This window comes from Pseudomonas guariconensis, from assembly GCF_024127895.1.
GTDB lineage: Bacteria > Pseudomonadota > Gammaproteobacteria > Pseudomonadales > Pseudomonadaceae > Aquipseudomonas > Aquipseudomonas guariconensis_B.
Window position 1 is genome coordinate 1 of sequence record NZ_JAMYBK010000028.1, and the last position, 54,187, is coordinate 54,187.

Genomic DNA, 54,187 nt, shown 5'->3' on the forward strand with positions numbered 1-54,187 from the left:
GAAATCGGAAAAGCTCATCTGACTCATGGGCAAGACTTGCTGGGGGGCTGAACGGAGGGCTATTTCAGCACAGGTCGGGCGGCTTGTGCTGACTTGATCGGAGAATCCCTAAAACTCCCGAGTGCTACCCATGAATACATATTCTACTTTTGATTGGGGTTCAACTTACATCTCGCAGGCTTTTACGTTACTGGCATTTTTGCGAAGTTGGTCCAGAAAGTTTGCCCATTGTTGCGCTGCCTCTCGACGCTGTGGCAGTAGTTGAGCCCTCGCATACACGGCGCCCAGTGCGCCTGGCATGCGGTGGGATAACGACAACTCCAATACAATCGGATCGATGCCTAAATGCTCGTGGGCGATAGTGCGGTAGGTGGCGCGAAAGCCGTGGGCAGTAATGGCGTATTCCGGCCAGATCCGCTGGTAGGACTTGGCCAAAGAGGTAGCGTCGATGGGGCGGCCAGGATAGATCGGCGAGACGAACACCCAACCGTTGCCGGTCTCATCCACCACCCGGCGCTTGTACAGTTCACGTAGCAGCACGAGTGCCTGCTCTGGCAGTGGTACGATGTGTTTGCTCTTGTCCAGATGCCGCGTTTTACTGACCACGTAACGCCAGTCGGCGCTGATCAGATCAACATCCTCCCAGCGCATTTTCACCAGTTCGCCCGGGCGCACCGGCAGCATCACCAGCAGGCGCATTGCGGTGGTCACGCTGCTCGCGTCGAGTTCATCCAGGCGCAACAGGAACTGACCCAAGTCGGCCGGTCGTTCGATCGCAGGATTGCTGGTGACCACGTGGCGGATTTTGAGCTCCTCGGTGTTGCTCAGCGCCACGTTACGTTCGACCCAACCACGGCCTTCGGCGAAGCCGAGCACGGCGCGAATGATGGTGCGCACGCGCTTGGCCATGGCCATCGTGCGGGCACGGCGCAGCGTACTGATGATCGAGGTGATGTGTTCGAGTCTGATTTCGGTGACAGGTTTTTCGCCGATGGCCGGCAGGATGTGATTGCGCAGCGCACCGCGAAACCCTGAAATGGACTTGTGGACCAAGTCCGGAGATTTGAAATTCATCCACTCTTCAGCCACGTAAGCGAATGTACGTTCCTCGTTGAGCCATTGTGCTTCGATCTTGGCCTTTTTGGCTTTGAGTGGATCGATGTGATTGGCCACGCTATTGCGCGCTGCACGGGCGAGCTCACGGGCTTCCTTCAAGCCCACATCAGGATACCTGCCGATCACGAACACGTTTTCTTTGCCGCGAAGACGGTATTTCAGTCGCCAATGCCGTGAGGCTGACTTGCCAGGTTTGAGTGAGGCACGCACCTGTAGATACAGACCCGGTACGTCGCCATCGGCGTACTTGCCCGAAGTGGTCAGCGAACGTATGAAGGCATCACTGAGCTTTTGGCGGAAAGCTGGCGGTTTTTCGGCGGACATGGTGTGGGGGTATCTTTTTTAATCTGAGCTTCGTGTTCCCCAAAGATACCCCCAGTCAAGCCGGAATTGAGTGGATTCGGACGGACGGCAATGGATGTAAAACTTTGCTAACTACATGTATTTAAAGGTTTTATGGTTCTCAGTGGAACTCAGTCACAGACTATCGGGATCCCCGAAGAACATCTGTATCCTCGACCTCAACCAACGCTCCGCCGGGTCGTTGTCCTGTGCACCGCGCCAGGCCATGTGCAGCTCGAAGCTACGCACATCCAGGGGCAGGTCCTCGGCACGCAGGCCGCCGGCGGCGGTCAGGGCGTCGGCGGTGTAGTCGGGCACCGTGGCGACGATGTCGGTCCCCGCCAGCAGGCTGCCCAGGCCGTTGAACTGGGGTACGGCCAGGACCACATGGCGCTTGCGACCGACCTCGTCGAGGGCTTCGTCGATAAAGCCCGAGAGGTCGCCGGCAAAGGACACCAGGGCATGCGGGCGGGCGCAGAAATCATCCAGGCTCAGGCTGCCGGGCATGCTGTCGGCACGCAGCAGCTTGGGCATGCTGCGGCGCAGCACCTTGCGCTTGGCGTTGGCCGGCAGCTCGCTGGTGTAGCTCACGCCCACCGAGATTTCTCCCGAGGCCAGCAGCGTGGGCATCAGCAGGTAGTTGACCCGGCGCACCACCAGCACGATACCCGGCGCCTCGGCCCGGATGCGCTTGAGCAACTGCGGCAGCAGGGCGAACTCGGCGTCGTCCGACAGGCCGATGCGGAACACCGAGGTGCTGGTGGCCGGGTCGAACTCGGCGGCGCGGCTGACCGCGGTAGAGATCGAGTCCAGCGCCGGCGAGAGCAGGGCGAAGATCTCGTGGGCCCGCGCCGAGGGCTCCATGCTGCGCCCGGTGCGCACGAACAGGGGGTCGTCGAACAGGTTGCGCAGGCGCGACAGCGCGGCACTGATGGCCGGCTGGCCGAGGAACAGCTTCTCGGCGGCACGGGTCACGCTGCGCTCGTGCATGAGCGTCTCGAACACGATCAGCAGGTTCAGGTCTACGCGACGCAGGTCGTTACGGTTCATCGATGCGTTTCGCCTATTCGCCTAAAGTGGGGCAGGGGTGAATCTTAAGGCCAAAGGCTGTTACCCTGCACCGGTTTCCGGGTGCCAATGCACAGATACGCCGGGAGCCCAATCAATGACAGGCATGTCGACTATTAATGGCCACTGATGGTCTAACCGTGAAAGCCCGGATAAAGTCCGTGGTAATACGAGGTTCACACAGGCGAGGTATGCGATGTCCCGCATGATCCGATTCCACAAGTTCGGTGCGGCCGATGTGCTCCGCTGCGAAGAGCAGCCCGAGCCATCCCCCGCGGCGGGCGAAGTGCAGATCCGCGTCGAGGCGATCGGCGTCAGCTGGTACGACGTGCTCTGGCGGCAGAACTTGGCGCCGTCCCAGGCGCGCCTGCCGGCGGGGATCGGTCATGAGATGGCCGGCGTGGTCACTGCGGTGGGCGAGGGGGTCGAAGACATCGCGGTGGGCGACCGAGTCGCCAGTTTCCCGGCCACCAGTGCCAACGACCACCCGGTCTATGGCGACGTCATCGTCCTGCCGCGCACGGCCATCATCCGCTACCCCGACAACCTGACGCCGATCGAAGCCAGCGTTCACTACACACCGATGCTGATCGCCTATTTCGCCTACGTCGACCTGGCCCGGGCCAAGGCTGGCCAGACTGCCCTGGTCACCGATGCCAGCCACTGCGCGGGGCCGGCGTTCGTGCAACTGGGCAAGGCCCTGGGGCTGAAGGTGTTCGCCGCCACCAAGGCGCCGGAGCAGCGCGAGTACCTGCTGGCCCTGGGAGCCGACAAGGTGATCGTCACCGAGGAGCAGGACCTGCTGCTGCAGATCAACAAGTACACCGATGGTCGGGGCGTGGACATGGTCCTCGATGGCATGGGCGGGCCGCAGATGTCGCTGCTCGGCGATGTCCTGGCGCCGCGCGGCAGCCTGGTGCTGTACGGCCTGCAGGGCGGCAACCAGACACCCTTCCCGGCGTGCGCGGCGTTCCAGAAGAACATCCAGTTCTACGTGCACTGCATCGGCAACTTCACCGGCAAGCCGGAGCTGGGCATCAGCCAGGACCAAGTGGCCCTGCAGCGGGCCCTGCGCGATATCAACCAGTTCACCGCCGACCAACTGTTGACGCCGCAGATCGTCAAGGTCTACCCCTTCGACCAGGTGGTGGAGGCCCATCGCTACATGGACGAGTGCCCTTGTGGCGGCCGTGTCGTGCTGGACATGGGGTGAGGGTGCGTTGACGTGTTAGTCGTCTGTGGGGGCACGAAGTTGCCCCCTTTGCATGTTGGCTTTCAGATATCTCCTACAGCCTTTAAATAAACTGCTGACAGATTTAAAGGCTGCTCTTTCTTTTTTGTCCTCAATCTTTCCGCGTTCCCAAGAAATTTAAAGCAGGTTCGACCGAGCATTGTCGAAGTCGGACAGGGCTGAATGGTTTTTTTCCCTTGATCTGTATCTTTTATTCGTGCTGCAACGCTTGATAATGGCGGAGTGATAGTCATTGCAAGGAGCACCGGATGAGCTGTGGAAGGCCTTGGGGTATGGGCGAGGCGGCGGTAAACAGGGGGGAGGGGACGTCGTTTTTCTCAATGGCTTGGCGACAGCATATTGTCACTTCGAACTTTCCCAAAGCTTTGTGGGAAAAGTCCTGATAGTTGATTTTTATGTGTTTCACGCTCGACAATTTTCGCCAAGACGGCATGTCGAGAAACATGGAGTGTTCCCATGAGCAATATTCACGATCAAGCCATGCACTATATCTACCAGCAAGTTCTGGAACGTTTGCTCGCGCATATGTCCCAGGCGCAACGTGCCTCGTTGCAGTTGCTGATCCAGCGCCTGCTGGTAGCCGCCGGGGGGCCGGAACACATCGGCAGGTTCCAGTTGCTGGTGGTACACGGCGGCGACCGGCGCAGTGCCCATTTGCTGGCCAGCCTGCGGGCCGCTCAACTGAGCATCGCCGTGCGCACCCCCGATACCTTTCGCCTGCGGGTGCTGGTCGCCTGCCTGCCCTACACGGGCCAGGAGGCCCTCGGTCACCATGAGCGCTGTTTCAGCGCGCTGTTCCTGCAGGACGACCCTCGGGTGGAACTGCTCATGATGGCGGACGACAGCCTGCAGCCCTTCGACAGCCGCAGCCCAGTGGCGATGCGGCCCTGGGCAAGCGCGCGCGAAACGCTGCTGTTGTTCGGGCACCTGGCCGAGAGAAGTCCAGAGGCCTTGCTGGGCAGCCGCCTGCACCTGCAACTGGCCAACGCCGTGCGCCTGGCGCTTGGCTGGAACGGCGGGGCGAGCGCGTTGGTCACGGCGCTGCCCGAACGCCAGCGACGCCGATACCTGGCTTGGGGCCGGCGGGTCCTGCGCCTGGCCGGGGAGCCGGCCCCGCAAGCCCTGGCGCAGTGCGCGGCGGCCCTGGCCGAAGGGCTGGGGCGATTGCAGGCGTTGGCCGACGCGCCCCTGGCGCCGCCCGCTAACCCGGCGCAGCAGGCGGACACCGAGGCGCCGCTGCGGGTGATCGCGGTCGATGACCTGTTGCGCCACATGCTGGCGCAGGATGGGCTCGACCGTATGCTGGGATGCCAGGCGGTTGGCCAGGCCGCGCTGGCGGGCTGCTTCGAGCCGCACCTGGTGGCCAGCCTGCGGCACCTGCAGGCGCGGTTGACCGAGCGTTATGCCCAGCGGCAACCGGCACGGTTGTCCCTCAGGGAGGCCCAGCGGGGCTGGGCGCAAAGGGCCCATGAGCCGGAGCGGGCGCGCTTTCTGCAAGCCCAGGGTCTCGACGAGGCGCAATTGGGCTGCCTGCTGTTCGCACCGTTCGCCGAGCGTGGGCGCGGCCTTGCGTTCTTCGTGCAGTGCTGCCATCCGCGCATGCGTGTGGCCCTGCCTTACCTGCACAGGGCATTGCAGGGCAAGCCGTGCCCCGAGGCGGTGAAGCGCTGGCTGGTGGATATCAGTGGCCTGTCCCTGGCGCAACTGCAGGCGATCTACCTGGGGCGGCTCGAGCCATCGGCCAGTCGATTGCTGGCTGGCCTGGCACGGCGCAGCGCCGACCTGCGGTGGCTGGCGTGCCCGTCATCGGCCTGGGAAACGGTTCGTCAGGCGGCGCCTTGATGGGCCGGTCAGTACGGGGTGAGTTCGCTTACCAGGCGGTGTACCGCTACCTCGAGGCCCTGATCGCCCAGGTCGACCCCGATGGAGACGGGCGCTTGCCCTCGCTGCGTGACCTGGCGCAACGGCTGCGTGTCTCCCTGGCCACGGTGCAGAGTGCCTACGGCCTGCTGGAGCACGAGGGACGGGTGCGCTCGGTACCCAAGTCTGGCTATTTCGTACGATTCGGCTCCAGGGACACCGGTGTGACCTTGCCCAGGCCACAGGCCCGGCCGCTCTTCGCCTTGCCGATGCCGTCCCCGCCACCGCTCGAGCGCGCGCTGCTCGCCCAGGAACGGCGCCTGTCGCGTCAGGCAGCCCGGCGCGGGGCAGGGGACGCGCTGCTACGCAATGCCCTGGCTGCGCGCTACACCCGGTCGTCCGGGCACTACTGGAGTGCGGAGCATGTCCACCTGGGTAGCGACGTACAGGCGCTGCTGGAGACCGTGCTGCTCGCCTTGCGCTTGCGTGGGGCGACAGCACTGGTGGCTGCGCCTTGCTGCTGGCGTCTGCTGCAGGCGCTACAACGGGCCGGGATGCGTGTGATCGAGGTGCCGCTGGAGGCCGGCGGCGGTCTGGATCTGGACAGCCTGGCGCGCCTGCTGGACCGCGAACCCGTGCGTCTGGTGGTCATGCCATCGTGCCTGGGCATGCCCCTCGGGCATCTCATGCCCGTGGGCGATCAGCAGGCGATCGCGGCCTTGCTGGCGCAACATCCGGCCTGGCTGTTGGAAAACGACCTGGACAGCGAGCACTGCTACGACGGGCCGCCGGCCTCACGCCTGCGTGACTTGGCCGCCCCGCGCAGGTTGCTGGTGCTGGGGACGCTGGAGGCCACGGTCGGTGCCGAGGCGCCTTACGCCTATGTGCTGTGCCGCCACGCCGGGGTGGGCGAGGCCTGCGCCAGGCGTGGCTTCCTGCTGCCGCCCCTGCGTCAGCAGGCTCTCGCGCACCTCTATGCAAGAGGGGACATCGATGCCTGCCTGCCGGCACTGCGTGCGGCGTTGCGAGCCGGGATGGAGCGGTTGTGCCAACGGGTCGAGGCGTACCTGGGCGACCAACTGACCTTTGCCATGCCCCAGGGCGGCTGGGCGCTCTGGGTGTGCCTGCGCTACCCGGCGGACCTGCAGCATGTCCAGGAGGCGGTGGCCGGCACGGCCTTGTTGGTTGTGCCGGGCAGGTCGTTCAGCCTCCAGGGGCGCTATCGGCAGCATTTGCTGCTGATCTGGCAGGGAGAGTGTCGCGATGCGTTGGACAGGGCGTTGCGCGCGCTGGGTGGAGCCTTGGCCCAGGCACCAAGGCCGGCCAGTTGAATGTGCGGCTGCAAGGCAGCCCCAAAAATGACAACGCGCCACCTGAGTGACCGGCATCAGGGCGTCGAGGCGCATGACCGCTGATCCACGGGGCTTGCCAGTGCGCTTGGTCTGTATGTATAACCAGTGCATTTCCAGTGCCCGATCCAACACCGTGATTGCCCATTCCGTCGACGATCCCCTCTACTACCTGCACAACTTCAGGCAGGTGCTGGCCTGGGTCGAACAACGCTACGCCGACCTGCTCGATGCCCCTGAGCAGGCCTTCCTGGACGCCTTCGCCCGCCTGCCCGAGCCGGCCCAGGCGCTGCTGGTGCGCATGGTCATGCGCAAGGGCGAGCTGTTTCGCAGCGACAGGCTCGTGTATGCCGAGATCGGCGACTGTGACGTGGCGTTGCAGCCACTGATCGCGCTGGGCTGGGTCAGCGAGCACACGCCGCTTGCCCTGGAGCAGGTGTTCGCCCTGCTGCGCAAGGACGAACTGGCACAGTGCTTCGCCGCGCAACTGGAGCGACCGCGGGCGGCCAAGGCCGACCTGCTGGCGCAACTGCTGCCGCTGGAGCTGGCGGCCAGGCCCCTGGGCGAATGGTTCCCGGGGTTTGCCCCACGCATCCTGCACTGGCGCCTGCAGCCGCTGTGCGACCGTCTGCGCCTGCTGTTCTTCGGCAACCTGTACCAGGACTGGTCGGAGTTCGTCCTTGCCGACCTGGGCCTGCTGCGCTACGAGCAGGTGCCGTTCGCTGCCGATGCCCGGGCCTGGCACCAGCGCGCCGAAGTCGACCTGGCGATGGCCCTGCATGCCTGCGCCGAAGGCCTGGAGCAGGGTGAGGCCCCGGCCACGGTGCTGGCGGCGCTGGATGGCCTGCACAGCGACACGCCGTGGCTGGCCCGGCGGCGTGCGCGCCTGCTGTTCGGCCTGGGCCAGCACTGCGAGCGGATGGGTGACTGGGAGCTGGCCCTGACGGTATATGCCCGCAGCCAGCACCCTGAAGCACGGATCCGCCAGGTGCGGGTCTTGGAGCGTAGCGCTCGTTGGGCGCAGGCCCAGGCGTTGGCGCTGGAAATGGCCGAGGCGCCCGGCAACCCTCTTGAAACCCAGGCCCTGGAGCGCATGCTGCCGCGCCTGGCGCGCAAGCTCGGCGGGCCGGCGCAACCCCGCCGTCGCCCTGCGGCTTTGGAACTGATCGAACTGGAGCTGCCCGCCGAGCAGGCCGGGCTGGGTGTCGAGGAGGCCGTGCGCCTGCACCTGGAGCAGGAGGGGGGAGAGGCCCATTACGTGGAGAACACCCTGTTCAACGGCCTGTTTGGCCTGCTGTGCTGGGACGCGATCTTCGCGCCGGTGCCCGGTGCTTTCTTCCACCCATTCCAGGCGGCACCGCAGGACCTGCTCGACGCCGATTTCCAGCAACGCCGTGGCGCACTGTTCGACGCCTGCCTGGGCCGGCTCGACGATGGCAGCCATCGCCAGGCCATCCGTGAGTGCTTCACGGCCAAGCAGGGCGTGCAGTCACCCTTCGTGGCCTGGTCGATGCTGACCGACCCATTGCTCGAGCAGGCCCTGGCCTGCGTGCCGGCGCAGCACCTGAAGCAGTGCTTCCTGCGCCTGTTGCAGGACATCCGCAACAACCGTGCCGGCATGCCCGACCTCATCCAGTTCTGGCCGCAGCAGGGGCGCTATCGCATGGTCGAAGTCAAGGGCCCCGGCGATCGCTTGCAGGACAGCCAGTTGCGCTGGCTGGATTTCTGCCGTGAGCACGGCCTGCCGGTAGCGGTATGCCATGTGCGCTGGCGCGAGGCGGCGGCATGACCTATACCGTGGCCGTCCGTGCCCTGTGCGAGTTCAGCGCCAAGGTCGGCGACCTTGACTTGCGCTTCACGCCATCGCCCACGGCCCAGGAGGGGATTGCCGGTCATCGTCGGGTGGCGGCCCGGCGGGGGGAGGGCTACGAGGCGGAAATAGCCCTCGAAGGGCACTACTCGGGCCTGCGGGTACGTGGTCGGGCCGACGGCTACGACCCGGAGCTCAACCGCCTGGAGGAGATCAAGACCCACCGGGGCGACCTGGGCCGCCAGCCGGCCAACCATCGCCAATTGCACTGGGCCCAGGCCAAGGTCTATGCCTGGCTGCTGTGCCAGGCCCGGCAACTGGAGGCGATCGAGGTGGCGCTGGTGTACCTGGACGTGGACAGCGACCGCCAGACTCTGATCAGCGAGCAACACCGTGCAGCAGAGCTACAGCGCTTTTTCGAGGCCCAGTGCCAGGCGTTTCTCGCCTGGGCCCAGGCGCAGTCGCGACGCATCGCCGAGCGCGACCAGGGCCTGCAGGCCCTGGGCTTTCCTTACCCGCAATTCCGCCAGGGCCAGCGTCAATTGGCCGAGACCCTGTACAAGGCCGTGAGCACCGGCCGCTGCCTGATGGCCCAGGCCAGCACCGGCATCGGCAAGACCCTCGGCACCCTGTTTCCGCTGCTCAAGGCCATGGTGCCGCAACAACTGGACAAGCTGTATTTCCTCACCGCCAAGACCCCAGGTCGGGCGCTGGCCCTCGATGCCTTGAAGCAGATCACCCGAGCCACGCCGCAACCGGCCTTGCGCACTCTCGAGCTGATCGCCCGCGACAAGGCCTGCGAGCACCCGGGCAGCGCCTGCCATGGCGAGTCGTGCCCGTTGGCCAGGGGCTTCTACGACCGCCTGCCGGCTGCCCGCGAGGCCGCCTCGCAGCAGCCATTGCTGGATCGCGCAGGCTTGCGCGAGGTGGCCCTGGCGCACCAGGTCTGCCCTTACTACCTGGGGCAGGAGATGGCCCGCTGGGTCGATGTGCTGGTGGCCGACTACAACTACTACTTCGATGCCCACGCCTTGCTGCACGCGTTGGCCCAGGCCAACCAGTGGCGGGTCGCGGTGCTGGTGGACGAGGCGCACAACCTGGTCGAGCGGGGCCGTGGCATGTACAGCGCGAGCCTCGACCAGGGCCAGTTGCAGGCCTTGCGCCAGGGCAAGCCGGCTGGGCTGGGCAGTGCCCTGGACCGGCTGAACCGGCAGTGGAACGCCCTGTACAAAGCGCAACGGGCGCCGTACCAGGCCGTCGAGCAGTTGCCGGAGGCCTTCGTACGTAGCCTGCAGCACTGCATCGGGCTGATCCAGGAGCGCCTCGAGCAGGCACCCACCGAGGTGGATCCCGCGCTGTTGCAGTTCTTTTTCCAGGTCTTGCAGTTCACCCGGGTCGCCGAGCTGTTCGACGAGCACTTCATCTTCGATATCAGCCTGCGCAACGGGCCACGCAAGCGCCGCCTGGCTACCCTGTGCCTGCGCAATGTGGTCCCGGCCCGGTTGCTGGGCCCGCGCATGCGTGCGGCGCGTAGCGTGGCGCTGTTTTCCGCGACCCTTGGCCCCCGGCATTTCTATGCCGACCTGCTGGGCATGCCGCCCGACACCGCCTGGCTGGAGGTTGCCGCGCCGTTTCGTGCCGAACAGCTCGAGGTGCGTATCGTCAGCCAGGTGTCGACCCGTTATCGCGAACGCCAGGCGTCGCTGGCGCCGATCGTCGAGCTGATCGCCGGGCAGTATCGGCGGATGCCCGGCAACTACCTGGCGTTCTTCAGCAGTTTCGAATATTTGGGGCAGGTCGCTGGGCTGCTGGCCGAGCGCTACCCCGACATCCCGCGCTGGGAGCAGGCGCCGGGCATGGACGAGGGCGCGCGCGAGGCCTTTCTCGCGCGCTTCGTGGCCGACGGGCAGGGCATCGGCTTCGCCGTGCTGGGCGGCGCTTTCGGCGAAGGTGTCGACCTGCCGGGCACCCGCTTGGTCGGGGCGTTCGTTGCCACCCTGGGCCTGCCCCAGGTCAATCCGGTCAATGAACAGTTCAAGCTGCGCCTGGGCAGGCAGTTCGGCGCGGGGTTCGACTATGCCTATCTCTACCCTGGCGTGCGCAAGGTGATCCAGGCTGCTGGCCGGGTCATCCGGGGCGACCAGGACCGTGGCGTGCTGCTGCTGATCGATGAGCGCTTCGCCGAGCCACGGGTGCAGCAGATGTTCCCAGGCTGGTGGCAGGCGGTTTGACTCAGCGGCCCTAAGCTTCGCAAGCGTCATCGCACAGGCTTGCAACTCCCAGTACACTGCGCGTTCCAACACCTACATCCCGTTGATCTCGAGGTTCTTGCATGACGCTCAGTCCTTTGGCAGGCAAGCCGGCTCCGGCCAGCGTGCTGGTCGATATCCCCCGCCTGCTCACCGCCTATTACACCGGCCGCCCCGACGCTGCCGTGGCGGCTCAGCGCGTGGCCTTCGGCACCTCCGGGCACCGTGGCACGTCACTGGAATTGAGCTTCAACGAACACCATGTATTGGCCATTACCCAGGCCATCTGCCTGTACCGCCAGGAGAATGGCATCGACGGCCCGCTGTTCGTCGGTGCCGACACCCACGCACTGTCCGCCCCGGCCGCGGCCAGTGCCCTGGAGGTGCTGGCGGCCAACGACGTGCAGGTGATGCTGTCCAAGGACGACGAGTACACGCCGACGCCGGCGGTGTCCCATGCCATCCTCTGCCATAACCGTGGCCGCCAGCGAGGCCTGGCCGACGGCATCGTCATCACTCCGTCGCACAACCCGCCACAGAGCGGTGGCTTCAAGTACAACCCACCCAATGGCGGCCCGGCCGACAGCGACGTGACCAAGTGGATCGAGGCCAAGGCCAACGAGTTGCTGGCCGCCGGGCTCGAGGGCGTCAAGCGCATGGACCATGCCCAGGCATTGCAGGCCAGCACCACCCAGCGCCATGACTATGTGAACAGCTACGTGGCCGACCTGGCCAACGTCATCGACTTCGAGGTGATCCGCAAGGCCGGCCTGCGCCTGGGCGTCGACCCGCTGGGCGGGGCAGGGGTGCGCTACTGGCAGGCGATCGCCGAGCACTATCGCCTGGACCTGGAGGTGGTCAACACCGAGGTCGACCCGACGTTCCGCTTCATGACCGTCGACTGGGACGGGCAGATCCGCATGGACCCGTCCTCGCCCCACGCCATGCAGGGCCTGATCGGCCTGCGCGAGCGCTTCGACGTGGCCTTCGCCTGCGACCCGGACCACGACCGTCATGGCATCGTCACCCCCGACGGCCTCTTGCAGCCGAACAACTACCTGGCGGTGGCCATCGACTACCTGTTCCGCCACCGGCCACAGTGGCGCGCCGATGCCGCAGTGGGCAAGACCGTGGTCAGCAGCGGCCTGATCGACCGTGTCACGGCACGCCTGGGGCGCAAGCTGCATGAGGTGCCGGTGGGCTTCAAGTTCTTCGCCCAGGGGCTGTTCGATGGGACGCTGGGCTTCGGTGGCGAGGAGAGTGCCGGGGCGTCGTTCCTGCGTCGCGATGGCTCGGTGTGGACGACCGACAAGGACGGCCTGATCCCGGCATTGCTGGCGGCGGAGATGACGGCCCGCACCGGGCGCAACCCGAGCCAGGCCTATGCGGACCTCACCGAGGCGCTGGGCCGACCGTTCGCTACCCGTGTCGAAGCCAAGGCCGATGCGCGGCAGAAGGCCCTGCTGGGCAAGTTGGCACCGGAGCAGGTCACCTCCACCGAGCTCGCTGGCGAGGCGATCGAGGGGATTCTCAGCCATGCACCGGGGAATGGGCAGGCCATCGGTGGGCTGAAGGTGATGACCGCCAACGGATGGTTCGCCGCGCGGCCGTCCGGGACCGAGGATATCTACAAGATCTATGCCGAGAGCTTCGTCGACGAGGCGCATCTGCAGCGCTTGGTGCAGGAGGCGCAGGTATTGGTCGATGCTGCCATTGCCTGAGGCTGTGGCGCTTCAATGATTCGGGGGCGCGAAGCGCCCCCGAATGGCAGAGATGAAGTCGATCCAGCATGCCGGGGCGCGCAGGCCCCTGACGGCGCAGCCCAAGCCGCCGCGGTGTCGGTGCTGGCCAAGCCTATCGCCAGCAGCAGGCCGGCCAACAGCGTTGTCGTCTTCTTCATCGAGGCCTCGTCGGTAGCCGTTCCTTGGGTCCGGGCAAGTGTAGACGACGAGGCCCATGGGCCTGGCGGGCCTGCCTCAGACGCGGAACTGGTCCATCAGCCCCTGCTGCTGGTTGGCCAGGCTGTTGAGCGACTGGCTGACCCGCGCCGACTCGTTGGCCTGCCCGGAGAGCGACTCGGTGACGTCGCGGATGGTCGCGACGTTCCTGTTGATCTCCTCGGCCACTGCGCTCTGTTCCTCGGCCGCCGAGGCGATCTGCAGGTTCATGTCGGTGATCACCGTCACCGCCTGGCCAATGCGCTGCAACGCGGTGACCGCCTGGCCGACCTGCTCGACACCGCCCTGGGCCTGGCGGTGGCTGTTGTCCATGGCGCCGACCACCTCGCGGGTGCCGGCCTGCAAGGCCTCGATGACCTGACGGGTTTCCTCCACCGACTCCTGGGTACGCCGCGCCAGGTTGCGTACCTCGTCGGCGACCACGGCGAACCCACGCCCGGCCTCGCCGGCGCGGGCGGCCTCGATGGCGGCGTTGAGCGCCAGCAGGTTGGTCTGCTCGGCGATCGAGCGGATCACCTCCAGCACCGAGCCGATCTTCTCGCTGTTGTGCGCCAGGCCCTCGACCTGGGTCATGGCGCTGCTCATGTCGGCGGCCAGGGTGTCGATGCTGCGGGTGGTGCTGTCGATCACCGCCAGCCCCTCGCGAGTGGCCTGGTCGGCGTCACGGGCCGCCTGCGCGGCCTGGGAGGCGCTGCGGGCGACGTCCTGGGCGGTGGCGCTCATTTCATGGGAGGCGGTGGCCACCTGGTCGACTTGGCGGTACTGCTGCTCCATGCCGGCGCTGGTCTGGGTGGCGATGGCCGAGGACTGGTCGGCAGTGCCACGGGCGGCCTGCACCGAGCGTTTCACTTCGGCGATGGTCGGCTGCAGCTTGTCGAGGAAACGGTTGAACCAGCCGGCCAGCTCGCCTAGCTCGTCGCGCTTGTCGTAGGCCAGGCGGCGGGTCAGGTCGCCTTCGCCGCTGGCGATATCCTTGAGCATGGCGGCAACGTCGAGGATCGGCCGGGTCACCCCGCGGGCCATCAGCCAGATCAGCAGCAGGCCGGCGAGCGCCGCCGCCAGGCCCAGGCCGAGCTCGAGCAGGGTGCCGCTGGTGTTGAGTGCATCGAGCTCCCGCTCCAGCGCCTCGGCCGGCCCGGCCAGGGCGCTTTGCGGTACGTCGAGCAGCACGCCCCATGGCCGGGCACCGGGAATCGGCGCGAAGGCGGCCAGCACTTTCAGGCGCTGCTGGTCGGCCAGGACCTGCAGCTTGCCGTCGGCGAGCCTGCGCACCAGCTCGGCGCCCTGGGCCGGGTCGGCTTGCTCGAGGCGCTGGGCCAGCTTGCTGGCATCGGCGCTGTAGCCGGCCAGCAGGCCTGCGGGGCTGAGGATGCCGACCGTGGTGCGGCCTTCGTAGAGGCTGCGGCTGGCGGCCTGGCTCAAGGCCTGCAGGCTGTTGAGGTTGATGTCGACGGAGAGGGTGGCGATCACCTTGTCGGCCACCATCAGCGGGAACACGATGCTGGTCATCAGCACCTGCTGGCCATCGATCTGGTAGAAGTACGGCTCGATCACGCAGACCTTGCGGGTACTGCGCGGGCAGGCCCACCAGTTGTTGAGCGGCTCGCCGCTGGGGCCGACCTCGGTGTTGGCCAAGTCTTGCTCGGGCAGGGCCATGGCGGTCAGTTGGCCGGCGCGCGGCTGCGACCAGTAGAGGGAGAAGCGCCCGGTCTCGTTGCTGCCCAGTTCGCTCTGGCCGGTGAACAGCTCGTCCTTGCCGTCCAGGGCGCCTTGCTCGAACACCAGGGACAGGCCGAGCAGATCCGGGTTGGCCTGCAGGGCGGTGCGCACCTGGCGGGTGAGGTCTTCGCGCAGGTCGTAGGCGTCGAGGAAACGCTTTTCGGCCTGTTCGCGCAGGAACAGCACCTGGCGGGCGAAGCCAGCCCCGTACTGGTAGGCATCCATGAACTGGCGGCTGATGTTCAGGGCCTGGACCTCGCCTTGCGACGCGATGCGCGCCTGGGCCGCCTCGCCGAGCATCTGCATGCTGCTTGCCTTGACCAGGTCGGAGCTGTGCGCCATGCGGTACAGCGAAAGGCCGACCAGCAAGGTGACGATGCCCGCCAGGCACAGGCCGGCGAGCAGGGTGATCTTCCACTGGATGGACAGTTGTCGCAAAGGCATTGGGCGAATCCCTTGTAAGAGGTCTTGGGGTGAACAGTGTTTCGGCAGGATGGGCGTTTTCTTTATTCAAACGTTCAATTGAATCACCCCGGCTTGCTGCCCTGTCGCGGCGCAGAGGGCTTTGACATCCGCCGGCCGCTGCTTCAGAGTGTGCGCCCTTCATAACAACATCCCCACGCCCGGCCGCTGCCTGCCCGTAGCCTGTCGCCGGTGCGCCCGCTTTTTGTCTGTCGCAACGAGGTAATCCACACCATGAATGCAGTCATTGCCGCGGTCGGCATCATGCTGATATTGAGCCTGTCCCGCGTGCATGTGGTCATCGCCCTGATCGTCGGCGCACTGGTCGGTGGCTTGGTCGGCGGCCTGGGCACCGAGGGCACGCTCAAGGCCTTCAACAGTGGTTTGGGCGGTGGCGCCACGGTGGCGCTGTCGTATGCGTTGCTGGGTGCGTTCGCCGTGGCCATCGCCAAGTCGGGCCTGGCCCATGCCCTGGCGGATCGTGCCCTGGCGGTGATCGACCGCCAGGGGCATGCCAATGGCAGCTCGCTCAAGTGGCTGCTGATCGGCCTGATGCTGGTGGTAGCGGTCTCGTCGCAGAACATCCTGCCGATCCACATCGCCTTCATCCCGCTGCTGGTGCCGCCACTGCTGTACGTGCTGACCCGCCTGCGCATCGACCGCCGGCTGATCGCCTGTGTGATCACCTTCGGCCTGATCACCCCGTACATGTTCCTGCCGGTGGGCTTCGGCAACATCTTCCTCAACGAGATCCTGCTGGCCAACGTCAGCCGCGCGGGCGTGGATGTCAGCGGGGTCAACGTCACCCAGGCCATGGCCATCCCCGCCGCGGGCATGCTCGCGGGCCTGCTGCTGGCGGTGTTCTTCAGCTACCGTCGCAAGCGCGACTACGACCTGGCGCGCATCGAGCAGGTCGAGCAGGTCAGCGTGCGCTACAACCCCTTGACCTTGCTGGTGGCGGGCGCGGCCATCGCCGCGGCGTTCATCATCCAGCTGTGGCTGGACTCGATGATCATTGGCGCCATGGTGGGCTTCCTGATCTTCTCGCTGTCGGGCATCGTGCGCTGGAAGGACACCGACGACCTGTTCACCGAAGGCATGAAGATGATGGCCATGATCGGCTTCATCATGATCGCGGCCTCGGGTTTCGCCGAGGTGATGAAGGCCACCGGCGAGGTGAAGAGCCTGGTGGAGGCGTCGGCGCGGTGGATCGACCACAGCAAGGGCATCGGCGCCTTGCTGATGTTGTTGGTGGGGCTGCTGGTGACCATGGGGATCGGCTCGTCGTTCTCCACGGTGCCGATCCTGGCGGCGATCTTCGTGCCGCTGTGCGTGCAACTGGGCTTCGATCCGCTGGCCACCGTGTGCATCGTCGGCACCGCCGGGGCGCTGGGCGATGCCGGTTCGCCCGCTTCGGACTCGACCTTGGGGCCGACCTCGGGGCTCAATGTGGATGGGCAGCATCACCACATCTGGGACACCGTGGTGCCGACCTTCATCCACTACAACCTGCCGTTGCTGGCCTTCGGGTGGTTGGCGGCGATGGTGCTCTGAGGTATCGAGCCCATTGGGGGCGCGAAGCGGCCCCAGTATCGAAAAGGCTCAGCCCTTGTCCGGGAGCGGCGAGATACGGTTGAGGACGGTGCCGCCGTCCTTGCTGCGGGTCAGGTAGACGGGCAGTACCTGGGGCAGGTTGTCCACCAGCCGGTGCACTTCGCGGGTGTTGTACACGCCACTGACGCGCAGCTTGCCGGTGTTGTCGTCGGCCAGTTGCAGCGGCTTGTCCAGGTAGCGGTTGATCACCGGCAGGGCCTGGCTCAGGCTGAGGTTGTCGAGGATGAGCTTGCCGTTGCGCCAGGCCAGGTCGTTGCCGTAGTCGCCGCTCTGCGCAAGGGTCGGCTCGAAGTCGCCGGCATGGTAGCTGGCCTGCATGCCGGGGCCGAGGCGGTAGCCGCCGTCGCTGCCATTGCTGCTGACCAGCACCGAGCCTTCCACCAGGGTCACCTCGACCTGGTCCTGATACTTCCAGACGTTGAACTGGGTACCGGTGACCCGCGTCTGGCCATGCCCGGCGCGGACGATGAACGGGTGCGCGCTGTCATGTTCGACCTTGAAGAACGCCTCGCCCTTGATCAGGGTGACCTGGCGCTGGTCCTTGTAGTTCAGGTAGCGCAGCTCGGTATTGAGGTTGAGCTCGACCACGCTGCCATCGCCCAGCGTTACCTGGCGCACCTGGTCGGTGCTTTCGAAATGCTGGTAGCGATTGGGCACCCAGCCTTGTTCCCAGCCCACCCAGCCGGCCAGGGGCAAGGCGAGCAGGGCGATCGCCGCGGCGCAGGCGAACGGGCGCCAGTTGCGCTGCCGGGCGCGGGGCTTGAGCTTGGTCACGGTCGCGCTGCGTGGCAGCAGGTCGGCGGTCTGCCAGATGTCCAGCATCGCCTGGTATTCCTCGAGGTGCCGCGGGTCGGCCGCCAGCCACTGGGCGAATGCCGCCTGCTCGGCGTTCGTGCAGTCATCGGCATGCAGGCGCATGCACCAATGGGCGGCGGCGTCGGTGATGGCATCGTCTGGAGTGGGGGTGAAGCGGTCGTGGTTCATTGCGGCTCCCGGTTTTGCGCATTCTACCCCTGCGAAGGGGCTGCGAGAACCGAGATAATGGCGAATGACTATCAAATGTGCGTTTTTTCGTCTGAATAAAGGGCCGGTTCTGACACTCAACCGGCCCAATCCCGCACAGCCCGAGTTCAGAACTGCCCTGGCGCCATGCCATAGAGGCTGGCGCTACCGGCCTGGATGCTGGCTTCCAGCGCCAGGCTGCGCGGCAGCAGGCGCTGGAAGAAGAACTCGGCACAGGCCAGCTTGGCACCAAGGAACGCCGGATCCTCGTCGAGCTTGCGCTGGGCTATGGCCGCCATACGTGCCCACAGGTAGGCGTAGGCGGTCAGGCCGAACAGGTGCAGGTATTCCACTGCCGTGGCGCTGACCAGGTTGACGTCCCGAGGCGCCTGCTCCAGCAGCCATTGGCTGGTGCGCTCCAGACGCACCAGGGCCTCCAGCAGGGCATCGCGGTGCAGTGGGGCGTCGACACAGAAGGCCCGGACCTCGCTGGTGAAGGCGAACAGGGCCTGGCCGCCGTCGGCAAGGACCTTGCGCCCCAGCAGGTCGAGGGCCTGGATGCCGTTGGTGCCTTCGTAGATCTGCGCGATACGCACGTCGCGCACCCGCTGCTCCTGCCCCCATTCACGGATATAGCCGTGGCCGCCGAATACCTGCTGGCCGAGCACGCAGCTTTCCAGGCCGTTGTCGGTGAAGAACGCCTTGGCCACCGGAGTCAGCAGGGCCACCTGGCGTTGGGCGCGCTCACGCTCGCCGACGTCCTCGGCGTAGCGAGACAAGTCCAGTTGCTGGCCGACATAGGCGGCGAAGGCACGGCCGCCTTCGGTGAGCGCGCGCATGGTCAGCAGCATGCGCCGTACATCGCCGTGGTGGATGATCGGGTCGGCGATCCCGTCGCGTACCTGCGGTCCTGCGGCGGCCCGGCTTTGCAGGCGTTCGCAGGCGTAGCGCGCGGAGCTCTGGTACGAGGCCTCGGCGCAGCCGAGGCCCTGGATGCCGATGGACAGGCGCTCGTAGTTCATCATGGTGAACATCGCCGCCAGGCCGCGGTTCGCTTCGCCGACCAGGTAGCCGGTGGCCGCGTCGAAGTTCATCACGCAGGTGGCCGAGGCCTTGATACCCATCTTGTGTTCGATCGAGCCGCAGTGCGCCCCATTGCGCGCGCCCAGGCTACCGTCCGCCTCGACCAGGTACTTGGGCACCAGGAACAGCGAGATGCCCTTGGGGCCGGCCGGCGCGTCCGGCAGCCTGGCCAGCACCAGGTGGACGATGTTCTCGGTCAGGTCCTGCTCGCCGCCGGTGATGAAGATCTTGCTGCCACTGATGCGGTAACTGCCATCGACCTGGGGTTCGGCACGGGTGCGGATCAGGCCCAGGTCGGTGCCGGCCTGGGGCTCGGTCAGGCACATGGTGCCCGCCCACTGGCCGCTGTACAGCGGCGCCAGGAAGGTGGCCTTCAAGGCCTCGTCGGCATGGGCATCGATGGCCAGGCAAGTGCCGGCGCTCAGCGCCGAATACAGGCTGAAGCTGCAATCGGCGGCGTAGAGCATCTCCTCGAACAGCACGGCGAGCATCTTCGGCATGCCCATGCCGCCGTACTCGGGGTTACCGCCCAGGCCAACCCAGCCGCCTTCGCGGTAGGTCCGCCAGGCCTCGCGGAAACCGTCGGGGGTGGTCACCTGGCCGGCCTCGAAGTGCACGCCCTGTTCGTCGCCGTTGCGGCTGAGCGGGGCGATCAACTGGCCGGTGATCTTCGCTGCCTCTTCGAGGATGGCGTCGGCGGTGTCGGCATCGACCCGCTCGGCCAGCGCCGGCAGGCGGGCCCACAGGGCTTGGGCATCGAACAGGTCATGGAGAACGAAGCGCATGTCGCGCAAGGGGGCCGTGTACTGGGTCATCTGGGAGCTCTCGAATGCAAGGGAGGAATCCGCGGCGCAGGGTCGCCCACCCTGGTAGGGGGGCGACATGGCCGGTGAGGCAGGCGTTGGGGTCAGAGGGCCCTGGCCTGGTCGCGCAGGAGGTACTTCTGGATCTTGCCGGTGGAGGTCTTGGGCAGCTCACCGAAGACCACCGTCTTCGGCACCTTGAAACCGGCCAGGTGCTCGCGGCACCAGGCGATGATGTCCGCCTCGCGGGTGGCGCCGTGGCCGGGCTTGAGGGCGACGAAGGCGCAGGGCGTCTCGCCCCATTTCTCGTCCGGGCGGGCCACCACAGCTGCCTCGAGGACAGCCGGATGCCGGTAGAGGGTATCTTCGACCTCGAGGGTGGAGATGTTCTCGCCCCCGGAGATGATGATGTCCTTGAGCCGGTCCTTGATCTCGACATAGCCGTCGGCATGCCACACGGCCAGGTCGCCGGTGTGGAACCAGCCGCCGCGGAAGGCCTCGGCGGTGGCCTCGGGGTTCTTCAGGTAGCCCTTCATCACCGTGTTGCCACGCATGAAGATCTCGCCCAGGGTGTTGCCATCGCGGGGCACCGGCTGAAGGGTCTGCGGATCGGCGACCATCAGGCCATCGAGGGTCGGGTAGCGCACACCCTGGCGCGACTTGATCCGTGCTCGCTGCTCCAGGGGCTGGTCGTCCCATTCGGCGTGCCAGGCGCACACGGTCACCGGGCCGTAGACCTCGGTCAGGCCGTAGGTATGGGTGAGCTGGATGCCCATTTCCTCCACCGCGCCGATCACCTTGGCCGGTGGTGCGGCGCCGGCGACCATGGCCTGCACTGGATGGTCGATGGCCGCCTTGTCGGTCTCGGGCATGTTCACCAGGGCATTGAGCACGATGGGCGCGCCGCACAGGTGAGTGACCCGGTGCTCGCGGATGAGGGTGAGGATCTTCTGCGGGTCGACCCGGCGCAGGAACACATGGGTGCCAGCCAGGGCGGTGATGGTCCAGGGGTAGCACCAGCCGTTGCAATGAAACATCGGCAGGGTCCACAGGTACACCGGGTGATGGCCCATGGCCCAGGTGATCTGGTTGCCCAGGGCATTGAGGTAGGCGCCGCGATGGTGGTAGACCACGCCCTTGGGGTTACCGGTGGTGCCGGAGGTGTAGTTCAGCGAAATGGCCTGCCATTCGTCCTCCGGCCATTCCCAGGCGAACGCCGGGTCGCCCTCGGCGAGCAGGGCCTCGTAGTCCAGCTCGCTGACCGCGCGGCCTTCGCCGTACTCCGGGTCGTCCACGTCGACCACCAGGGGCGGGTGTTCGAGTAGGGCCAGGGCGGCTTCGATCACGGCGTGGAACTCGCGGTCGGTGATCAGCACCTTGGCCTCACCGTGCTGCAGCATGAAGGCGATGGCTTCGGCATCCAGGCGCACGTTCAGGGTGTTGAGCACCGCGCCGATCATCGGCACGGCGAAGTGCGCCTCGAGCATCGCCGGGATATTCGGCAGCATCACCGCCACCGTGTCGCCACGGCCGATGCCACGTCCGGCCAGGGCGCTGGCCAGGCGGCAGCAGCGCTCGTAGGTCTGGCGCCAGTCGCGGCGCAGGGCACCGTGGATCACGGCCGGGTAATGACCGTACACCGCGGCGGTGCGTTCGATGAAGCTCAGCGGCGTGAGGGCGACATGGTTGACAGGGGCGGGCATCAGGCCCTGGGAGAAGATCGACATGCGGTGGTCCTGTAGGGGAGGCAGGCGCAGCCTGTGCGCATGGCCCCCGGTGGCTGATTGTTAGCTCTGATCAGGGTGGGGAGCGCGCGTGGGCGCCGCTTCCCCTGTCGCATTTTTAAGCGAACCGCTATGGTAGATGGAATATCGACTATAGCAATATAGTAAAACTACTATAATAACGAGCCCGAAACCGTGGACAAGCACCTATCCCCCTTGCTCGCCAAGGATCCCCAACCCAGCTTGCTGCTGGCGCCCGATGCCCGTCCGCTGGCCCTCAACGCGGCCCTGCAGGCGCTGATCGAAGCGGGGCCGCCGCTGGCGCGCTGGTTGCCGGCCAACAGCGCGGCGCTGGTGCGTGCCTGCCTGCGCCAGGGGCGGGCCATCGCTGAGGTGGAGGCCGAGCAGGGCGAGCGCATCCTGCTGTGGACCTTCATCCCCGACGACCGCGGCCAGCAGGTGCTGGCCCGCTGCCGCGACGCCAGCGAGGAGCGCCACGGCGCCCGCGAGGCCAGCCGAGCCCGGCGCCTGTACCGCTTGATCATCGAGAACACCACCGACCTGATCTCCCGGCACAGCCCCGATGGCCGCTTCCTCGATGCCTCGCCCGCGGCATTTCGCCTGCTCGGCCTGTGGCCGGAGCAACTGCGCGGCATGCCGGTCCGTGCCTTGCTCCATCCCCGCGAGCGGCGCCAGGCCCTGCAGCAGGCCGCTGCCGCCCTGGACCAGGATGGCTACCACACCATGACCTGCCGGGTCCGTCATGCCGCTGGCGGCTATCGCTGGTTCGAGATCGCCAGCCGGGCCATCCGCGAGACCTACACCGGCGCGGTGGTGGAGATCGTCAGCGTGTCCCGCGACATCAGCCTGCGCATCGAGGCCCAGGAGAGCCTGGCCCATGGTGCCCGGGTGGCCACCCTTGGCGAACTGGCGTCGGGCATCGCCCATGAGATCAACCAACCGCTGGCGGCGGTGGTCAACTACGCCAACGCCAGCCAGCGCTACCTGCAAGGGCTGGAACGCGACCCGCAGGCCCGCGAGCGGGTCGGCCAGGGGCTGCAGCGCATCATCGAGCAGGCCACCCATGCCGCCGAGGTCATCCGCCGCCTGCGGGCCTTTCTGCGCAAGGGACCGCGACACTTGCAGGCACTCGACATCGTCGAGGTGGCCGGCGAGGCGATGCGCCTGTGCGCCTGGGAGGCGGCGCGTGAGCAGGTCAGCATCGAGCTGCGCATGAGCGGGACCTTGCCGAGCGTGCATGCCGACCGCGTGCTGCTGGAGCAGGTACTGCTCAACCTGCTGCGCAATGCCATCGACGCCAACCGCGAGCGGCACGATGGCAAGCCCTCGCGTATCCTGCTGGGCGCCGTGCGCCAGGGCGACTGGCTGCAGGTGGAGGTCGCCGACCAAGGGCCGGGTGTGGCTGCCGAGCGTCTGGACGAGATCTTCACGCCGTTCACCACCAGCAAGGCGGACGGCCTGGGGCTCGGCCTGAGCATGAGCCGCAGCATCGTCGAGGGTTTCGGTGGCAGCCTGCAGGCGCGGCCGGGCGAGGCGGGCGGCTTGGTGTTGTGCTGCCGCCTGCCGGCGAACAAGGGATGAGGGAGGGTGAAGGTGCAAGCGAAGGTCTATGTGGTCGATGACGACCAAGGCATGCTCGATTCGACGGTCTGGCTGCTGGAGTCGGTGGGGCTGTGTGCGCTGCCGTTCACCAGCGGCCAGGCGTTCCTGGACGCCTGCGACGACCGGGGGCCGGCCTGCGTGCTCCTGGATGTGCGCATGCCTGGCCTGGGCGGGCTGGCGGTACAGGAGGCGTTGCGCGAGCGTGGGCGGCGGATCCCGGTGATCTTCGTCAGCGGGCACGCCGATGTGCCCATCGTGGTCCGTGCCTTCAAGGCCGGGGCCTGCGATTTCATCGAGAAACCCTACAACGACCAGTTGCTGCTCGACAGTGTCCAGGCGGCCTTGGGCCACGCTCGCCGCGAGCACCAGGGCAGCGAGGCGCTGGCCGCCGTGCAGGCGCGCATCGATGGGCTGACGCCGCGCGAGCGGGATGTGTTCATCCCGTTGGCCAAGGGCCTGAGCAACCGCGAGATCGCCGAGCAGCTCGGGGTCAGCGTCAAGACCGTGGACCTGTACCGGGGGCGGGTGATGAAGCGCATGCAGGCGGCAAGCCTGGCGGAGCTGGTGGGGATGGCGATTGCCTGTGGGCAGGTGCAGGCGCTGGGCTTGGCGGCTGCCCGGGTGGTTTGAGTAGCCACCTAATAAAGGTTTTGACATTCACTGCCTAGGCAGTAATATTTTTACACAATTGTTCGAGCCGACCCCGATGTCCCATTTCACCCCGGAAAATTTCCAGAGCTGCACCCTCGGCATGCTGCTGGGCCGTGCCACGTTGTTGAAGGACCGCATCCTCGATTCGCACCTGGAGGCCGACGGCATCACCGCCGCGCAGTTCAAGGTGTTGATCATCGTCGCCCAGTACCAGGTGGACACCCCGGCCGAGCTGTGCCGCTACCTGGGCCTGGACAGCGGCTCGATGACGCGCATGCTCGACCGCCTCGAGCAGAAGGGGCTGGTCCTGCGCAATCGCTGCCCGCAAGACCGTCGCCAGGTGCGCCTGGCCTTGACCCGCGAGGGCCAGCGCCTGGCCGATCGCCTGCCGCAGATCGGCGCGGCATCGATGAACGAGCTGCTCGGCGTGCTGCAACCGGAAGAACTCAAGACCCTCGAAGGCCTGTTGGCCAAGGTGCTGATCAGCGCCGGCGACCCCCTGACGATCCGCCGCTTCGGCGATCGTTGATCCCTGTCACGATTCATCCAAGGTACCGTCATGGCCACTCCCGTCGACACCACCTCCACCAGCGCGACGCCTGAAGCCTCGCGCAAGCGCAAGACCTGGCTGCTGGGCCTGTTGCTCGTGCTGGTTCTTGCCGGCGCCGCCACCTGGGCCTGGTACGCCCTGGTCGGGCGTTGGCACGAGAGCACCGACGACGCCTACGTCAACGGCAACGTGGTGGAAATCACTCCCCTGGTGACCGGCACCGTCACCAGCATCGGTGCCGACGATGGCGACCTGGTCCACGCCGGCCAGGTGCTGTTGCGCTTCGACCCGGCCGACAGCGAGGTCGCCCTGCAATCGGCCGAGGCCAGGCTGGCGCGCACCGTACGCCAGGTGCGTGGCCTGTACAGCAACGTCGATGCCCTCAAGGCCCAGGTACAGACCCGCCAGGCCGAACTGAAGAAGGCCCGGGAAAACTACCAGCGGCGCAAGGTGCTGGCCGACAGCGGGGCGATCGCCGCCGAGGAGCTTTCCCATTCCCGCGACGACCTGAGCGCCGCCCAGAGCGCCCTGGACAATGCCCGTCAGCAGCTCAGCACCAGCACTGCGCTGGTCGACGACACCGTGGTCTCCTCGCATCCCGAGGTCATGGCCGCCGCCGCCGACCTGCGCCAGGCCTACCTCGACCACGCTCGCACCACCCTGGTGGCGCCGGTGACCGGCTACGTGGCCAAGCGCACCGTGCAACTGGGTCAGCGCCTGCAGCCGGGTACCGCGACCATGGCGGTGATCCCCCTGGACCAGGTGTGGATCGACGCCAACTTCAAGGAAACCCAGCTGCGCGACATGCGCATCGGCCAGCCGGTGGAGGTCACCGCCGACCTCTACGGCAGCGCCGTGAAGTACAGCGGCACCATCGACAGCCTCGGCGCCGGTACCGGCAGCGCCTTCGCCCTGTTGCCAGCGCAGAACGCCACCGGCAACTGGATCAAGATCGTCCAGCGGGTGCCGGTACGTATTCACCTCGACCCCCAGCAACTCAAGGCGCACCCGCTGCGCATCGGCCTGTCCACCGTGGTCGAGGTCGACCTGCACGACCAGAGTGGCCCGGCCCTGGCACAGCAACCGCCGCAGCAGGCCAGCTACACCACTCAGGTGTATGACCGCCAACTGGTCGAGGCCGACCACCTGATCGCCCGGCTGATCCACGAGAACAGCGCGTCCGGCAAGACGGCCCAGCGATGAGCGACAACGCACCCGCCCAGTTCACGCCGCCGAGCCTGCTGCTGACCACCATCGGCCTGTCGCTGGCGACTTTCATGCAGGTGCTCGACACCACCATCGCCAACGTGGCCTTGCCGACCATCTCCGGCAACCTGGGGGTGAGCTACGAGCAGGGCACCTGGGTGATCACCTCGTTCGCCGTGAGCAACGCCATCGCCTTGCCGCTGACCGGTTGGCTGAGCCGGCGTTTCGGCGAGGTGAAGCTGTTCATCTGGGCCACGCTGCTGTTCGTGCTCGCCTCGTTCCTGTGCGGCATCGCCCAGTCGATGCCCGAGCTGGTGGCCTTCCGTGTGCTCCAGGGGGTGGTGGCAGGCCCGCTGTATCCGATGACCCAGACCTTGCTGATTGCGGTATACCCGCCGGCCAAGCGGGGGATGGCCCTGGCCCTGCTGGCCATGGTCACGGTGGTGGCGCCGATCGCAGGGCCGATCCTCGGCGGCTGGATCACCGACAGCTACAGCTGGCCATGGATCTTCTTCATCAACGTGCCTATCGGCCTGTTCGCCGCCGCCGTGGTGCGCCAGCAGATGCGCGCGCGGCCGGTGCTCACCAGCCGTCAGCCGATGGACTACATCGGCCTGCTGACCCTGGTCATCGGCGTCGGTGCGTTGCAGGTGGTGCTGGACAAAGGCAATGACCTGGACTGGTTCGAGTCGTCGTTCATCGTCGTTGGCAGCCTGATATCGGTGGTGTTCCTGGCGATCTTCGTGATCTGGGAGCTGACTGACCGCCATCCAGTGGTCAACCTGCGGCTGTTCGTGCACCGTAACTTTCGCATCGGCACGTTGGTGCTGGTAGGTGGCTATGCGGGGTTCTTCGGCATCAACCTGATCCTGCCGCAGTGGCTGCAGACACAGATGGGCTACACCGCCACCTGGGCGGGCCTGGCGGTGGCGCCGATCGGCCTGTTGCCGGTGCTCATGTCGCCCTTCGTCGGCAAGTACGCCCACCGATTCGACCTGCGCCTGCTGGCGGGGCTGGCGTTCCTGGCGATCGGCACCAGTTGCTACATGCGGGCCGGCTTCACCAGCGAGGTGGACTTCCAGCACGTGGCGCTGGTGCAGTTGTTCATGGGGATCGGTGTGGCGCTGTTCTTCATGCCGACCTTGAGCATCCTGTTATCGGACCTGCCGCCCCATCAGATCGCCGATGGCTCGGGCCTGGCCACGTTCCTGCGCACCCTTGGCGGCAGCTTCGCCGCCTCGCTGACCACCTGGATCTGGATTCGCCGGGCCGACCAGCACCATGCCTACCTGAGCGAGAACATCAGCCAGTACGACCCGGCCACCCGTCATGCGCTGGAGCAGTTGGGTGGGGCGAACCCGCAGAGCTACGCGCAGCTGGAGCAGATCCTCAACGGGCAGGCGTACATGATGTCGACGGTGGACTACTTCACCCTGATGACCTGGATATTCGCCGGCCTGATCCTGCTGGTATGGCTGGCGCGTCCGCCGTTCACGGCCAAGGCCGGGCCGGCTTCGGCGGGGCATTGAGCCGGTGAGCGCCCTTTAGGGGCGCTGCCCCGCCGGCATTCACAATCGGGCGCTTTTCCCCTATTGTCGAAGGTTCATTCCCAGGCAATTGGCAGGCTCATGGAGAAAGTCATCGTGATCACCGGTGCCAGCCGTGGCATCGGCGCCGCCACCGCGTTGCTGGCGGCCAGGCAAGGTTACCGTATCTGCATCAACTACCACGCCGACGACCAGGCCGCCGAACAGGTGCTCGGCCAGGTCCGCGCGCTGGGGGCCATGGCCATCGCCGTGCGTGCCGACGCCAGCGTCGAGGATGAGGTGATGCAACTGTTCCACCGTGTCGACCAGGAGCTCGGCCCGGTCACCGCGTTGGTCAACAACGCCGGCACCATCGGCCAGCAGAGCCGGGTCGAGGAAATGTCCGAGTTCCGCCTGCTCAAGGTGATGAAGTCCAACGTGGTCGGCCCGATGCTGTGCGCCAAGCATGCCCTGCTGCGCATGGCCCGGCGCCATGGCGGCCAGGGCGGCGGCATCGTCAACGTGTCGTCGGTGGCCGCGCGTCTCGGGGCGCCCAACGAATATGTCGACTACGCGGCCTCCAAGGGCGCACTGGACACCTTCACCATCGGCCTGGCCAAGGAAGTGGCGGGCGAGGGCGTGCGGGTCAACGGCGTGCGGCCGGGTTACATCCATACCGGTTTCCATGCCCTGAGCGGCGATCCCGAGCGGGTGGCCAAGCTCGAGCCAGGGCTGCCCATGGGGCGTGGCGGGCAACCCGAGGAAGTAGCCGAGGCGATCCTCTGGCTGCTGTCGGACAAGGCGTCCTATTCCACCGGCAGCTTCATCGAGCTGGGGGGCGGGCGCTAGTGTCCTGTCTCGGGAATAAGCTGTTCGCTTTTGGCGGCGTCTTGGGCGCCCGGCCGGCGTTGCCACTGCTCGCCATAGCCCTGCTATGACTCGTCGCGGCGCCTTGGCCGAACACCCAAGCCACTCGCCAAAAGAGAACGTATTTCCGAGACAGGACACTAGGGCGTTTTGGGGGCGCTGTCAGCCGAACGTTCCCTGTGCCCCAGCGCAGCCCGAAGGGTCGTGTAATCCCTGCTGTCAAAACGATCGTGCGATCCGCCCCAGGGTTGCCATCGCCTGCTCCGCGCCATCGCTCCAGGGGCTGCCATAGTTCAGGCGGATGCAGTTGCCAAAGCGCCGGGTGGGCGAGAAGATCGGCCCCGGGGCGATACTGATACCCTGGGCCAGGGCCATGTGGAACAGCTTGAGCGCATCCATCCGTTCGGGCAGCTCCAGCCACAGGAAGTAGCCGCCTGTGGGCTGGCTGACCCGGGTCTGGGCCGGCAGGTGGCGGGCGATGGCGGCGAGCATGCTGGCCTGTTGCCCTTCCAGGGCGTACCGCAACTTGCGCAGGTGACGGTCATAGCCGCCATGCTGCAGGTAGTCGGCAATCGCCGCCTGGGCTGGCATCGATGCACACAGCGAGGTCATCAGCTTGAGCCGCTCGATCTTGCGGGCGAAGCGTCCGGCGGCCACCCAGCCGATGCGGTAGCCCGGTGCGAGGCTCTTGGCGAAGGAGCCGCAGTGCATCACCAGGCCTTCGCTGTCGAAGGCCTTGGCCGGCTTGGGCGCCTGCTGCGAGTAATAGAGTTCGGCGTAGACATCGTCCTCGATCAACGGCACCTGGTGGCGGCGCAGCAGCTCGACCAGTGCCTGTTTCTTCGCCTCCGGCATGCTGGCGCCCACCGGGTTCTGGAAGTTGGTCATGCACCACACGGCCTTGACCGGATGCTGCTCCAGGGCTTGCGCCAGGGCGTCCAGGTCCATGCCTTCGCGTGGTTGCACCGGGATCTCCACGGCCTTGAGCTTGAGCCGCTCCAGCACCTGCAGGCAGGCGTAGAAGGCCGGCGCCTCGATGGCCACCAGATCGCCAGGTTCGGTGCCCGCCTGCAGACACAGGTTCAGGGCCTCCAGGGCGCCGTTGGTGATCAGCAGTTCCTCCATCGGCAACATCAATCCGCCAACCATGTAGCGCAGGGCGATCTGCCGGCGCAGCTGCGGGTTGCCCGGCGACAGGTCGCTGACCACCATGTGCGGGTCCATGGCCCGGCTGGCGCTGGCCAGGGAGCGTGCCAGGCGTTGCAGCGGGAACAGCCCCGGGCTGGGGAAGGCCGAGCCGAACGGCACGGTGTGCGGGTCCTTGATCGAGTCGAGGATGGAGAACACCAGGTCGCTGACGTCCACGTCGGTGGAGCCGCCGGCCGGCGCCAGGGCCTGGGGCTCGCTGAACTGGCGGGGCGCATGGGCATTGACGAAATAGCCCGAGCGCGGCCGGGCGCGGATCAGCCCACGGCGCTCGAGCAGGTAGTAGGCCTGGAACACCGTGGACGGGCTGACCCCGTGGGTTTGGCTGGCATAGCGTACCGATGGCACGCGCTGGCCCGGGCCGAGCACCCCGGAGCGGATCAGTTCGGCAATGTCGTCGGCGAATCGTTCGTAGCGTTTCATTGTGGCTGGGCCAGGCGGGGTGAAGGGCGTAGGAATGCCGCCCGGCCCAGGCAGTATGAGGTGTGCCCTGTTTTCAGTACAGACTCAGTTTGCGCGATGAAAACCGTATCAGATTGTCGCTAGATCACCGAGCCTGGCGTGCTGGCCTTCAGGTGCCGGCGGCTGTCCAGCGCGCCTGCGACGGTGAGGGCATCGGCCTCGGCTTCGGTGATCGGCACGCGCTGGCCGGCGAGCAGCGCCACGGACATGCGCAGTTGCTCGTCGGTGACGATCTCGATATCCGGGCCATCGCCCTCGATGCGCAGGTCTTCGCCGATCAGGGTGCAGCGGCGGGTGCTTTCGTCGATTTCAACGGGCATGGCGGGTTCCTCCTGGTGGCGGTCATTGGTTGTGACCGCGCAGGCATTGGGGTTGCTGCATCGTTCCGCTCGGCGGATCCGGTCGCACTCCCGGGTAGCGGTATGGTCAACGTCTTAAAGCCGTGCGGGCTCTTTCGCGGGCAAGCCCGCTCCCACATGGCCTTTGCAAACCGCATCATGTTGGCCGACTCGGAACCTGTGGGAGCGGGCCTGCCCACGAAGGGGCCCGCAACGGCCCTGGTGCGTTGCCCGATACGAGAGGGTTTCCATGGATATCTGGCCCACGGTATGGCAGGCCATTCAAGCCGAGTTCGCCGACATCGCCGACGAGCGCGAGGTCACGCAGATCCTCGTGCGCCTGCTGATGGCGGCGCTGCTGGGCGCGGTACTGGGCTTCGAGCGCGAGCACAAGGGCAAGTCCGCCGGCGTGCGCACCCATATGCTGGTGTCGCTGGGGGCTGCGTTGTTCGTGCTGGCGCCGAGCATGGCCGGGGCCGACGAACAGGCACTCAGCCGGGTGATCCAGGGGATCGTCGCCGGTATCGGTTTCCTCGGTGCCGGCACCATCCTCAAGGGCAACGGGCAGGACACCAGCCACGTGAAGGGGCTGACCACCGCCGCTGGGTTATGGATGACCGCTGCCATCGGTACCGCCGCCGGCATGGGCCGCGAGGCCACGGCGCTGATCAGTACGGTCATGGCACTGCTGGTGCTGGGCACCATGCCGCTGCTGGTGGACAAGCTGGAAGGGGAGAATGGGGAGAAGCAGGAGGAAGAGGAGGGCGGGAAGCACTGAGGGGAGCCGAAGCTCCCCTCAAAGCGTTGTTGCCTGCTCTTTTTTATTATTGGAGACCGGCTTGTTGTTGTTTTTGTCAGCCCGTGCCTCGGTGTAGCGGGAGGCCCCCATCCGGGGCCAAGAGCAAACGTATTTTTTTGAGCGCTGACCTGCTTTCATCATTGCTGATCCGACCCTGACCGTCGCTACCTCGTGGTAGTTTTATTGTTCTGTGCCAGGTCGCGGGGGCATGCCCCCTGGAATGCATGTCTACTCCAAAAAAATCTGCTTGCTACGCCTCTGCCGTGTTGTTCTTGTTATGTCAGAGCCGTCATCTGTTGTTTTTATTGGGTGTCACGTTTTTGTTCTTGTTATGCCAGAAGATATAGCAGGTGCCGTGCCAACTTTTTTAATTCCTTTAAAATCAATAGCTTGCTGTGTTTGGCGAAAATCGCACCACCTGAAAATCTGTCGAATTGTTTCCCTGTTACCCGATTTTTCGCTGCCAGGTGTGTGGGCGGTAACACTCACCCACACCTATGTGACACCCGTATGACTCACTGCGCGCTGCGTGCCCGTGCCACCCGCGAGCCGTTGGCCCGGCCCAGCACGTCGCTGATGCGCTGGCCGGCGGCGATCAGCCGTTGCAGGTCGATGCCGGTGTCGATACCCAGCCCCTGCATCAGGTACACCACATCCTCGGTGGCCACGTTGCCGGTGGCACCCTTGGCATAGGGGCAGCCGCCCAGGCCCGCCACGGAGCTGTCGAACACCCGGATGCCTTCGAGCAGGCTGGCATAGACATTGGCCAGTGCCTGGCCATAGGTGTCGTGGAAATGCCCGGCCAGCCGCTCGCGCGGTACCTGCGTCGAGACCACCTCGAACAGGCGCCGGGCCTCGCCGGCGGTGCCGGTGCCGATGGTGTCGCCCAGCGACACCTCGTAGCAGCCCATGTCATGCAGGGCCCGGGCCACCGGGGCGACCTGCTCGGCGCTGACCTTGCCTTCATAAGGGCAGCCGAGTACGCAGGACACATAGCCGCGCACCTGGATGCCATGGCTACGTGCGGCCTCCATGATCGGTTCGAAGCGCTTGAGGCTGTCGCTGATCGAGCAGTTTATGTTGCGCTGGGAGAATGCCTCGGACGCAGCGGCGAACACCGCCACTTCCTTCACGCCCGCTGCCAGGGCGTCCTCGAAACCGCGCAGGTTGGGGGCCAAGGCCGCGTAGGTGACGCCGGGACGTTGCTGGATACCGGCGAACACCTCGGCGGAGCCGGCCATCTGCGGTACCCACTTGGGCGAGACGAAGCTGCCCACCTCGATATAGGAGAGCCCGGCCTCGCTGAGGTCGTCCACCAGGCGCACCTTGTCGGCGACGCTGATGGGCTGGGCTTCGTTCTGCAGGCCGTCGCGTGGGCCGACTTCGACCAGGCGGACGTTCTTGGGCAATGACATGGCGGGCTTCCTGTGGCGGGTCAACGGTTGGCGTTCTGCGTGTTCAAGGTGGCGGCCAGGGCCTGTTCGCAGCGCTCCTGGGCGGTGTCCAGCTCCAGGTGCATCTGCTGGATGTCGAGCATCTGCTGTTCCAGCTGGGCGCGGCGTTCGGCGATCTTCGCCAGCATGCTGTTGAGCTGCTTGAGGTTGCCGCTGCTGGGGTCGTACAGCTCGATCAGCTCGCGGCATTCGGCCAGGGAGAAGCCGATGCGCTTGCCGCGTAGGATGAGTTTTAGGGTGACCTTGTCACGTGCCGAGTAGATGCGCTCCAGGCCGCGGCGCTCCGGGCTCAGCAGGCCCTGTTCCTCGTAGAAGCGGATCGCGCGGGTGGTGATGTCCAGTTCGCGGGACAGGTCGGAAATGCTGTAGGTCTGGCTGCTCATGCTCGGGCTCGAAAGAGGGTATGGCAGTAACCTAAATGCAGGTTGACGTATACGTCAAGCAGGCGCGTGCCGTGCCGACTGTCGATAACCCTTGGGCGTCTGCCCGCTCAGGCGCTTGAAGAAGCGCGCGAAGTAGGTCGGGTCGCTGAACCCCAGGCTGTCCGACAACTGGCCGATGCTCATGCGCGTATACACCAGGTTGCGCCGGGCCTCGAGCAACAGGCGCTGGTGCACGACCTGCAACGCGCTCTGCCCGGCCAGGTCCCGGCATAGCTGGTTGAGGCGCAGGCTGGAGACCCCCAGGCGGGCGGCGAAAGTGTCCACCGAGAGGTGCTCGCGGTAGTGCGCCTCGACCAGGCGCAAGTAGCGACCGAGCAGTTGCCGATCACGTTCGTCGCGGTTGCGCGGCAGTTGGCCGGACTGCTGGCGACGGCTGATCCAGACCATCAGCGCGGTCACCAGCGCCTGCAGCATCGCTGCCCGGGAGGGGGCGTTGCCCTGGTATTCCTGTTGCAGCGTGTCGATCAGGGCATGCAGCCGATGGCGGTCGCTGCCCAGCGGGTAGCAGGTGGCCGACGCCAGCACGGCCAGCGGTGCGCCCAGGCGTTGCTCCAGGTCCGCCACCAGCGCCGTGCCGAAGGTCAGGACATGCCCCTGGATATCGGCGCTGAAACGAAAACCATGCACGGTCAGCGGCGGCACCACCTGGATGGCCGCTTCGCAGATCTCGCTGCGCTTTCCCTCGATCTCCACCTGGGCCTGGCCGCGCTGCACGTACAGCAGCTGGAACAGCTCGGCGTGGCGATGGGGCTTGATCTCCCAGTGGTGCAGGCGGCTACGTGCCGGGATCGACTCGCAGTGCAGCAGGTCGGTCCCCGGCCAGGTGTGGTTCTCGCCATAGAGCTGGAACAGCGGGACACCGGGGAGGCTCGACATCATGCGCGTACCTGTCCGTTAATCGAACACAATATGTAAAAGTGCAGGTAATCCATGGAATATCACACTTAATGGCCGATTCTTGATCGTAAAAATGCAGGGGCAAACCCTAACAGCAGATGCCTGGTCACTGCCAGTCGCAGGCCGGCATCGACACGACGAGACAACAACAATGAAGACTCAGGTTGCAATCATCGGCGCCGGCCCGTCTGGCCTGCTGCTCGGCCAGCTGTTGCACAAGGCCGGTATCGACACGCTGATCCTCGAGCGCCAGACGCCCGACTACGTGCTCGGGCGCATCCGTGCCGGGGTACTGGAGCAGGGCACGGTCGAGCTGTTGCACGAGGCGGGGGTGGCCGCGCGCATGGCGCGTGAAGGGCTGGTCCACGAAGGGGTCGAGCTGCTGGTCGGCGGCCGTCGCCAGCGCTTGGATCTCAAGGCACTGACCGGCGGCAAGACGGTCATGGTCTATGGCCAGACCGAGGTCACCCGCGATTTGATGCAGGCTCGCCAGGAGAGCGGGGCGCCGATCATCTACTCGGCCAGCAACGTGCGACCCCATGGGCTGGAAGGCGTGCATCCGTACCTGACGTTCGAGAAGGATGGCCAGGTGCATCGCGTCGACTGCGACTACATCGCCGGTTGCGACGGCTTTCACGGCGTGTCGCGCCAGAGCATCCCCGACGGTGTGCTCAAGCATTACGAACGGGTCTATCCGTTCGGCTGGTTGGGCCTGCTGGCCGATACGCCACCGGTCAACCACGAACTGATCTACGCCCACCACGAACGCGGTTTCGTACTGTGCAGCCAGCGCTCCCAGACCCGCAGCCGCTACTACCTGCAGGTACCGCTCGGCGAGCGGGTCGAGGACTGGAGCGACCAGCGTTTCTGGGACGAGCTCAAGACACGCCTGCCCGAGGACGTGGCGGCGCGACTGGTCACCGGCCCTGCGCTGGAAAAGAGCATCGCCCCGTTGCGCAGCCTGGTGGTCGAACCGATGCAGCATGGCCGGCTGTTCCTGGTCGGCGACGCCGCCCACATCGTCCCGCCCACCGGCGCCAAGGGCCTGAACCTCGCGGCCTCGGACGTGAACTACCTGTACCGGATCCTGGTCAAGGTCTATCGCCAGGGGCGTACCGACCTGCTGGCGCAGTACTCGCCGCTGGCCTTGCGGCGGGTGTGGAAGGGCGAGCGCTTCAGCTGGTTCATGACCCAGTTGCTGCATGATTTCGGCGAGCACAAGGATGACTGGGACCGGAAGATGCAAGAGGCCGACCGCGAGTATTTCCTGGGGTCGCCGGCTGGCTTGGCGAACATTGCCGAGAACTACGTGGGCTTGCCGTTCGAGGTGGTGGAGTAGGGCGGGGCTTGCCGGCGATGGGCGCGAAGCGGCCCTATCTCTCCAGCACCTGCACCATCTGCTGGTAACCCCGCTGCCGTGCATGCTCCAGCGCAGTGACACCATCCTTGTCGGCGATGGCCGGATCGGCCCCGGCGGCCAGCAGCCGGCGGACGATCTCCACATGGCGCGGGCCGCCATCGCCGAGGATCACCGCCTCCAGCAGGGCCGTCCAGTGCAGGCGGTTGAGGTGGTCCACGTCGACACCGGCGTCGATCAGCATCTGCACGGTCTGCACATGGCCGCGCTCGGCGGCGGGAATCAGCGCGGTACCGCCGTAGCGGTTGGTGCTCTCGAGGTCGGCGCCATGGTCCAGGGTCAGGCGCAGGATCTGGTCCAGGCCACGGGCGCCAGCATACAGGTAGGGGCTGTCGTGGATGTTGTCCTTGGCATTGACGTCGGCACCGGCCTCGATCAGCGCCTTGGCCGCCTGCACCTGGTTGGCCTGGGTCGCCACCAGCAACGCGGTGCGGCCCTGGGCATCGCGTGCCTCCAGGGGCGCGCCCTGGTCGAGCAATTGGGTGATGGCAGCTGTGTCGCCACGCTGGGCGGCCCCGTGCAGCCGGGTATCCAGGGCAGCGGCCCCGGCGTGGGCGACCAGGCTGGTGAACAGGGCAAGCAGAAGAACAGGCAGGCGCATGCGACGGGCTCCAAGGTGACGAGGCTTCATCCTAGGCAACCCGTGCAGCGGCTAGAAGTGAATTATCCGGATGACAGGCAGTGCGCTTTCGAATACCGGCCAGGCCGGTTGCCCGGCAGGGATGGCCGTGCTAGAAGTCAGGCTTGTCATTCAGAAGTTGAATGTGAACATGTCTATCAGCGTTAAATCGAATAGGGCTCTGTTCGACCTCGACCTGCTGCGCGCCATCGTCGTGGTGGCCGACTGCGGCAGCTTCACCACCGCAGCGGCGCGCTTGCACTCGACCCAGTCGACCATCAGCCAGAAAGTCCGCCGCCTGGAGGACATGGTTGGCCACCGCCTGCTGGTACGCGGCAACCGCGACGTGCTGCCCACCGACGCCGGCCAGACCCTGCTCGGTTACGCCCGGCACATGCTGGCGCTGAACGACCAGATGCTCGAGGCGCTGGCCGGGGCCATGGTCGGTGTGACCGTACGCCTGGGCGTACCCGAGGATTTCGTCGGCGGCCGTACCACCAATGCCCTGTCGGCGTTCAGCCGGCGCCATCCGCAGGTCAAGCTGGAAGTCACCAGCGGCCTGTGCCGCGACCTCAGCCAGGCCTACGACAACGGCGAGCTCGACCTGGTGCTGCTCAAGCAGCGGCGCAACAGCCGGGAGGGCGTAGCCTGCTGGCCGGAGCGCCTGCAATGGATCGACAGTGCGCGGATGCCGTCGTTCGAGCTCGACCCCATCCCCCTGGTGACCTTCCCCCCCCGTGGGCTGTACCGCGACGACATGATCACCGCCATCGAAGGCATGGGGCGGCGCTGGCGTATCAGTTTCACCAGTTCGAGCCTCAGCGGCATCCAGGCGGCGGTGGCCGATGGCATGGGCATCAGCCTGCTGCCGCCACGTGCCGCCACCGGTGAGCACCGGGTGCTGGGGGCCCAGCAAGGGCTGCCGGAGGTGGACAGCTACGAGATCGTCGTGGTGCACCGGCCGACGGCCGACGCGATGGTCAAGTCGCTGGCCGAGGTGCTCATGGAGCTGCTTGCGGCGCATGCGATCTGAGAACAGGTAGGAATTGGGGCCGCATAGCGGCCCCAAGACGGCTACAAAGGCTCAGGCCTGAACAGCGGCTTCTTCATCACCCCCTTGATCCAAACCACGGCGATCAACGACACCACCGCCAGCACCAGGCCCGCGGCGCCGAAGATCTGGGCGCTCATGTCCGGGCTGGGCGAGGCATTCCAGATCGCGTACAGCATGCCGCCGATGCCGAACAGCTGCGGCAGCGGGTAGAACGGCGTGCGGAACGGGCGCTCCAGGTGCGGGTAGCGATGGCGCAGGGCGATGACGTCGAGGTGAACGATGATGTAGGCCAGCAGCCAGGCCAGGGCAGCGGAAAGCAGCAGCAGGTTGATCGCGGCGGCATCCTGGCCCATCAGCAGGATCGGCAGGCCGGTGATCGCCGCGACGAACAGCACGGCCACCCAAGGTGTGCGCGCTCGCGGGCTGAGCTGCTTGAACTGAGGAAAGGCCTGGCCGTTGCACGCCATGCCGTAGAGCATCCGCGGGATGGCCGCCAGCGAGGTGTTGAGGGTGCTGCAGGTGGCGGTGACCGCGGCGATCACCAGGAACGCCTCGCCGGTCTTGCCGAACACCGTGGTGGCGAACAGGTAATGGGGCAGGGCATCGCTGCCCAGAGCGTGCTGCGGTACCAGGAACAGCGCGCCCAGGCCGTACAGGGCGATGGTGGCGAAGATCACCGTGAGGCCGATGATCATCGAGCGTGGGATGTTGCGCTCGGGCTTGCGCGTCTCCTCCACCAGCGAGCAGACGAACTCGGCGCCGACGAAGCCCCATACCGCCAGGGCCGTCAGGGCCAGTACCCCTGCGCCCATGGGGTTCCAGTCGCCCTGCAGCAACGTGGTGGTGGTGCCGCTGGCATGGCCTTCGGCGATCGCCGCGATGCCCAGGATCAGCAGGACCACGACCATCACCACGGCCATGGCGTTCTGCAGCTTGGCGAAGACGTCGATGCCCATCAGGTTGAGCACGGTGAACAGGCCGAGCACCGCGAAGGCCACGCTGAACGGCGGGAACACGCCGGGGTAGACCTTGCCGACGATCAGGTCGAGCAACAGCAGCTCGGCCGAGAGGGCGAACATGGCCACCACCACATAGCCGGAAAAGGTCGCCAGGATCGCCGGAAAATGCCCCAGGGCCACTTCGGTGTAGCTCGACAGGCTGCCGGCGCGAGGCACCAGCAGGGCCAGTTCGGAGAACGAGCAGGCGTAGCTCAGCGCCAGCAGGTAGGCCAGCCCCAGCGGCACGATGAAACCCAGGCCGGCGGCGCCGACGCCTTGCAGCATCATCACCATCACCCCCTGGGACACCACCAGGCCGACCGCCACCGCGAGCAGCGACCCCAGCCCCAGGACCCGGCGGAAGCCGGCTTGATTCGCCTGCGCGGTGGCAGGCACGGACGCACTTGCACTCATGATGTTTCCCCGCTCGTTGTTGTTGTAGTCGCGGCAGATACTGGAGCAGGGGGCGGGATCGGAAAATTATTAAAAATGTGTTCGTTGCACAGGAAAAAACTGGGTAGGCAGGGGGCCATTGCGGGCCAGCCCCGATGCCAGGTAGTTAGGCGGCGCTTTGTCATTATTGGGGCTGCAAGGCAGCCCCACCTCCCAAAGGCCCCTACAAGGGTTCAGAAGGTCGCCTTGACCTGCAACCCCACCACCAGTGCGTTGTCGATGCTCTGCCCGGAGAATGCCCCCGGCTCGATGATGTACTGCACATCCGGGCGCAGGTTCAGCCAGGGCGTGGCCTGGTAGCCATAGCTCAGCTCGATCAACTGTTCGGCGCTGTCCAGGTCGGGGAAGTCCTGGCCGGCCTCTAGTGCGGCGTCCTGCAGTACGTCGCGGCTACGCGGGTTGGGCACGGCGCGGCCATAACCCAGCGCCAGGGTATCGCGCGGGCGCCCTGCGAACGGCTGGTACAGCACCACGCCGGCGCCATACCAGCGGGTGAATGGCGAGGCGGCCTTGCTCGAGGCCGAGTACTGGCCGAAGGCATGCAGGCGACGGCCCGGTAAACCTGGATCGTTCCACACGGCCTGGTCGACCAGCAGGTAGTGCCCGCCACGGCCGGCGACCTCCTTGTCGCTGCCGATGCGCTGCACGTTCGAGCTGTCGTAGTAGTAGCCGAGCTTGTACTCGCCCGGCAGTTCGCCCTGCAGCGTGTACACCAGCTCCACCGGGACCACGGTGCCTGTGCTGTGCTTGGGCCCCAGGTGCCAGGCGCGGCTGGAGTTGCCGTTGCTTTCTGGATCGACGTTGAACGCCGCTACGCGCAACTGCCAGGACGGCGAGAAATCGTATTTGACCCGCACGCCCAGGTGGGCGTTGGGGTAGTTGGTCCAACCGCTGCCGCCGGACATGTTCAGCGGATGGCCGCAGAAGCCGGCGTTCATGAAATTGCACAGGATGCCGCTGTCCAGGCCGCCCAGGTCGTTGCCCATGGCCATGTAGCCAAGCTTGACGTTGAGTGCCGGGGTGAAGAGGGTGCGCTCGTAGCTCAGCTCGGTCAGGCGGGTATAGAGGCCGCCGTAGTTTTCCTGGATCGGCAGGCGGTTGCCCACCAGGTCCTCGGAGGCGCTGTTGCCGCGGCGGTCGTTGATGGTCAGCTGGACCTTGCCGCCGTTGTCCAGGCCGTACAGCCTGGAGAGGTCGAACTGCACGCCGAGCTTGAGGTTCTGCGAATAGCGCGCCGAGCGGTGCAGGCCGCCGTGGGCGTTGTAGGCGGTTTCGCCGCTGTAGTCGCCGGTGAAGGTGATGCCGTCCTCCACGAGTTGGTGACGCAGGCCGCCCCAGTCGCCGGTCATGGTGCTACGGGTCATGAGGTTGCCGTCGGCCAGGGCGGGGGGGGCTGGCCAGGGCCAGCAGAAGGGCGGTGGGGGTATAGCGAAAAGCGCGGGACATTGCGAAATCTCGGGTGATCTGTGAAGGCGCCATCGCCGGCAAACCGCCCCCCACAAGCTGTGGAGAGCAGGTTTGCCGGCGATGGGGGTAACGCGGTCTATGGCAGTGCGTAGGCCATGACATAGTCGCCACGGTCGGTCGACTGGCGCGCGCCGCCAGCGGTGACCACGACGTACTGCTTGCCGGTCTTCGGCGACACATAGGTCATCGGGCCGCCCTGGCTGCCGACTGGCAGGCGAGCCTTCCAGATCTCCTTGCCGTTACCGCTGTCGAAGGCGCGCAGGTAGAAGTCCTGGGTGCCGGCGATGAACACCAGGCCGCCCTGGGTCGACAGGGTACCGCCGAGGGTCGGCAGGCCGATCTTGATCGGCAGGTGCATGCGGATACCCAGTGGGCCGGTGTCCTCGACGGTGCCGACCGGCACCTGCCAGGCGATCTGCCGGGTCTTCATGTCGATGGCGGTGAGGGTGCCGAAGGGTGGTGCCTGGCACGGGATGCCGGCCACCGAGAGGAAGCGGTTCTTGTTCACCGCATACGGGGTGCCTTTGAGCGGCACGGCGCCCATGCCGGTGTTCAGTGCCTCGCCACCGGAGGCGGCCTGGCCCTGGTTCTGCGAGGGGATCATCTGGATCCACAGGCCCAGGCGCATGTCGTTGACGAAGATGAAACCGTGCACCGGGTCGGTGGAGATACTGCCCCAGTTCATGCCGCCCAGCGAGCCGGGGAAGCTCAGCGACAGGTCGGTGCCTGGCGCGGTGTACAGCCCATCGTAGCGCATCTTCTTGAAGTCGATGCGGCACAGCAGTTGGTCGAACGGGGTGGCGCCCCACATGTCCGACTCGGTCAGGGTCTGCGCGCCGATCTGCGGCATGCCCACCGAGCGTGGCTGGGTTGGCGCGTAAGGCTCGTTAGGGATGTTGCCCGGCTTGACCGGCACTTCGTCGACTTGGGTCAGCGGCTGGCCAGTGGCGCGATCGAGCACGTAGATCTGCCCGGCCTTGGTGCCGATCACCAGGGCGGGCACGGTCTTGCCGTCGTCCTTGGTGAAGTCGATCAGGCTCGGCTGCATCGGCAGGTCGAAGTCCCACAGGTCGTTGTGCACGGTCTGGTACACCCACTTTTCGTTACCCGTAGTGGCGTCCAGGGCCAGCACCGAGGCGCCGTAGGTGTGGTCCAGTTTGCTGCGCTCCACGCCGTAGATGTCGGTGGACGAGGAGCCCATCGGCAGGAACACGGTGTTCATCGCCGGGTCGTAGGACATCGGTGCCCAACTGTTGGGGGTGCTGCGCACGTAGGTGCTGCCTTCGGCCGGGGCGTTGCGATCGTCCGGGTTGCCCGGGTCGAAAGCCCAGCGCATGGCCCCGGTGATCACGTCGAAACCACGGATCACGCCGCCTGGCATGTCGGTCTGGACGTTGTCGGCGACACGGCCGCCGACCACCACGGTGGTACCGGCCATCAGCGGTGCGGAAGACAGCTGGTAGTAGGAATCCGGCACGTCACCCAGGCCGGCTTTCAGGTCGACCTGGCCGTTGTTGCCAAAGCCCTGGCAGAACGCGCCGGTATCGGCATCGACGGCGATCAGGCGGCCGTCGATGGTGTTGGTCAGCAGGCGGCGCTGGCAGTTGGCGCTGGCCGGTACGCTGGCCACGGTGATCGGCGAGCTGTTCGGCTGGGTCGGCTGGGCGATCGGCGCGGTGGCGTCGAAATAGGCCATGCCACGGCAGCGCTGCCAGACCTTGGACTGGGCATTGATCTCGTTCTTCCACAGCTCTTTGCCAGTGTCGGCATCGAGCGCGATCAGGTTGTTGTGCGGGGTGCAGATGAACACCTTGTCGCCGACCTGCAGTGGGGTCAGCTGGTCCTCGGCGCCATTGCCGTCGCTGATGGCCACGTCACCGGTGTTGTAGGTCCAGGCGACCTGCAGCTTGTCGACATTGCCGCGGTTGATCTGGTCCAGGGCGGCGAAGCGGCTGCCACCTTCGGTATTGCCGTAGTGGGCCCAGTCCTTCTGCGCCTTGCCAGGCTCGACCGGGGTCAGGCCCGGGCCGTTGCCGGTCGGCGCAACGCTCGGGTGAGCGACGAACATGTTGCCCGCGGCAACCACCAGCGCCACCGCCAGCACCCCGGCCACGCCGTAGGCACCCCGGCCGGCGCTGGCGCCGTTGGCGCGCACCAGCATCGGGTAGACCAGCGCCACCACCAGGCCGATCGCGCCGAACATGAACAGCCGCGAGAACAACGGCCAGAACTCAAGGCCGGCGTCGATCACGGCCCAGATCGCCGTGCCGACCAGGAAGGCGGCGAACAGCCAGGCCCCGGCCGGCTTGCGGCGAGCGATGAGGATACCGGCGAGGGCCATGGCCAGGCCGCCGATCAGGAAGTACCAGGAGCCGCCCAGGTCGGCCAGCTTGATGCCGCCGACAGCCAGGAGGAGGCCGAGCAGGGCGATGATAACGCCCAGGCCGACCAGGATGAATGTCGAGGCGCCAGAGGCGCGCGGTGTGTGCTTCATTGCAGGAGTTTTCGCAGGTGGACTGCGCCCAGTTTATGCCCTTAGCAAGCTAATTAACAAGTTGGTACATAATTTCGTGAGGCTGATTGTCGCAGATGGAAAAGGGCTGCGATGATGCTAAAAGCTTGTATCGGGCTGCGAAAAGTATAGAAGACGTTGGGTTCGTGAGTGTCTTGGCGCTGTGAACTATTTGGCCTGATCCGTAGCCAGCGTTTGCTCGTAGAACACAGCCAGCCACACGGTGGTAGTACCGGCTTCGGTCCACTGCACCCGGTGTCGGCAGTGGGCCGGGATGTCCAGATGGTCGCCAGGGCGCAGCAGGCGTACCTCGGTCTCATGCTCCAGGCGCAGCCCCGCGCTGCCGCTGAGCAGCAGCACCCATTCGCCTTCGGGTTGGTCGTACCAGAAACCTGGCGGGCTGGCCTGGCCGCTGGAGACGATACGCTCGATGCGCAGGCCCGGGCGGCGCAGCAGGTCGTCGATCTGTTCGGCGGCCTGCGGATCGGGAGGGGGCAGGGCGGTGAACAGGTTGTCGGGCATGGCGCGGTCCTCGTCTTCCTGTCCTGATTGTAGGAGAGCTTCGTGGGTAGATCTTGGTGTTGGCCCGTCAGGAGATCGATCGAGGCCGCTGCGCGCCTCCAGATCTACAAAACGCCGCTTAACGAACCGGCCCCACCCTCAACGCCCCAGCGGCAAGGCCACGCCGATCAATGCGAACAAGCTCCCACAACTGCGGTTGAAGCCCCTGCCACCTTTGGCCAGCCAGGGCCGCACGCGAAACGCCAGGCGTGCCAACAGGTACTCGACAAGAAACTCCACGCTGGCGAAGGTCGCCGCCATGACCACGAACTGCAGCGCCAGCCCGCGCTGGGGGTCGATGAACTGCGGCAGGAAGGCGCCGTAGAACAGCAATACCTTTGGATTGGCCATGGCCGACAGGAAGCCCTGGCGGAACAGCCCTGCATTACCCAGGCGTGCCCCGCCGTCGGCCAGTTCCAGGCGCATCGCCGGGCTGCGCCACAGCTGGATGCCCAGCCATACCAGGTAGGCGCCGCCGACCCACTTGAGTACCTGCAGCAGCGAGGCCGAGGTGTGCAGCAGGGCGCTGAGGCCGAACATGGCCAAGGCGATCAGGGCGCTGAAGCCGAACACCCCGCCGACGATGGTGAACAGAGTGCGCCGGGCGCCGTACAGCGCGCCGTGGGTCAGGGCCAGCAGGCTGTTCGGGCCAGGGGTCAGCGACAGGCCGATGCTCGCCAGCAGGTAGATGAGCCAGGTATCCAGTGCCATGGGAAATGCCTTCGTGTTTCGGGTGGCGCCAGTCTAGGGGACGGCGGCCCGATCGAAGGGTAATATCTGGACATTCTTGAGTATTAACTGGACATGCCTGCCATGACCCCCGACATCCGTCTGTTGATCCTGCCGCTGCCGGAGTTCGCCTTGCTGCCGTTCGGTGCGTTCCTCGACAAGCTGCGTTTCAGCGCCGACGACGAGGACTACAGCCGTCAGCGCTACTGCAGTTGGACCTTGCTGGGCCTGACCGACGAGCCAGTGACCTCGAGCAGCGGGGCGGTGGTACAGGTCGACATGACACCCACGCAGCTCGACCTGCGCGGCTTCGACTACCTGGTGCTGTTCGGCGGGCGCAGTGCCGGTGCCACCGCAGCCCTGGCGCCGCGCTACAAGGCCCTGCTCAAGCGTGCCGCCAAGGCCGGGGTGAAGTTGGTGGGAGTGGACAACGGCGCCTTTCTGCTGGCGGCCTGCGGCTTGCTGGACGGCCACAAGGTGGTGGTGCACTGGCGCCACGAGGCGGAGTTCCGGGCCTCTTTTCCGCATCTGCAGGTGTTGCCCGAGCAGTTGTACTGTTTCGACGGTGCGCGTATCACCTGCGCAGGCGGCACCGCGGCCATCGACCTGGCGGTAGAATTGCTGTCCCGTGCCTGCGGCCGGGCGCGGGCGCTCAAGGGGCTGGCCGACATGCTGGTGGACGAGACCCGCGACAGTCGCCATGCCTTGCGCTCGCTGGAGGCCGGGGCAGGGCAGGGGCGCCAAGTGCAGCGGGCCACGGCGCTGATGCGCCACCACCTGGGGGCTCGGTTGTCGATCGAGGAGGTGGCGGCGCAACTGGGTGTCAGCCGGCGCCAGCTCGATCGCCAGTTCCAGGCCAGCCATGGCATGAGCGCCAAGGCCTGGTGGCTGGAGATGCGCCTGCAGCAGGCGCGTTGGCGGCTGCTCAACTCAAGCCATGGGCTGGCGCAGATTGCCGATGAGGTGGGGTTGGGGGATGCCAGCTACCTGGGCAAGTGCGTGCGGCGGCGGTTCGGCTGCTCGGCCCGGGCGTTGCGTAGGCATGGTGGCGGCGCATGAATCCATGCAGTTGGGGCCGCTTCGCGCCCCATCGCCGGCAAGCCGACTCCCACAGGGGGCTGCGGTGTTCACGAATCATGTGCCATGCAGAGGACTGTGTGGGGGGCTTGCCGGCGATGGGCTGCAAAGCAGCCCCGGGCTCGCGAAGAAACTCGCAGAGAACTTGCCTACTTTACTGCGGGGTGCCGAACAACCCGGTCCAGTAGATCCCGGCATCGCTCTTGGGGTCTACCGCATAGGCCGCGCCCAGTTCGCTGAAGTCCGGATTCATCAAGGTGGCGCAGTGCCCCGGGCTGGCCAGCCAGCCGTCGACCACCTTGCGCGGCGTGTCGCGGCCGGCGGCGATGGTCTCGCCGATCTGCCGGTACAGGTAGCCGGCCAGCTCCGCGCGATCGCCCGGGGTACGGCCGTCGTGGTCGATATGGTCGAAGAAGTTCTGGTTGGCCATGGCCCGCGTGTGGTTGGCGGCCACCCCGGCCAGGGTGTTGTTCCAGCCCAGGGCCGCAGCGGCGGCGAACGGTTGCCCGCCACACTGGCGCGGTACCTTGCGGGCGGCGTTGACTTCCTGCAGCAGCTTCTGGCCCTCTTGCTGCCAGTCGCCCAGGCGTGCGCTGAGCAACGGGCGGGCCAGAACGATGCGCCAGTCGCGGCCTTCCTGGCTGACGCCGATGTCGACGAACTGCGGGTCGAGCACCACTTGGCAGAAGCTCTCCTCGATGGCACCCATCGCCGCCCGGGCATCGCGCGGGCCCGACAGGCTGATGGCCTGGACATTGACCATCGGGTAGGCGGCGCGCGTCATGGCCTGCTGCAGGTCGCGGGTACCCTCCGGCGACAAGGCCAGGCGGGTGTCGCTGTTGAGCGGTGGCAACTCCAGCGAGGCCTCGCCGCCGCAGGGTTGGGCCTGGCTGCGGTAGGCATTGATCGAGTCGATCAGTTGCCCTTCTTCGCCGCTGAACGCCAGGGCGCTGGCGGACACGGCCAGCCCCAGCGACAGGGCGGCAAACCGGGCAACGGATGAGAGGACGCGCATGAAGATCTCCCTATGACTGGCAACGCCTAGGTGTGCGCTGCTCATCGTACACAAGCGCAGGGCTTTTGGCCCGGCCTTGTGTACGGCAAAAAACGGCCGGCAATCGATTGCGCGCGGCAAAAGGGGAAGTAGACCACTGGTCGCCGAGAAAGTGCAGTCATTTGCTAATAATTCGTAATTTCGGCTAGAAACAATACTCAGTCGCTGATGCGCGCTCATTTGCCAGGAAGGCCTCCACCCATTTGCACCAGGAGCCTTTCATGGCCCGAACCTGTCCTTCTCGTCCGACCTTGCTGGCCCTCTGCTGTTCCGTTGCCATCACCGCCCAGGGGGCCGATGGCCCCATCGAATTGGACCCCACCGCCGTCAGCGCCGACGCTGTCAAGGCCCCACCCGGCGCTCTGCCTGAGCCCTTCGCCGGTGGCCAGGTGGCCCGGGGCGGGCAGATGGGCGTGCTGGGCAACCAGGACATGATGGACGTGCCGTTCACCATGACCAGCTACACCTCGCAACTGATCGAGGAGCAACAGGCCGAGGACATCGGCGACGTGCTGCTCAACGACCCCTCGGTGCGCCAGTCGTTCGGCTTTGGCAACCAGTCGCAGATCTTCGTCATCCGCGGCTTGCCGCTCAATGGCGATGACGTGGCCTTCAACGGCCTGTACGGTGTGCTGCCACGGCAGATGATCGCCCCCGACGCGCTGGAGCGGGTCGAGGTGTTCAAGGGCCCCAACGCTTTCCTCAACGGTGCCAGCCCCACGGGCTCCGGCCTGGGCGGCAACGTCAACCTGCAGCCCAAGCGTGCCGGCGACACCCCGACCCGGCGCTACACCCAGGACATCAGCACCGATGGACGTCTGGGCGAGCACTTGGACCTCGGCCAGCGCTTCGGCGCCGACAACCACTTCGGCGTGCGCCTGAACCTGTCCCAGCGCGAGGGCGAGACCGCCGTCGACGACCAGAACCAGCGCAGCAAGCTGTTCGTCGCGGGCCTGGACTACCGTGGCGAGGCCCTGCGCCTGTCCGCCGACATCGGCTACCAGAAGCAGCGGGTCAACCACATGCGCAACTCGGTGCGCCTGAACGCGGGCCTGGATGACATCCCACGGGCACCCGACGCCGACCACAACTACGGGCAGAAGTGGGCCTGGACCGAGACCGAGGACACCTTCGGCATGCTGCGCGGCGACTACGCCTTCGACGACAACTGGAGCGGCTACCTGGCCGGCGGCGTCAAGCACACCCACGAGAACGGTTTCTACGGCACGCCGATCCTCACCGATGCCGGCACTGGCGCGGCCACCATCGGCGGTTCGAAGATCCCCCACAACGAGGACAACACCAGCTTCATGGGCGGCATCAACGGCCGTTTCCAGACCGGCCCGGTCAGCCACCAGCTCAATCTCGGCGCGGCGATCATCTGGACTCAGCAGGAAAACGCCTTCGTCTTCTACAACTCGCAGGCCACCAACCTCTACCGCACCGACCCACTGCCCAAGCCGACCACGCCGTCCTTCGTCGGCGGCAAGCTGGACGACCCGGGCGTGACCGGCAAGACCCGCAACCGCAGCATCGCGCTGTCCGACACCGTGGGCCTGTTCGACGACACCCTGCTGCTCACCGCTGGCGTGCGTCGCCAGCAACTGCGCGTGGAGGGCTATGCCTATGACGGCGAGGGCCCGGATGCCGGCCGTACGGCGTTCTACGACGAGTCGGTCACCACGCCGGTGTACGGCATCGTCTACAAGCTCAACCCGTCGATCTCGTTGTATGCCAACCGCATCGAAGGCCTGGCCCAGGGCCCGACCGCCTCGGGCGAGGTGGTCAACGCCGGCGAAGTCTTCCCGCCGGCCAAGACCAAGCAGATCGAGGCCGGCGTCAAGTTCGACTACCAGACCTTCGGCGCCAACCTGGCGCTGTTTCGCATCGAGCGCCCCACTGACGGCTTCGTCCAGGGCAACGTGTTCGTCCAGGATGGCGAGCAGGTCAACAAGGGCATCGAGCTGAGCGTGTTCGGCGAGCCAGTGCGGGGTTTGCGCCTGATGGCCGGCGGCACGCGCATGGACACCGAGCTGAAGAACACCCTGGACGGTGCCAACGATGGCAACCATGCGGTCGGCGTGCCGACCTTCCAGCTCAACGCCAGCGTCGACTGGGACGTCCCGGGCCTGGACGGAGTATCGCTCAATGCCCGCATGCTGCGTACCGGCGGGCAATACGCCGACCCGGCCAACAACCTCAGCCTGCCGACCTGGAACCGTTTCGACGTCGGCGCCCGCTACCGCTTCAAGGTGCAGGAAAAGGACATCACCCTGCGGGTCAACGTCGAGAACCTCAGCGACAAGAACTACTGGGCCTCGGCCAACGGCGGCTACCTGACCCAGGGCGATCCGCGCTTGGTCAAGTTCTCCGGCAGCATCGACTTCTGAGGGCGCCGCAAGCTTCAAGCCGATTGGCGCAGGATGTGATGCCTATGCCCGGCCCCCACAAGCGCCGCCTGCTTTTTCTTGCAGATAAAAAAAGCCCCGCAGACCAAGGCCGGCGGGGCAAGGCGGTTGGGGGAGGAGCCAACCAAAGGAGTCGTTGAGGCGTTGAAGGTCAGTGCGCGCTGGCCAGTGTCTCAGGCTGCCAGCCGCCACCGAGCGCCTTGTAGATGGCCACGATGCCCTGGTACAGCTCGACCTCGCCCTGGGCCTGGGCATCCTCGGCGCCCAGCCGTTCGCGCTCGGCATCGAGCAGCACCAGGTAGTCCACCGTCCCCTCGCGGTAGCGCACCGAGGCCAGGTCCGCCGCCTTGCGGCTGGCCTCGCTCTGGCGTATCAGCGCCAGCAGGCGTTGCTGGCGCTTGCCGTAATCGCTGAAGGCATTGGCCGACTCTTCCAGGGCCAGCAGCACCTGCTGCTCGTAGTTGGCCAGGGCGCCCTCGGCATCGGCCTTGGCGCCGCGCAGGCGGGCGCGCACGCTGCCCAGGTCGAAGGCCGCCCAGGTAATGCTCGGGCCCAGTGCCCAGGCATTGGCCGCCGACGAGCCGATCTGCGAACCACGGGCGGCGGTAAAGCCGAGAAAGCCGCTGAGGCTGACCCGGGGGAACAGGTCGGCGGTGGCCACGCCGACAGTGGCCGTGGCCGCGGCCAGTTGCCGTTCGGCGCTGCGGATGTCCGGGCGGCGGCGCAGCAGTTCGCCCGGGTCGCCCACCGGCAGGGCCTTGGTGATCGCCGGCAACTGCCGGGGCGAGAGGTCGACACCCAGGTTGTCGGGGCGCTGGCCAAGCAGGGTGGCGATGCGGTTGCGCGCGCGCACCTGCTCGGCCTGCAACTGCGGCACGGTGGCCTCGACGGCCGCCAGACGCGCATCGGCACGGACCACGTCCAGTTCGTTGCCGACCCCGGCATCGCGCAGGGTTTCGGTGATGCTGCGCGATTCCTGCTGGGTCTTGAGGTTGGCCAGGGCGATCTTTTCACGCAGCTGCGCACCACGCAGTTGGCCATAGGCGTCCACCAGCTCGGCGATCAGGCTGACCTGCAACTGCTGCAGATCGGCCGCGGCCGCGGCTTCCTGGGCTTCGCTGGCCTCGATCTGGCGTTGGATGCGGCCGAACAGGTCGAGCTCCCAGGCCATGTCCAGGCCCAGGTCATAGCGCTCGCTGTTGACCCGCCGCTCGGTCTGGCCTGGCACCTGGCCCTTGCCGATCTCGCTGCTGGCGCGGCTGGTGACCACCGGGAACGGGTCGTTCTCGGCATCCTCGCGGATCGCCCGTGCCGCCTTGAGCCGGGCGAAGGCCACGCGCAGGTCGCGGTTGCCTTGCAGCGAGGCCTGCACCAGCTGGTTCAGCACCGGGTCGTCGAACTGCTTCCACCACAGGCGCTCGAAGCGGTCGCGGTCGAAGGCCTTGGCCTGCACCGCGCTGTCGAAACGCGCAGGCTCGGTGGCCGGTGCCTGGTAGTCCGGGCCCACCGCGCAGGCCGCCAGGGCCAGCGCCAGCAGGCTCGGGGTCAGGGGTTTGAGCAGGTTCATGCATGGCTCTCCAGCGGTTGTGCGGGGGCGGCCTTGCGGGCCTGCCGGCGCTCGACGAAACGGCGGATCAGGAAGAAGAACACCGGGGTCAGGAACAGGCCGAACACGGTCACCCCGATCATCCCCGAGAACACCGCGACCCCCATGGCATGGCGCATCTCGGCACCGGCGCCGGAGGAGAACACCAGCGGCACCACCCCCATGATGAAGGCGATCGAGGTCATCAGGATCGGCCGCAAGCGCAGGCGGCAGGCTTCCAGTACCGCGGCCAGCGGGTCGAGGCCCTCGGCCTGCTTGTCCTTGGCGAACTCGACGATGAGGATGGCGTTCTTGCACGCCAGGCCCACCAGCACGATCAGGCCGATCTGGGTGAAGATGTTGTTGTCGCTGCCAGAGAGGATCACCCCGGTGATGGCCGACAGTAGGGTCATCGGCACGATCAGGATCACCGCCAGCGGCAGGCTCCAGCTCTCGTACTGGGCGGCCAGCACCAGGAAGGCCAGCAGCACGCAGAGCGGGAAGACGAACAGCGCGGTGTTGCCCGCCAGGATCTGCTGGTAGGTCAGGTCGGTCCATTCGAAGGTCATGCCGTTGGGCAACTCCTCGCGCAGCAGTTTCTCCATCGCCGCCTCGGCCTGGCCGGAGCTGTAGCCGGGCGCCGCGGCGCCGTTGATCTCGGCGGTGATGAAGCCGTTGTAGTGCATGACCCGGTCAGGCCCGGAGGTGTCGCTGACCTTGATGAAGGTCGCCAGTGGAATCATCTCGCCCAGGTTGTTGCGCACCTTCAACTGGCCGATCTGCTCGGCATCGAGGCGGAACTGCTGCTCGGCCTGGACGTTGACCTGGTAGGTACGGCCGAAGCGGTTGAAGTCGTTGGTGTACAACGAGCCCAGGTAGATCTGCAGGGTCTCGAAGATGTCGTTGATGGCCACGCCGTGGGTCTTGGCCTTCTCCCGGTCGATGGCGGCATCGACCTGCGGCACGTTGACCTGGTAGCTGGTGAACAGGCCCGCCAGTTCCGGCACCTCCTGGCTCTTGGCGATGATGTGCTGGGTCTCCTTGTACAGCGCCTCGTAGCCCAGGTTGCCGCGGTCCTCGATCTGCAGGCGGAAGCCGCCGATGGTGCCCAGGCCCTGCACGGGCGGTGGCGGGAAGATCGCGATGTAGGCGTCCTGGATGTCGGCGAACTTGGCGTTCAGCGCCGCGGCGATGGCAGCGGCCGACTGGCTCGGGTCCTTACGCTCGTCGAACGGCTTGAGCGGGGTGAACACGATGCCGCTGTTGGGGCTGTTGGTGAAACCGTTGATCGACAGGCCCGGGAAGGCCACCGAGTCGGCCACCCCCGGTTGTTCCAGGGCGATCTCGCTCATCTTCTTGATCACCGCCTCGGTGCGGTCGAGGCTGGCGGCATCCGGCAGTTGGGCGAAGGCCACCAGGTACTGCTTGTCCTGCGCCGGGACGAAGCCGGTCGGGGTGGACGAGAAGCCCAGGTAGGTCAGGCCCATGAGCCCGGCATAGACGAACAGGGCGATGCCGCTGGAGCGGATGACCCGGCGCACGCCGCCGACATAGCGGTTGCTGGCGCGATCGAAGAAACGGTTGAACGGGGCGAACAGCCAGCCGCCGAACAGCCGCTCGAGCAGGCGCGAGAAACGGTCCTTGGGCGCATGGTGTTCCTTGAGCAGCACGGCGGCCAAGGCCGGCGACAGGGTCAGCGAGTTGAACGCCGAGATCACCGTGGAAATGGCGATGGTCAGGGCGAATTGCTTGTAGAACTGCCCGGTGAGGCCGGAGATGAACGCCGCCGGCACGAACACCGCACACAGCACCAGGGCGGTGGCGATGATCGGCCCGGTCACTTCGCTCATGGCCTTCTGCGTCGCCTCCAGGGGCTTGAGGCCCAGGCCGATGTTGCGCTCGACGTTCTCCACCACGACGATGGCGTCGTCCACCACGATACCGATGGCCAGCACCAGGCCGAACAGCGACAGGGCATTGAGCGAGAAGCCGAACAGGTGCATCACCGCGAAGGTACCGATCAGCGAGACCGGCACGGCCATCAGCGGGATGATCGAGGCGCGCCAGGTCTGCAGGAACAGGATCACCACCAGCACCACCAGCACCAGGGCCTCGAACAGGGTGTGCACCACCGCCTCGATGGAGCCGCGGACGAACACGGTCGGGTCATAGACGATGCTGTAGTCCATGCCTTCGGGGAAGTCCTTCTTCAGCTCGGCCATCTTCGCCCGCACCTCGTCGGAGATCTCGATGGCGTTGGAGCCCGGGCGCTGGAAGATCGGAATGGCCACCGCCGGCTGGTTGTTCAGCAGCGAGCGCAGGGCGTACTGGCTGGAGCCCAGCTCGATGCGGGCGATGTCCTTCAGGCGGGTGATCTCGCCGTCGCTGCCGGCGCGGATGATGATGTTCTCGAATTCTTCCTCGTTGACCAGGCGGCCCTGGGTGTTGATCGACAGCTGGAAGCTGGTCGAGCCTGGGGCGGGCGGTGCGCCCAGCTGGCCGGCGGCGACCTGGCGGTTCTGCTCGCGGATCGCCGCGACCACGTCGCTGGCGGTCAGGTTGCGCGAGGCGGTCTTGTTCGGGTCGAGCCATACCCGCAGGGAGTAGTCGCCCATGCCGAACAGTTGCACGTCACCCACGCCGCCCAGGCGCGCCAGCTCGTCCTTGATGTTGAGGATGGCGTAGTTGGACAGGTACAGCATGTCGTAGCGGTCGTCCGGCGAGGTCAGGTGCACGACCATGGTCAGGTCGGGCGAGGCCTTGTCGACGGTGATGCCGATGCGCGTCACTTCCTCGGGCAGCTTGGGCTGGGTCCGGGTGACGCGGTTCTGTACCTGCACCTGGGCGTTGTCCAGGTCGGTGCCCAGGGCGAAGGTGATGGTCAGGGTCAGCTTGCCATCGGCGGTCGACTGGGAGGACATGTACAGCATGTTCTCGACGCCGGTGATGGCCTGCTCCAGGGGCGCGGCGACGGTCTCGCCGATCACCTTGGGGTTGGCGCCGGGGAAGTTGGCGCGCACCACCACGGTCGGCGGCACCACTTCAGGGTATTCGCTGATCGGCAACTGGAACAGCGAGATGCCCCCGGCGATCACCAGCACCAGCGAGAGGACGGCGGCGAAGATCGGCCGGGTGATGAAGAATTTCGAAAAGTTCATGGGTGTCGTTCCTTAACCGCGCGGTGCCTGGGCACTGGCGACTTTCACGCTGGAACCGGCCACCGCTGGCGCCGGGTTGCTGGCCTCCAGGGCCTGGCGCTGGCGGGCGAGGGTGGCGAGGGTTTCCTCGCTGGCCATCGGTGTTTCCTCGGGGGTGACCGGCGAGCCGGGGCGCACCCGCTGCAGGCCCTTGACCACGATGCGGTCGTCCTTGTGCAGGCCGTTGCGCACGATGCGCAGGCCTTCGAGTTTCGGGCCCAGCTCCACGGCGCGGTAGGTCGCCTTGTTGTCCTCGTCCATGACCAGCACGAACTTCTTGCCAAGGTCGGTACCCACGGCCTCGTCGTTGATCAGTACCGCCGAGTAGGTGGCGCTGCCGACCAGCTTCAGGCGCGCGTACAGGCCCGGGGTGAACTGGCCGTCGCGGTTGTCGAACACCGCCCGGCCACGGATGGTGCCGGTGCGCGGGTTGACCTGGTTGTCGACGAAGTTCATCTGGCCCAGGTGCGGGTTGCCAGCCTCGTTGGACAGGCCCAGGTACACCGGGGTGCTCTGGCCGCGCTGGCCGTTGCGGGCCAGTTGGCTGTACTTGAGGTAGACGCGCTCGTCGGCGTCGAAGTAGGCATACACCTTGTCGGTGGACACCACCGTGGTCAGCGGCGTGACGTCGGCGGTGACGATGTTGCCGGCGGTGTACTCGGCGCGGCTGACGCGGCCACTGATCGGCGCGGTGACACGGGTGAAGCTCAGGTTCAGGCGGGCCAGGTCCAGTTGTGCCTGGATCGCCGCGACACCGGCACGGGCTTCGGCGGCGGCGCTGCTGCGCGACTCGGCAAGCTCTGCGGAGATGGCGTTGCTGTCGCGCAGGCGTTCGCCACGGCGGGCCTCGTTCTCGCTGCGGATGGCGGTGGCGCGGGCCTGTTGCAACTGCGCCTCGAGGCGGCGGACCTCGGCCTGGAACGGGCGTGGGTCGATCTGGAACAGCAGGTCGCCTTGCTTGACCTGGGCGCCTTCGGTGAAGGCCACCTGGTCGATCTGCCCGGAGACGCGCGGGCGTACCTCGACGGTTTCCGGTGCTTCCAGGCGGCCGGTGAACTCGTCCCATTCATTGATCGGCTGTTCGATCACCTTGGCCACGCTGACCTTGGGCGCGGCGGGGGCCTGCGCGGCGTCCGGGGTTCGGCCGCAGGCACTGATCACCAGCACTGCCAGGACAGCGAGGGGATAGCGCAAGGGTTTGAGTGATTGTTCCATGGAGAACTCCGCCAATGTATAGAGATAGTGGGCGGATTCTGCGGGGCTGGCGCGTGGGGAACGAATCGAATGGGGCGAAGGTTATTATCACGCGCAATGATATGTCCGCTGGTGGGTAGGTCTGTTAGGAGTTCGGCGCCAAGGGCGTGCTCTATACACTGTGCGGGTTGGCGTTGGTGAACCTGGTTGCAGATCGTGCGCAGGCAGGACTGAGCTGGGGTTGAGGTTCCAGTCTAGTGGTGCCAGGGGCGGCGCTGTCTGTCAGCGGAGGATTTGGTGAACTTGCAGCCCCTTCGCGGAGGGTGTCAGAAATTTTGTGTTCGGGCATAACATGAGTAAGAGGTGCATGTATGCCAACCAAAAAGAAACCCTTGCGTGACCTGCCCAAAATCCCCAAAGAGCTGCTGG

At 66.3% G+C, this 54,187-nt stretch carries 39 protein-coding genes and 1 pseudogene; 18 read left to right on the top strand and 22 right to left on the bottom strand.

Annotation, left to right across the window (positions count from 1 at the left end):
• Positions 1-165 precede the first annotated feature (165 nt).
• Together NJF35_RS21290 and NJF35_RS21295 are read right to left on the bottom strand one after the other, a co-directional pair.
• Positions 166-1,440 carry a tyrosine-type recombinase/integrase gene (locus NJF35_RS21290; RefSeq protein WP_253091451.1) on the bottom strand — a complete coding sequence of 425 codons (1,275 nt, stop codon included), beginning with the start codon at positions 1,438-1,440 and terminating at the stop codon, positions 166-168.
• A 153-nt stretch (positions 1,441-1,593) separates the two neighbouring features.
• Positions 1,594-2,508, bottom strand: a complete 915-nt coding sequence (locus tag NJF35_RS21295) for a LysR family transcriptional regulator (protein WP_225789020.1) — start codon at positions 2,506-2,508, stop codon at positions 1,594-1,596.
• 214 nt (positions 2,509-2,722) lie between these two features.
• Here NJF35_RS21295 and NJF35_RS21300 point away from each other — a divergent pair, with 214 nt between their 5' ends.
• The 6 genes from NJF35_RS21300 (at position 2,723) to pgm (ending at position 12,767) form a co-directional block, all read left to right on the top strand.
• Complete coding sequence (locus tag NJF35_RS21300; protein WP_253091452.1) at positions 2,723-3,739, top strand: zinc-dependent alcohol dehydrogenase family protein; 1,017 nt, start codon at positions 2,723-2,725, stop codon at positions 3,737-3,739.
• Between the two features lie 495 nt (positions 3,740-4,234).
• On the top strand, positions 4,235-5,620 hold the full coding sequence (locus NJF35_RS21305; RefSeq protein WP_253080220.1) for a hypothetical protein: 1,386 nt from the start codon (positions 4,235-4,237) through the stop codon (positions 5,618-5,620).
• Complete coding sequence (locus NJF35_RS21310; RefSeq protein WP_253080221.1) at positions 5,620-6,969, top strand: PLP-dependent aminotransferase family protein; 1,350 nt, start codon at positions 5,620-5,622, stop codon at positions 6,967-6,969. Before NJF35_RS21305 ends, NJF35_RS21310 begins: the two co-directional genes overlap by 1 nt.
• Positions 6,970-7,123: 154 nt before the next feature.
• A complete protein-coding gene (locus NJF35_RS21315) occupies positions 7,124-8,776 on the top strand; it encodes a VRR-NUC domain-containing protein (protein ID WP_253080222.1) in 1,653 nt (550 codons plus the stop codon).
• Positions 8,773-11,028, top strand: coding sequence for an ATP-dependent DNA helicase (locus tag NJF35_RS21320; protein WP_253080223.1), 2,256 nt, complete (start codon positions 8,773-8,775; stop codon positions 11,026-11,028). Before NJF35_RS21315 ends, NJF35_RS21320 begins: the two co-directional genes overlap by 4 nt.
• 101 nt (positions 11,029-11,129) lie before the next feature.
• The gene (gene pgm / locus NJF35_RS21325; RefSeq protein ID WP_253080224.1) at positions 11,130-12,767 is read left to right on the top strand and encodes a phosphoglucomutase (alpha-D-glucose-1,6-bisphosphate-dependent); all 1,638 of its coding nucleotides are present in this window, start codon (positions 11,130-11,132) and stop codon (positions 12,765-12,767) included.
• Between the two features lie 255 nt (positions 12,768-13,022).
• Here pgm and NJF35_RS24925 read toward each other — a convergent pair whose 3' ends face one another.
• Entirely contained in the window at positions 13,023-13,778 is a 756-nt protein-coding gene (locus tag NJF35_RS24925; RefSeq protein WP_410896932.1) for a methyl-accepting chemotaxis protein, read from the bottom strand.
• A gap of 102 nt (positions 13,779-13,880) precedes the next feature.
• Positions 13,881-15,167: pseudogene (locus tag NJF35_RS24930) on the bottom strand (HAMP domain-containing protein); the annotation flags it as partial.
• 252 nt (positions 15,168-15,419) lie between these two features.
• Here NJF35_RS24930 and NJF35_RS21335 point away from each other — a divergent pair.
• Positions 15,420-16,739 carry a Na+/H+ antiporter family protein gene (locus tag NJF35_RS21335; protein ID WP_253091454.1) on the top strand — a complete coding sequence of 440 codons (1,320 nt, stop codon included), beginning with the start codon at positions 15,420-15,422 and terminating at the stop codon, positions 16,737-16,739.
• A 48-nt stretch (positions 16,740-16,787) separates the two neighbouring features.
• Here NJF35_RS21335 and NJF35_RS21340 read toward each other — a convergent pair whose 3' ends face one another.
• The 3 genes from NJF35_RS21340 to NJF35_RS21350 all read right to left on the bottom strand — a co-directional run bounded on the left by NJF35_RS21340 (position 16,788) and on the right by NJF35_RS21350 (position 21,414).
• The gene (locus tag NJF35_RS21340; RefSeq protein ID WP_225789029.1) at positions 16,788-17,783 is read right to left on the bottom strand and encodes a FecR family protein; all 996 of its coding nucleotides are present in this window, start codon (positions 17,781-17,783) and stop codon (positions 16,788-16,790) included.
• Between the two features lie 146 nt (positions 17,784-17,929).
• Positions 17,930-19,699, bottom strand: a complete 1,770-nt coding sequence (locus tag NJF35_RS21345; protein WP_253080226.1) for an acyl-CoA dehydrogenase C-terminal domain-containing protein — start codon at positions 19,697-19,699, stop codon at positions 17,930-17,932.
• A 92-nt stretch (positions 19,700-19,791) separates the two neighbouring features.
• Positions 19,792-21,414: an acyl-CoA synthetase gene (locus NJF35_RS21350; protein WP_253091455.1), complete on the bottom strand. Its 1,623-nt coding sequence runs from the start codon at positions 21,412-21,414 to the stop codon at positions 19,792-19,794.
• Positions 21,415-21,606: 192 nt separating this feature from the next.
• On the opposite strand from NJF35_RS21350, the gene NJF35_RS21355 reads away from it, so the two are divergent.
• The 6 genes from NJF35_RS21355 (at position 21,607) to NJF35_RS21380 (ending at position 27,816) form a co-directional block, all read left to right on the top strand.
• Complete coding sequence (locus NJF35_RS21355; protein WP_225789032.1) at positions 21,607-23,013, top strand: sensor histidine kinase; 1,407 nt, start codon at positions 21,607-21,609, stop codon at positions 23,011-23,013.
• Between the two features lie 12 nt (positions 23,014-23,025).
• A complete protein-coding gene (locus tag NJF35_RS21360) occupies positions 23,026-23,664 on the top strand; it encodes a response regulator transcription factor (protein ID WP_262967475.1) in 639 nt (212 codons plus the stop codon).
• A 76-nt stretch (positions 23,665-23,740) separates the two neighbouring features.
• A complete protein-coding gene (locus tag NJF35_RS21365; protein WP_225789034.1) occupies positions 23,741-24,214 on the top strand; it encodes a MarR family winged helix-turn-helix transcriptional regulator in 474 nt (157 codons plus the stop codon).
• A gap of 30 nt (positions 24,215-24,244) precedes the next feature.
• Positions 24,245-25,438: an HlyD family efflux transporter periplasmic adaptor subunit gene (locus NJF35_RS21370; RefSeq protein WP_225789035.1), complete on the top strand. Its 1,194-nt coding sequence runs from the start codon at positions 24,245-24,247 to the stop codon at positions 25,436-25,438.
• Entirely contained in the window at positions 25,435-26,970 is a 1,536-nt protein-coding gene (locus NJF35_RS21375; protein WP_225789036.1) for a DHA2 family efflux MFS transporter permease subunit, read from the top strand. Before NJF35_RS21370 ends, NJF35_RS21375 begins: the two co-directional genes overlap by 4 nt.
• Positions 26,971-27,069: 99 nt before the next feature.
• Positions 27,070-27,816, top strand: a complete 747-nt coding sequence (locus NJF35_RS21380) for an SDR family oxidoreductase (protein ID WP_225789037.1) — start codon at positions 27,070-27,072, stop codon at positions 27,814-27,816.
• Positions 27,817-28,053: 237 nt separating this feature from the next.
• On the opposite strand, the gene mapR is transcribed toward NJF35_RS21380, so the two are convergent.
• Positions 28,054-29,463, bottom strand: coding sequence for a GntR family transcriptional regulator MpaR (gene mapR / locus NJF35_RS21385; protein WP_253091456.1), 1,410 nt, complete (start codon positions 29,461-29,463; stop codon positions 28,054-28,056).
• Positions 29,464-29,582: 119 nt separating this feature from the next.
• Positions 29,583-29,822, bottom strand: coding sequence for a DUF3203 family protein (locus NJF35_RS21390; RefSeq protein WP_225789039.1), 240 nt, complete (start codon positions 29,820-29,822; stop codon positions 29,583-29,585).
• Between the two features lie 268 nt (positions 29,823-30,090).
• Here NJF35_RS21390 and NJF35_RS21395 point away from each other — a divergent pair, with 268 nt between their 5' ends.
• Entirely contained in the window at positions 30,091-30,618 is a 528-nt protein-coding gene (locus tag NJF35_RS21395; RefSeq protein WP_225789040.1) for an MgtC/SapB family protein, read from the top strand.
• A 536-nt stretch (positions 30,619-31,154) separates the two neighbouring features.
• Here the strand turns inward: NJF35_RS21395 and NJF35_RS21400 are convergent.
• Genes NJF35_RS21400 through NJF35_RS21410 form a run of 3 tightly spaced genes read right to left on the bottom strand, consistent with a single transcriptional unit; the run spans position 31,155 to position 33,415 of the window.
• Positions 31,155-32,054: a hydroxymethylglutaryl-CoA lyase gene (locus NJF35_RS21400; RefSeq protein ID WP_225789041.1), complete on the bottom strand. Its 900-nt coding sequence runs from the start codon at positions 32,052-32,054 to the stop codon at positions 31,155-31,157.
• Between the two features lie 20 nt (positions 32,055-32,074).
• The gene (locus NJF35_RS21405; protein ID WP_225789042.1) at positions 32,075-32,476 is read right to left on the bottom strand and encodes a MerR family transcriptional regulator; all 402 of its coding nucleotides are present in this window, start codon (positions 32,474-32,476) and stop codon (positions 32,075-32,077) included.
• A gap of 54 nt (positions 32,477-32,530) precedes the next feature.
• Positions 32,531-33,415, bottom strand: coding sequence for a helix-turn-helix domain-containing protein (locus NJF35_RS21410; protein WP_225789043.1), 885 nt, complete (start codon positions 33,413-33,415; stop codon positions 32,531-32,533).
• A gap of 169 nt (positions 33,416-33,584) precedes the next feature.
• Between NJF35_RS21410 and pobA the strand changes: the two genes are divergently transcribed.
• On the top strand, positions 33,585-34,772 hold the full coding sequence (pobA, locus tag NJF35_RS21415) for a 4-hydroxybenzoate 3-monooxygenase (protein ID WP_225789044.1): 1,188 nt from the start codon (positions 33,585-33,587) through the stop codon (positions 34,770-34,772).
• A gap of 34 nt (positions 34,773-34,806) precedes the next feature.
• On the opposite strand, the gene NJF35_RS21420 is transcribed toward pobA, so the two are convergent.
• Positions 34,807-35,451 (bottom strand): ankyrin repeat domain-containing protein, encoded by a 645-nt coding sequence (locus tag NJF35_RS21420; RefSeq protein WP_225789045.1) that lies wholly within the window; start codon positions 35,449-35,451, stop codon positions 34,807-34,809.
• 169 nt (positions 35,452-35,620) lie between these two features.
• Here NJF35_RS21420 and NJF35_RS21425 point away from each other — a divergent pair, with 169 nt between their 5' ends.
• Positions 35,621-36,502, top strand: a complete 882-nt coding sequence (locus NJF35_RS21425; protein WP_225789046.1) for a LysR substrate-binding domain-containing protein — start codon at positions 35,621-35,623, stop codon at positions 36,500-36,502.
• Positions 36,503-36,543: 41 nt separating this feature from the next.
• Here the strand turns inward: NJF35_RS21425 and NJF35_RS21430 are convergent, their stop codons facing one another.
• The 5 genes from NJF35_RS21430 to NJF35_RS21450 all read right to left on the bottom strand — a co-directional run bounded on the left by NJF35_RS21430 (position 36,544) and on the right by NJF35_RS21450 (position 43,225).
• Entirely contained in the window at positions 36,544-37,917 is a 1,374-nt protein-coding gene (locus tag NJF35_RS21430) for an APC family permease (RefSeq protein ID WP_410900334.1), read from the bottom strand.
• Positions 37,918-38,147: 230 nt separating this feature from the next.
• On the bottom strand, positions 38,148-39,338 hold the full coding sequence (locus tag NJF35_RS21435) for a carbohydrate porin (RefSeq protein WP_317235061.1): 1,191 nt from the start codon (positions 39,336-39,338) through the stop codon (positions 38,148-38,150).
• Between the two features lie 179 nt (positions 39,339-39,517).
• Entirely contained in the window at positions 39,518-41,935 is a 2,418-nt protein-coding gene (locus tag NJF35_RS21440) for a glucose/quinate/shikimate family membrane-bound PQQ-dependent dehydrogenase (protein ID WP_253091458.1), read from the bottom strand.
• A 186-nt stretch (positions 41,936-42,121) separates the two neighbouring features.
• Complete coding sequence (locus NJF35_RS21445) at positions 42,122-42,475, bottom strand: cupin (RefSeq protein WP_253080231.1); 354 nt, start codon at positions 42,473-42,475, stop codon at positions 42,122-42,124.
• Between the two features lie 138 nt (positions 42,476-42,613).
• The gene (locus tag NJF35_RS21450; protein ID WP_225789051.1) at positions 42,614-43,225 is read right to left on the bottom strand and encodes a LysE family translocator; all 612 of its coding nucleotides are present in this window, start codon (positions 43,223-43,225) and stop codon (positions 42,614-42,616) included.
• A 102-nt stretch (positions 43,226-43,327) separates the two neighbouring features.
• Between NJF35_RS21450 and NJF35_RS21455 the strand changes: the two genes are divergently transcribed.
• Positions 43,328-44,302 carry a GlxA family transcriptional regulator gene (locus NJF35_RS21455; RefSeq protein WP_253091459.1) on the top strand — a complete coding sequence of 325 codons (975 nt, stop codon included), beginning with the start codon at positions 43,328-43,330 and terminating at the stop codon, positions 44,300-44,302.
• Positions 44,303-44,474: 172 nt separating this feature from the next.
• On the opposite strand, the gene NJF35_RS21460 is transcribed toward NJF35_RS21455, so the two are convergent.
• Complete coding sequence (locus NJF35_RS21460) at positions 44,475-45,335, bottom strand: CAP domain-containing protein (RefSeq protein WP_253080232.1); 861 nt, start codon at positions 45,333-45,335, stop codon at positions 44,475-44,477.
• Between the two features lie 260 nt (positions 45,336-45,595).
• Between NJF35_RS21460 and NJF35_RS21465 the strand changes: the two genes are divergently transcribed.
• Positions 45,596-47,764 carry a TonB-dependent receptor gene (locus tag NJF35_RS21465; protein ID WP_225789054.1) on the top strand — a complete coding sequence of 723 codons (2,169 nt, stop codon included), beginning with the start codon at positions 45,596-45,598 and terminating at the stop codon, positions 47,762-47,764.
• A 169-nt stretch (positions 47,765-47,933) separates the two neighbouring features.
• Here NJF35_RS21465 and NJF35_RS21470 read toward each other — a convergent pair whose 3' ends face one another.
• Genes NJF35_RS21470 through mexE form a run of 3 tightly spaced genes read right to left on the bottom strand, consistent with a single transcriptional unit; the run spans position 47,934 to position 53,779 of the window.
• A complete protein-coding gene (locus NJF35_RS21470) occupies positions 47,934-49,349 on the bottom strand; it encodes an efflux transporter outer membrane subunit (protein WP_253091460.1) in 1,416 nt (471 codons plus the stop codon).
• A complete protein-coding gene (locus NJF35_RS21475; protein ID WP_225789056.1) occupies positions 49,346-52,525 on the bottom strand; it encodes an efflux RND transporter permease subunit in 3,180 nt (1,059 codons plus the stop codon). The genes NJF35_RS21470 and NJF35_RS21475 overlap by 4 nt, the downstream gene beginning before the upstream one ends.
• A 12-nt stretch (positions 52,526-52,537) precedes the next feature.
• Complete coding sequence (gene mexE / locus NJF35_RS21480; protein ID WP_225789057.1) at positions 52,538-53,779, bottom strand: multidrug efflux RND transporter periplasmic adaptor subunit MexE; 1,242 nt, start codon at positions 53,777-53,779, stop codon at positions 52,538-52,540.
• Positions 53,780-54,187: the final 408 nt, after the last annotated feature.

Excerpts from the sequence above, each read along its gene's own strand:
- NJF35_RS21290 (WP_253091451.1), bottom strand. The coding sequence starts at position 1,440 with ATGTCCGCCGAAAAACCGCCAGCTTTCCGCCAAAAGCTCAGTGATGCC.
- NJF35_RS21295 (WP_225789020.1), bottom strand. The coding sequence starts at position 2,508 with ATGAACCGTAACGACCTGCGTCGCGTAGACCTGAACCTGCTGATCGTG.
- NJF35_RS21300 (WP_253091452.1), top strand. The coding sequence starts at position 2,723 with ATGTCCCGCATGATCCGATTCCACAAGTTCGGTGCGGCCGATGTGCTC.
- NJF35_RS21305 (WP_253080220.1), top strand. The coding sequence starts at position 4,235 with ATGAGCAATATTCACGATCAAGCCATGCACTATATCTACCAGCAAGTT.
- NJF35_RS21310 (WP_253080221.1), top strand. The coding sequence starts at position 5,620 with ATGGGCCGGTCAGTACGGGGTGAGTTCGCTTACCAGGCGGTGTACCGC.
- NJF35_RS21320 (WP_253080223.1), top strand. The coding sequence starts at position 8,773 with ATGACCTATACCGTGGCCGTCCGTGCCCTGTGCGAGTTCAGCGCCAAG.
- pgm (WP_253080224.1), top strand. The coding sequence starts at position 11,130 with ATGACGCTCAGTCCTTTGGCAGGCAAGCCGGCTCCGGCCAGCGTGCTG.
- NJF35_RS24925 (WP_410896932.1), bottom strand. The coding sequence starts at position 13,778 with ATGGAGCAGCAGTACCGCCAAGTCGACCAGGTGGCCACCGCCTCCCAT.
- NJF35_RS21335 (WP_253091454.1), top strand. The coding sequence starts at position 15,420 with ATGAATGCAGTCATTGCCGCGGTCGGCATCATGCTGATATTGAGCCTG.
- NJF35_RS21340 (WP_225789029.1), bottom strand. The coding sequence starts at position 17,783 with ATGAACCACGACCGCTTCACCCCCACTCCAGACGATGCCATCACCGAC.
- NJF35_RS21345 (WP_253080226.1), bottom strand. The coding sequence starts at position 19,699 with ATGACCCAGTACACGGCCCCCTTGCGCGACATGCGCTTCGTTCTCCAT.
- NJF35_RS21350 (WP_253091455.1), bottom strand. The coding sequence starts at position 21,414 with ATGTCGATCTTCTCCCAGGGCCTGATGCCCGCCCCTGTCAACCATGTC.
- NJF35_RS21365 (WP_225789034.1), top strand. The coding sequence starts at position 23,741 with ATGTCCCATTTCACCCCGGAAAATTTCCAGAGCTGCACCCTCGGCATG.
- NJF35_RS21370 (WP_225789035.1), top strand. The coding sequence starts at position 24,245 with ATGGCCACTCCCGTCGACACCACCTCCACCAGCGCGACGCCTGAAGCC.
- NJF35_RS21375 (WP_225789036.1), top strand. The coding sequence starts at position 25,435 with ATGAGCGACAACGCACCCGCCCAGTTCACGCCGCCGAGCCTGCTGCTG.
- NJF35_RS21380 (WP_225789037.1), top strand. The coding sequence starts at position 27,070 with ATGGAGAAAGTCATCGTGATCACCGGTGCCAGCCGTGGCATCGGCGCC.
- mapR (WP_253091456.1), bottom strand. The coding sequence starts at position 29,463 with ATGAAACGCTACGAACGATTCGCCGACGACATTGCCGAACTGATCCGC.
- NJF35_RS21390 (WP_225789039.1), bottom strand. The coding sequence starts at position 29,822 with ATGCCCGTTGAAATCGACGAAAGCACCCGCCGCTGCACCCTGATCGGC.
- NJF35_RS21395 (WP_225789040.1), top strand. The coding sequence starts at position 30,091 with ATGGATATCTGGCCCACGGTATGGCAGGCCATTCAAGCCGAGTTCGCC.
- NJF35_RS21400 (WP_225789041.1), bottom strand. The coding sequence starts at position 32,054 with ATGTCATTGCCCAAGAACGTCCGCCTGGTCGAAGTCGGCCCACGCGAC.
- NJF35_RS21405 (WP_225789042.1), bottom strand. The coding sequence starts at position 32,476 with ATGAGCAGCCAGACCTACAGCATTTCCGACCTGTCCCGCGAACTGGAC.
- NJF35_RS21410 (WP_225789043.1), bottom strand. The coding sequence starts at position 33,415 with ATGATGTCGAGCCTCCCCGGTGTCCCGCTGTTCCAGCTCTATGGCGAG.
- pobA (WP_225789044.1), top strand. The coding sequence starts at position 33,585 with ATGAAGACTCAGGTTGCAATCATCGGCGCCGGCCCGTCTGGCCTGCTG.
- NJF35_RS21420 (WP_225789045.1), bottom strand. The coding sequence starts at position 35,451 with ATGCGCCTGCCTGTTCTTCTGCTTGCCCTGTTCACCAGCCTGGTCGCC.
- NJF35_RS21425 (WP_225789046.1), top strand. The coding sequence starts at position 35,621 with ATGTCTATCAGCGTTAAATCGAATAGGGCTCTGTTCGACCTCGACCTG.
- NJF35_RS21435 (WP_317235061.1), bottom strand. The coding sequence starts at position 39,338 with ATGACCCGTAGCACCATGACCGGCGACTGGGGCGGCCTGCGTCACCAA.
- NJF35_RS21440 (WP_253091458.1), bottom strand. The coding sequence starts at position 41,935 with ATGAAGCACACACCGCGCGCCTCTGGCGCCTCGACATTCATCCTGGTC.
- NJF35_RS21445 (WP_253080231.1), bottom strand. The coding sequence starts at position 42,475 with ATGCCCGACAACCTGTTCACCGCCCTGCCCCCTCCCGATCCGCAGGCC.
- NJF35_RS21450 (WP_225789051.1), bottom strand. The coding sequence starts at position 43,225 with ATGGCACTGGATACCTGGCTCATCTACCTGCTGGCGAGCATCGGCCTG.
- NJF35_RS21455 (WP_253091459.1), top strand. The coding sequence starts at position 43,328 with ATGACCCCCGACATCCGTCTGTTGATCCTGCCGCTGCCGGAGTTCGCC.
- NJF35_RS21460 (WP_253080232.1), bottom strand. The coding sequence starts at position 45,335 with ATGCGCGTCCTCTCATCCGTTGCCCGGTTTGCCGCCCTGTCGCTGGGG.
- NJF35_RS21465 (WP_225789054.1), top strand. The coding sequence starts at position 45,596 with ATGGCCCGAACCTGTCCTTCTCGTCCGACCTTGCTGGCCCTCTGCTGT.
- NJF35_RS21470 (WP_253091460.1), bottom strand. The coding sequence starts at position 49,349 with ATGAACCTGCTCAAACCCCTGACCCCGAGCCTGCTGGCGCTGGCCCTG.
- NJF35_RS21475 (WP_225789056.1), bottom strand. The coding sequence starts at position 52,525 with ATGAACTTTTCGAAATTCTTCATCACCCGGCCGATCTTCGCCGCCGTC.
- mexE (WP_225789057.1), bottom strand. The coding sequence starts at position 53,779 with ATGGAACAATCACTCAAACCCTTGCGCTATCCCCTCGCTGTCCTGGCA.